Source organism: Roseovarius aestuarii (assembly GCF_019966515.1).
GTDB lineage: Bacteria > Pseudomonadota > Alphaproteobacteria > Rhodobacterales > Rhodobacteraceae > Roseovarius > Roseovarius aestuarii.
In genome coordinates this window covers 1-56,656 of sequence record NZ_JAIMIB010000006.1, presented here as the reverse complement: position 1 = coordinate 56,656, position 56,656 = coordinate 1, and the positions used below count along the sequence as shown (strand labels likewise).

General features: G+C 57.5%; 55 protein-coding genes and 1 tRNA gene (1 of these 56 cut by a window edge). 22 read left to right on the top strand and 34 right to left on the bottom strand.

Features of this window, described 5'->3' with window-relative positions; all coding sequences use genetic code 11:
* Positions 1-662, bottom strand: partial view of a tRNA (5-methylaminomethyl-2-thiouridine)(34)-methyltransferase MnmD gene (gene mnmD / locus LC334_RS09475; RefSeq protein WP_085800366.1) — the 5' portion only. 19 nt of this gene lie to the left of the window's left edge; the window shows 662 of its 681 coding nt (coding positions 1-662); the start codon lies at positions 660-662; its stop codon lies off the left edge, out of view.
* A 64-nt stretch (positions 663-726) separates the two neighbouring features.
* Between mnmD and LC334_RS09470 the strand changes: the two genes are divergently transcribed.
* Positions 727-1,752, top strand: coding sequence for an NAD(P)/FAD-dependent oxidoreductase (locus LC334_RS09470; RefSeq protein ID WP_085800367.1), 1,026 nt, complete (start codon positions 727-729; stop codon positions 1,750-1,752).
* Positions 1,753-2,203: 451 nt separating this feature from the next.
* Here LC334_RS09470 and LC334_RS09465 read toward each other — a convergent pair whose 3' ends face one another.
* Positions 2,204-2,998 (bottom strand): acyl dehydratase, encoded by a 795-nt coding sequence (locus LC334_RS09465; RefSeq protein ID WP_085800368.1) that lies wholly within the window; start codon positions 2,996-2,998, stop codon positions 2,204-2,206.
* Positions 2,999-3,040: 42 nt separating this feature from the next.
* Here LC334_RS09465 and LC334_RS09460 point away from each other — a divergent pair, with 42 nt between their 5' ends.
* Entirely contained in the window at positions 3,041-3,442 is a 402-nt protein-coding gene (locus tag LC334_RS09460) for a VOC family protein (RefSeq protein ID WP_085800369.1), read from the top strand.
* Positions 3,443-3,444: 2 nt separating this feature from the next.
* Here LC334_RS09460 and LC334_RS09455 read toward each other — a convergent pair whose 3' ends face one another.
* Together LC334_RS09455 and LC334_RS09450 are read right to left on the bottom strand one after the other, a co-directional pair.
* Positions 3,445-3,984 (bottom strand): NADPH-dependent FMN reductase, encoded by a 540-nt coding sequence (locus LC334_RS09455; RefSeq protein ID WP_085800370.1) that lies wholly within the window; start codon positions 3,982-3,984, stop codon positions 3,445-3,447.
* Positions 3,985-4,272: 288 nt separating this feature from the next.
* On the bottom strand, positions 4,273-5,367 hold the full coding sequence (locus LC334_RS09450) for a tyrosine-type recombinase/integrase (protein WP_085800371.1): 1,095 nt from the start codon (positions 5,365-5,367) through the stop codon (positions 4,273-4,275).
* Positions 5,368-5,766: 399 nt separating this feature from the next.
* Between LC334_RS09450 and LC334_RS09445 the strand changes: the two genes are divergently transcribed.
* The 4 genes from LC334_RS09445 to LC334_RS09430 all read left to right on the top strand — a co-directional run bounded on the left by LC334_RS09445 (position 5,767) and on the right by LC334_RS09430 (position 8,322).
* Positions 5,767-6,156, top strand: a complete 390-nt coding sequence (locus LC334_RS09445; RefSeq protein ID WP_085800372.1) for a helix-turn-helix domain-containing protein — start codon at positions 5,767-5,769, stop codon at positions 6,154-6,156.
* Between the two features lie 4 nt (positions 6,157-6,160).
* Positions 6,161-6,457, top strand: a complete 297-nt coding sequence (locus LC334_RS09440; protein ID WP_085800373.1) for a hypothetical protein — start codon at positions 6,161-6,163, stop codon at positions 6,455-6,457.
* Between the two features lie 90 nt (positions 6,458-6,547).
* Positions 6,548-7,447, top strand: coding sequence for an HNH endonuclease (locus LC334_RS09435; RefSeq protein WP_085800374.1), 900 nt, complete (start codon positions 6,548-6,550; stop codon positions 7,445-7,447).
* A 284-nt stretch (positions 7,448-7,731) separates the two neighbouring features.
* Positions 7,732-8,322 (top strand): thermonuclease family protein, encoded by a 591-nt coding sequence (locus LC334_RS09430; RefSeq protein WP_223412941.1) that lies wholly within the window; start codon positions 7,732-7,734, stop codon positions 8,320-8,322.
* Positions 8,323-8,426: 104 nt separating this feature from the next.
* Here the strand turns inward: LC334_RS09430 and LC334_RS09425 are convergent, their stop codons facing one another.
* The 11 genes from LC334_RS09425 to LC334_RS09375 form a co-directional block, all read right to left on the bottom strand.
* Positions 8,427-9,110: a hypothetical protein gene (locus tag LC334_RS09425; RefSeq protein WP_085800376.1), complete on the bottom strand. Its 684-nt coding sequence runs from the start codon at positions 9,108-9,110 to the stop codon at positions 8,427-8,429.
* A gap of 246 nt (positions 9,111-9,356) precedes the next feature.
* On the bottom strand, positions 9,357-11,126 hold the full coding sequence (locus LC334_RS09420) for a hypothetical protein (protein ID WP_085800377.1): 1,770 nt from the start codon (positions 11,124-11,126) through the stop codon (positions 9,357-9,359).
* Positions 11,127-11,148: 22 nt separating this feature from the next.
* The gene (locus tag LC334_RS09415; protein ID WP_085800378.1) at positions 11,149-12,852 is read right to left on the bottom strand and encodes a hypothetical protein; all 1,704 of its coding nucleotides are present in this window, start codon (positions 12,850-12,852) and stop codon (positions 11,149-11,151) included.
* 208 nt (positions 12,853-13,060) lie between these two features.
* Positions 13,061-14,503 (bottom strand): hypothetical protein, encoded by a 1,443-nt coding sequence (locus tag LC334_RS09410; protein ID WP_085800379.1) that lies wholly within the window; start codon positions 14,501-14,503, stop codon positions 13,061-13,063.
* 203 nt (positions 14,504-14,706) lie between these two features.
* On the bottom strand, positions 14,707-15,312 hold the full coding sequence (locus LC334_RS09405) for a mobile mystery protein B (protein WP_223412935.1): 606 nt from the start codon (positions 15,310-15,312) through the stop codon (positions 14,707-14,709).
* Positions 15,309-15,770 carry a mobile mystery protein A gene (locus LC334_RS09400; protein WP_085800380.1) on the bottom strand — a complete coding sequence of 154 codons (462 nt, stop codon included), beginning with the start codon at positions 15,768-15,770 and terminating at the stop codon, positions 15,309-15,311. The genes LC334_RS09405 and LC334_RS09400 overlap by 4 nt, the downstream gene beginning before the upstream one ends.
* Positions 15,771-15,898: 128 nt before the next feature.
* Positions 15,899-16,249, bottom strand: coding sequence for a hypothetical protein (locus LC334_RS09395; protein WP_223412934.1), 351 nt, complete (start codon positions 16,247-16,249; stop codon positions 15,899-15,901).
* The gene (locus LC334_RS09390) at positions 16,233-17,798 is read right to left on the bottom strand and encodes a relaxase family protein (RefSeq protein ID WP_085800381.1); all 1,566 of its coding nucleotides are present in this window, start codon (positions 17,796-17,798) and stop codon (positions 16,233-16,235) included. Before LC334_RS09390 ends, LC334_RS09395 begins: the two co-directional genes overlap by 17 nt.
* Positions 17,792-18,265, bottom strand: coding sequence for a plasmid mobilization protein (locus LC334_RS09385; RefSeq protein WP_223412933.1), 474 nt, complete (start codon positions 18,263-18,265; stop codon positions 17,792-17,794). The genes LC334_RS09390 and LC334_RS09385 overlap by 7 nt, the downstream gene beginning before the upstream one ends.
* Positions 18,262-19,116, bottom strand: coding sequence for a hypothetical protein (locus LC334_RS09380; protein WP_085800382.1), 855 nt, complete (start codon positions 19,114-19,116; stop codon positions 18,262-18,264). Before LC334_RS09380 ends, LC334_RS09385 begins: the two co-directional genes overlap by 4 nt.
* Positions 19,117-19,271: 155 nt before the next feature.
* Positions 19,272-19,348 (bottom strand) — tRNA-Arg (locus tag LC334_RS09375).
* Between the two features lie 145 nt (positions 19,349-19,493).
* Here LC334_RS09375 and LC334_RS09370 point away from each other — a divergent pair.
* A complete protein-coding gene (locus tag LC334_RS09370) occupies positions 19,494-20,513 on the top strand; it encodes a LacI family DNA-binding transcriptional regulator (protein ID WP_085800383.1) in 1,020 nt (339 codons plus the stop codon).
* Positions 20,514-20,626: 113 nt separating this feature from the next.
* Here the strand turns inward: LC334_RS09370 and rpmE are convergent, their stop codons facing one another.
* The 8 genes from rpmE to LC334_RS09330 form a co-directional block, all read right to left on the bottom strand.
* The gene (rpmE, locus tag LC334_RS09365) at positions 20,627-20,848 is read right to left on the bottom strand and encodes a 50S ribosomal protein L31 (protein WP_085800384.1); all 222 of its coding nucleotides are present in this window, start codon (positions 20,846-20,848) and stop codon (positions 20,627-20,629) included.
* 12 nt (positions 20,849-20,860) lie between these two features.
* The gene (gene rplS, locus LC334_RS09360; RefSeq protein WP_085800385.1) at positions 20,861-21,244 is read right to left on the bottom strand and encodes a 50S ribosomal protein L19; all 384 of its coding nucleotides are present in this window, start codon (positions 21,242-21,244) and stop codon (positions 20,861-20,863) included.
* Positions 21,245-21,630: 386 nt separating this feature from the next.
* Complete coding sequence (locus tag LC334_RS09355) at positions 21,631-22,536, bottom strand: LysR family transcriptional regulator (RefSeq protein WP_085800386.1); 906 nt, start codon at positions 22,534-22,536, stop codon at positions 21,631-21,633.
* Between the two features lie 310 nt (positions 22,537-22,846).
* Positions 22,847-24,874: an NADPH-dependent 2,4-dienoyl-CoA reductase gene (locus tag LC334_RS09350; protein WP_085800387.1), complete on the bottom strand. Its 2,028-nt coding sequence runs from the start codon at positions 24,872-24,874 to the stop codon at positions 22,847-22,849.
* A 275-nt stretch (positions 24,875-25,149) separates the two neighbouring features.
* A complete protein-coding gene (locus LC334_RS09345; RefSeq protein ID WP_085800388.1) occupies positions 25,150-25,926 on the bottom strand; it encodes a 3'(2'),5'-bisphosphate nucleotidase CysQ in 777 nt (258 codons plus the stop codon).
* Complete coding sequence (locus tag LC334_RS09340) at positions 25,913-27,259, bottom strand: TldD/PmbA family protein (protein ID WP_085800389.1); 1,347 nt, start codon at positions 27,257-27,259, stop codon at positions 25,913-25,915. Before LC334_RS09340 ends, LC334_RS09345 begins: the two co-directional genes overlap by 14 nt.
* Positions 27,260-27,338: 79 nt before the next feature.
* A complete protein-coding gene (locus tag LC334_RS09335; RefSeq protein ID WP_085800390.1) occupies positions 27,339-28,868 on the bottom strand; it encodes a hypothetical protein in 1,530 nt (509 codons plus the stop codon).
* A 101-nt stretch (positions 28,869-28,969) separates the two neighbouring features.
* Positions 28,970-30,493 carry a DUF2125 domain-containing protein gene (locus LC334_RS09330; protein WP_085800391.1) on the bottom strand — a complete coding sequence of 508 codons (1,524 nt, stop codon included), beginning with the start codon at positions 30,491-30,493 and terminating at the stop codon, positions 28,970-28,972.
* 128 nt (positions 30,494-30,621) lie between these two features.
* On the opposite strand from LC334_RS09330, the gene LC334_RS09325 reads away from it, so the two are divergent.
* The 3 genes from LC334_RS09325 to LC334_RS09315 are packed head-to-tail and all read left to right on the top strand — an operon-like array spanning position 30,622 to position 32,704.
* The gene (locus LC334_RS09325) at positions 30,622-31,371 is read left to right on the top strand and encodes an SDR family oxidoreductase (protein ID WP_085800392.1); all 750 of its coding nucleotides are present in this window, start codon (positions 30,622-30,624) and stop codon (positions 31,369-31,371) included.
* Positions 31,368-31,976 (top strand): enoyl-CoA hydratase/isomerase family protein, encoded by a 609-nt coding sequence (locus LC334_RS09320; protein ID WP_085800393.1) that lies wholly within the window; start codon positions 31,368-31,370, stop codon positions 31,974-31,976. Before LC334_RS09325 ends, LC334_RS09320 begins: the two co-directional genes overlap by 4 nt.
* On the top strand, positions 31,976-32,704 hold the full coding sequence (locus LC334_RS09315) for a VOC family protein (RefSeq protein WP_085800394.1): 729 nt from the start codon (positions 31,976-31,978) through the stop codon (positions 32,702-32,704). The genes LC334_RS09320 and LC334_RS09315 overlap by 1 nt, the downstream gene beginning before the upstream one ends.
* Here LC334_RS09315 and LC334_RS09310 read toward each other — a convergent pair.
* Both LC334_RS09310 and LC334_RS09305 read right to left on the bottom strand, forming a co-directional pair.
* Positions 32,701-34,077: a multicopper oxidase family protein gene (locus LC334_RS09310; RefSeq protein WP_085800395.1), complete on the bottom strand. Its 1,377-nt coding sequence runs from the start codon at positions 34,075-34,077 to the stop codon at positions 32,701-32,703. The two genes, LC334_RS09315 and LC334_RS09310, sit on opposite strands and share 4 nt — an antisense overlap.
* A 55-nt stretch (positions 34,078-34,132) precedes the next feature.
* Positions 34,133-34,432, bottom strand: coding sequence for an HNH endonuclease (locus LC334_RS09305; RefSeq protein ID WP_085800429.1), 300 nt, complete (start codon positions 34,430-34,432; stop codon positions 34,133-34,135).
* A 68-nt stretch (positions 34,433-34,500) separates the two neighbouring features.
* On the opposite strand from LC334_RS09305, the gene LC334_RS09300 reads away from it, so the two are divergent.
* The 3 genes from LC334_RS09300 to LC334_RS09290 all read left to right on the top strand — a co-directional run bounded on the left by LC334_RS09300 (position 34,501) and on the right by LC334_RS09290 (position 37,552).
* Positions 34,501-35,823: a mechanosensitive ion channel family protein gene (locus LC334_RS09300; RefSeq protein ID WP_085800396.1), complete on the top strand. Its 1,323-nt coding sequence runs from the start codon at positions 34,501-34,503 to the stop codon at positions 35,821-35,823.
* Entirely contained in the window at positions 35,820-36,983 is a 1,164-nt protein-coding gene (locus LC334_RS09295; protein WP_085800397.1) for a TIGR03862 family flavoprotein, read from the top strand. The genes LC334_RS09300 and LC334_RS09295 overlap by 4 nt, the downstream gene beginning before the upstream one ends.
* 140 nt (positions 36,984-37,123) lie before the next feature.
* Positions 37,124-37,552, top strand: a complete 429-nt coding sequence (locus tag LC334_RS09290; protein WP_085800398.1) for a GFA family protein — start codon at positions 37,124-37,126, stop codon at positions 37,550-37,552.
* Between the two features lie 6 nt (positions 37,553-37,558).
* On the opposite strand, the gene holA is transcribed toward LC334_RS09290, so the two are convergent.
* A complete protein-coding gene (gene holA / locus LC334_RS09285; protein ID WP_085800399.1) occupies positions 37,559-38,584 on the bottom strand; it encodes a DNA polymerase III subunit delta in 1,026 nt (341 codons plus the stop codon).
* 33 nt (positions 38,585-38,617) lie between these two features.
* Positions 38,618-41,224 carry a leucine--tRNA ligase gene (gene leuS, locus LC334_RS09280; protein WP_085800400.1) on the bottom strand — a complete coding sequence of 869 codons (2,607 nt, stop codon included), beginning with the start codon at positions 41,222-41,224 and terminating at the stop codon, positions 38,618-38,620.
* A gap of 149 nt (positions 41,225-41,373) precedes the next feature.
* On the opposite strand from leuS, the gene LC334_RS09275 reads away from it, so the two are divergent.
* On the top strand, positions 41,374-42,627 hold the full coding sequence (locus LC334_RS09275) for a glycosyltransferase (RefSeq protein ID WP_085800401.1): 1,254 nt from the start codon (positions 41,374-41,376) through the stop codon (positions 42,625-42,627).
* 10 nt (positions 42,628-42,637) lie between these two features.
* Here the strand turns inward: LC334_RS09275 and LC334_RS09270 are convergent, their stop codons facing one another.
* Positions 42,638-43,375 carry a glutamine amidotransferase gene (locus tag LC334_RS09270; RefSeq protein ID WP_085800402.1) on the bottom strand — a complete coding sequence of 246 codons (738 nt, stop codon included), beginning with the start codon at positions 43,373-43,375 and terminating at the stop codon, positions 42,638-42,640.
* A 290-nt stretch (positions 43,376-43,665) separates the two neighbouring features.
* Between LC334_RS09270 and LC334_RS09265 the strand changes: the two genes are divergently transcribed.
* Together LC334_RS09265 and lpxK are read left to right on the top strand one after the other, a co-directional pair.
* The gene (locus LC334_RS09265) at positions 43,666-44,886 is read left to right on the top strand and encodes a 3-deoxy-D-manno-octulosonic acid transferase (RefSeq protein ID WP_085800403.1); all 1,221 of its coding nucleotides are present in this window, start codon (positions 43,666-43,668) and stop codon (positions 44,884-44,886) included.
* Positions 44,883-45,896, top strand: a complete 1,014-nt coding sequence (gene lpxK / locus LC334_RS09260) for a tetraacyldisaccharide 4'-kinase (RefSeq protein ID WP_085800404.1) — start codon at positions 44,883-44,885, stop codon at positions 45,894-45,896. Before LC334_RS09265 ends, lpxK begins: the two co-directional genes overlap by 4 nt.
* A 1-nt stretch (position 45,897) precedes the next feature.
* On the opposite strand, the gene LC334_RS09255 is transcribed toward lpxK, so the two are convergent.
* Genes LC334_RS09255 through LC334_RS09245 form a run of 3 tightly spaced genes read right to left on the bottom strand, consistent with a single transcriptional unit; the run spans position 45,898 to position 48,209 of the window.
* Entirely contained in the window at positions 45,898-47,010 is a 1,113-nt protein-coding gene (locus LC334_RS09255) for a CaiB/BaiF CoA transferase family protein (RefSeq protein ID WP_085800405.1), read from the bottom strand.
* Positions 47,010-47,681 (bottom strand): DsbA family protein, encoded by a 672-nt coding sequence (locus tag LC334_RS09250; RefSeq protein ID WP_085800406.1) that lies wholly within the window; start codon positions 47,679-47,681, stop codon positions 47,010-47,012. The genes LC334_RS09255 and LC334_RS09250 overlap by 1 nt, the downstream gene beginning before the upstream one ends.
* Before the next feature lie 18 nt (positions 47,682-47,699).
* The gene (locus LC334_RS09245) at positions 47,700-48,209 is read right to left on the bottom strand and encodes a DUF721 domain-containing protein (RefSeq protein WP_085800407.1); all 510 of its coding nucleotides are present in this window, start codon (positions 48,207-48,209) and stop codon (positions 47,700-47,702) included.
* Positions 48,210-48,289: 80 nt separating this feature from the next.
* On the opposite strand from LC334_RS09245, the gene mutY reads away from it, so the two are divergent.
* The 3 genes from mutY to LC334_RS09230 all read left to right on the top strand — a co-directional run bounded on the left by mutY (position 48,290) and on the right by LC334_RS09230 (position 51,091).
* Positions 48,290-49,351 (top strand): A/G-specific adenine glycosylase, encoded by a 1,062-nt coding sequence (gene mutY / locus LC334_RS09240; RefSeq protein ID WP_085800408.1) that lies wholly within the window; start codon positions 48,290-48,292, stop codon positions 49,349-49,351.
* Positions 49,352-49,390: 39 nt separating this feature from the next.
* Entirely contained in the window at positions 49,391-50,530 is a 1,140-nt protein-coding gene (locus LC334_RS09235) for an alkane 1-monooxygenase (RefSeq protein ID WP_085800409.1), read from the top strand.
* Between the two features lie 159 nt (positions 50,531-50,689).
* A complete protein-coding gene (locus LC334_RS09230) occupies positions 50,690-51,091 on the top strand; it encodes a response regulator (protein WP_139836373.1) in 402 nt (133 codons plus the stop codon).
* A 116-nt stretch (positions 51,092-51,207) separates the two neighbouring features.
* Here LC334_RS09230 and LC334_RS09225 read toward each other — a convergent pair whose 3' ends face one another.
* A complete protein-coding gene (locus LC334_RS09225; protein WP_085800411.1) occupies positions 51,208-52,314 on the bottom strand; it encodes a site-specific DNA-methyltransferase in 1,107 nt (368 codons plus the stop codon).
* A gap of 98 nt (positions 52,315-52,412) precedes the next feature.
* Entirely contained in the window at positions 52,413-53,036 is a 624-nt protein-coding gene (locus tag LC334_RS09220) for a ribonuclease HII (protein WP_085800412.1), read from the bottom strand.
* 331 nt (positions 53,037-53,367) lie between these two features.
* Between LC334_RS09220 and LC334_RS09215 the strand changes: the two genes are divergently transcribed.
* From LC334_RS09215 to LC334_RS09205, 3 genes are all read left to right on the top strand, one after another.
* A complete protein-coding gene (locus tag LC334_RS09215; protein WP_223412932.1) occupies positions 53,368-53,745 on the top strand; it encodes a hypothetical protein in 378 nt (125 codons plus the stop codon).
* Positions 53,746-53,876: 131 nt separating this feature from the next.
* The gene (locus tag LC334_RS09210) at positions 53,877-54,116 is read left to right on the top strand and encodes a hypothetical protein (RefSeq protein WP_085800414.1); all 240 of its coding nucleotides are present in this window, start codon (positions 53,877-53,879) and stop codon (positions 54,114-54,116) included.
* A gap of 17 nt (positions 54,117-54,133) precedes the next feature.
* Positions 54,134-54,838 carry a winged helix-turn-helix domain-containing protein gene (locus LC334_RS09205; protein ID WP_139836375.1) on the top strand — a complete coding sequence of 235 codons (705 nt, stop codon included), beginning with the start codon at positions 54,134-54,136 and terminating at the stop codon, positions 54,836-54,838.
* Between the two features lie 24 nt (positions 54,839-54,862).
* Here the strand turns inward: LC334_RS09205 and LC334_RS09200 are convergent, their stop codons facing one another.
* Positions 54,863-56,437: a hypothetical protein gene (locus tag LC334_RS09200; RefSeq protein ID WP_085800415.1), complete on the bottom strand. Its 1,575-nt coding sequence runs from the start codon at positions 56,435-56,437 to the stop codon at positions 54,863-54,865.
* Between the last annotated feature and the right edge of the window lie 219 nt (positions 56,438-56,656).

Here is a 56,656-nt window from a genome sequence, read left to right as displayed (position 1 = left end):
GCAGTGCTCATATGCCGCTTGCGGCCATATCCCGGACGCCGGGTGACATCGAAACCTGCCGCGTCCAACCCACGCCGCACGAACCCTGCCGCCGTGTAGGTCGCCGCCGTACCGCCCTCTGCCGTGTGTCTTCCAACTTCGGCCATCAGGTCTTCGCCCCAGAGCTCCGGGTTCTTGGCAGGCGAAAACCCATCCAGATACCAGGCATCGGCCTGTCCCGTCCAATCAGGCAGAACCTCCCGTGCGTCGCCCTCGATGACATGCAGTTCGATATCTGGTGCGTAGTCGATCTTGCCATTGCCTTGCGCCCACGCTGCAACCAGTGGCGCGGTCACCTCGGAGAGTTCGGGAAAGGCAGACAGGGCCTGCGCCATGTCTCCGGGCGCCATCGGGTACGCTTCGAAACTCGTGAAGTGCAGCTTGCCTGCGATATCGGATGCCCACCACGCCAGCACCGTCGTCAGAAAATTCAACCCGGTGCCAAAACCCAGCTCGGCCACGTGAAACCCGTCACGAAACCGGCCCGGCAAACCGTTGCCTTCCAGAAACACATAGCGCGTTTCCGCCAACCCGTTCTCGAGGCTGAAATACGGATCATCAAACCGGGTCGAAACCGGCACATCGCCGTCCCGCCAGTCGATCTCGGCCTGCTGGCCCTGCATGGTCGCATCCTTTAGGAAGGGGTTGAGAACGCGCCGACCATGCAGAGGAGACGAGGTTTTGGCAATGCCCGATATCACCGTACTGGGCGCTGGTATATTTGGTCTGTCGATTGCCTGGGTGTGCCAGGGACGCGGTGCCAAAGTGCGGGTGATCGACCCCGGAGGCGCCGGTGCGTCGGGCGGGGTGGTCGGCGCGCTGGCCCCGCATGTTCCCGAGAACTGGAACGACAAGAAGGCGTTTCAGCTTGAAAGCCTGCTAATGGCCAAACCGTTCTGGCACGAGGTCGAGGCGGTCTCGGGCATCTCGTCCGGCTATGCCCGCTTAGGCCGCTTGCAACCGATTGCGGATGCCGCGGCCATGACGCTTGCGCAGGCACGAACCAAAACCGCAGCCGAGCTTTGGCAAATGAATGCTACCTGGGAAATCATCGCAACCGATGATCAGGGCTGGGCGCCGGTCAGCCCTACGGGGAAACTGATCCATGATACACTCAGCGCCCGCATTCACCCGCGCCGCGCCTGCGCCGCGCTGGCGGCTGCCATCACCACACGTGGGGGCGAGATCCTGACCAAAGGTGCACAGCAGGGTCAGGTGATCCACGCCACCGGTGTTGCCGGGCTGGCGGAGTTGAACCGCAGCCACACCCGCACTATCGGCAACGGCGTCAAAGGCCAGGGGGCGCTGCTTCATTTCGACGCGCGCGATCAGCCGCAGCTTTTTGCAGATACGGTGCATATCGTGCCACATACAGATGGCACCGTGGCCATCGGATCAACCAGCGAACGCGATTATGATGACGCTACCAGTACCGACGAAAAGCTTGACGAAGTGATCGAGCGTGCAATGCGGGCTGTCCCCATTCTGCACGGCGCGCGGGTAGTCGAACGCTGGGCCGGGCTGCGCCCCCGCAGCCGGTCTCGCGCCCCGATGCTGGGCCCTCATCCGCTGCACACAGGTCAGTTCATCGCCAATGGGGGTTTCAAGATCGGCTTTGGCATGGCGCCGAAGGTGGGGCAGGTGATGGCAGACTTCGTACTCGAAAACAAAGATTCTATCCCTTGTGATTTCCGACCCGAAGCATCCTTCTGATATACTCAGGACATGCGCGCCCGATCTCCCATCTTCGTCATTCTGTTCACCTGCCTTTGCGTCAGCACAGGTATGGCGGCTGATCCCTCGGCCCCTGCCCGCGACAACGTTCCACGTATCTGGCGGGCCCTTGCCGGTGACCGGGTGGAGCTTGACGGGGTGGCATATGGCCTGCACGGCGTCACCTGCCCCTCCCCCGACAACGGCACGGGGCGCGAGGCCAAGGCGCTGTTGAACACCTTTATGCTCAACAGCAGATACCGGCGCGAAATCACCTGCACATTCCATCGCGACGACAATGTTAAAACCGTCGATTGCGCACGCCGCGAGCAGAAGGCCTCGGCTCTGATGATCGACAGCGGCTTGTGCCAATTAAAGCCGCCGAGCGAAACACTGGCCTATACAGGCGAAACCCTGTCGCTGACACGGTTCGCGTCCGCCTTTGACCCAGTCAGCTACTGGCGGCTGCGATCATGCATTGGCGTCCATCCGGACCTCGTACCCACGCAATGCCGTCACGCCAGCAGAACGTGGCCTCTTCGCTATGCAGAAGCGGCGCGGTGGCTCGAAAGGCAAAATTTCTCACGCTGCCCAACTGGTTTTCAGCCAATAAGATCAGGTGTTGGGCCAAAAGCGGCCCATGCACCACCAAACCGTTATAGCCTTCGACCGTTTTTGCATAATCGCTGTCATAATGGATCCGGTGGCCATTGAAGGTCAGTGCGGAATAGCGAAAGAGCAACGTTGAATTGAAAGTGACGCTTTCGCGGGCAACCTCGTCGCGGCGAGCCTCGGGCGGGACAGGTACAGGTGCATCCGGATCCGGGTCTTGACGGTAAACCAGATCTTGCCAGTCGGTCACACATAGCTTTCCCTCCTGACGAATCTCATGCCGCAGGGTAACAAAACCCAGCTTTCCGGTGCGCCCTTCCTTACGTTCAGCCTTTTCCAGGATCGTTCGCCGCTCTGCTGGCACACCAGCGCGCAGGGCTGCTGTAATTTCCAGCCGCCCGCCAGCCCACATCCGGCGCGGCAGGCCCATATTGGGAATGATCCCGCCGACCTTCGGGTGTCCATCCCGACCTAGGCGCGACGGTGGCTGCGGGTCCCAGAAATAGAGTTGATGGAAAAACGCAGGCAGGGTGTCCTCTGTCGCAATCGTAGCCTCCTGGCCCAGCAGTGTCTGCATGGCGCGCGCACGCGCGGGGTCGATCACGTCATTCAGGGTTTGCACATTCTCGGTCATGCGGGCAGGCTAGGCCTGTACCCCCGGAGGAACAATCCTGAAATGACGCCTGCACTGACCGCACTTGATCATCTGGTTCTGACCGTCGACGACATCGACGCTACGTTGGAATTCTATGAAAATGTGCTGGGCATGCAGGCAATCCAGTTCGCACCAAGCGGTGGCGGTCCACGCTGGGCGTTGAAATTCGGTACGCAGAAGATCAACCTGCATCAGGCCGGTGCCGAATTCGAACCCAGAGCAAGCCATCCCCAACCCGGATCGGCAGATCTGTGTTTTCTCAGCGATACGCCGTTGGCGGCATGGACACATCACCTGAATGTCAGGAACATAGCGATAGAGGAAGGCCCGGTTGCGCGCTCGGGCACATCCGGGCCGATCAATTCGATCTATATCCGCGACCCCGATAACAATCTGATCGAGATCGCTAATCAGGGCGATTGAGCTCAGCCAATCTCGGCGCGCAGCGCCTGCATCCGCGTGCTCAGTGTTTCCTTGTAACGCACATTTTTCAATGCGCCGCTCTCGTCGAACTCGTTCATTGCGGCGGCTATCAGAACCGCAGGGCCGGGTAGCAGCCGGACCTGTAGCTGCGTCAGGCAGCTCAACACCATGAACTGCGCCGTTTCACCACCAGTCCGGCCCGCCGCGGCAGAAATCACCACTGTCGGCTTGTTCTTCAGCACAGGCTCGGACACCCGGCTTACCCAATCCAGCGCGTTTTTCAGCACCCCGGGAATGCCTTTGTTATATTCCGGTGATGAAATCACGATCGCATCGGCCCCCTTGATCTGGCTCGCGAGCATCTGAACCGAGGCAGGTATCCCCTCGGCCTCTTCCAGGTCTCCATCATATAGCGGCAGGGCAAGATCCGCCTCCACCACCTCGGCGTCACCAAAGGCACGTGCAGCCTCTTTCAAGAGCATCCGGTTAAAAGAACCTTTGCGCAGCGATCCCGAGATCGCCAGCAATGTTGGCTTGGACATATGGTAAACCTTTCAACTCCAAATTCCGTTTGTTGAAACTGGGGTGGTTAGCGTGCGGTGACAATACGCATTGGCGCACATAAACTGCGCTTATGGACGATTTGTGCAAATTTGTCGTTATGGTGTCGCACGTGTTTGAGAAAAACCATGGCGTTGAAATCAGTAATCCTATCTCGCTTCTGACGACGCAAGGCAAATCATTCGCTCTCTTTATACGAGATTTCAGGTGGCGACCCCGGCAGGATTCGAACCTGCAACCTGCCCCTTAGGAGGGAACCGTTCATAACGTTATTCCTTCTGTGATTTCTTGCCCTTGGGTGTTTGTACAGTGTCCGGCTGTACATGATTTGTACGAAAACGGGCTCTGACATCGGCCTCATCCGTCTCCGCGTGGGCGTAAATTCGCATGGGCAAATTGGGGTCGGACCAGCGCCCAGCCTTTGCTGCTGTGACTGGATCGACGCCTTGTCGCACCACCAGTTCCGTGAAGAACCCATGCCGCCCTGCCGGGTGTGCAGACAGGTACGGAATGCCTGCGCGCTTGCAGATTGTCTTCCAGCGCGTGTTGTAGCCTGTCGAGCTGCCATAGCCGAAAACGCGCGGCTTCATGAGCTTGCCGGTCTTGCGGTTCTTGGGCCGTTTCGGCGGCAAGGCCAGCAACTCGTCCATCATCTGCGGCGAGACTGTAATCCAGCGTTCGGGATGGCCTTTCTGTGCTTTCACCCTGACCTTGTTCTCGGCGCGTCGCAGATCGTCAGGCTCAATCGAGACAGCTTGATCGATCCGCGCCGCCGTTTCGAACATGAATCGCACCAGGGCAGCGTTGTAAGGATCAGCAGCTCGGCAGAACGCCTCGATCCACTCTTTATCGGCTGGCTTGCGTTCAACACGGCTCAGTTTGCCTCGGCGCTTGTCTTGGGCAATCCGCTCGAACTTGTCGTATGGCTTCACCCGGATCAGCGGCGTGCCTTCCAACTCGTGCGAGTTGTTGATCACCGCACTCGCGGGCGTCACGATTTCGCGCCACCAAGTATCGGTCGAGGCCTTCGGTTTCAGTTTTGGGCCAAGACCTTTCAGGAGCGCACCAGAGATCGCACCCAATGGCATGTCGCCAATCTCTTCGACAATCGGGATCAACTGCTTCGCGGCCTTGGAGGAGGCATTGTAGAGCATGATTGCATCGGAGAACGTCTTGCTCGGCTCGTCGCCAACGACATGCCGGCGTATCTGAAGCTCCGTCTCGCGGTTTATCCAGTCCCGTGCGCCTGCTTCTGTAGATGCCTTAGTGCTTCGCCGGTATGGGCCTGCGATTGGCCTGCCGTTGTACTCGACCCAGCCCTTAGCCCAGTAGACGGTGCCCCTCTTGTAGATTTGGAGCGGCATGACTGACCTCCTTCAAATATGGTGTCGATCTGCGCGGGAGTGATCAGCATCGTTCGACCAAGCCGATAGAAAGCGCCCGTGTCATTCGCCCGTTCGCGCAATGTGCGCTCGGAAATTTCGATCCCCATCCCGGCCATGACCTCGACCCACTGCGCGGGCGTTTTGCCAAGCTCAAGGATTTGCGAGCTGTCTGATTTTTCGGTCTCTGCCATTTCAGTCGTCCTTGTCCGCTTGGGTTGAATAAGCGATGCGCAAAGAATCGCTTGTTTCGCACCTTCTGACGTGGTCAGATGATTGAGAGTGCAATTTTATGTCATTTTGTGCAGTTTTGCGCGTTATGGCGGCTTCGTCAATAGGGAACCTTGTTTGGTGCGAGATTCTAAGTCTGTTTTCACAGCCATGGGCGCGCGCCTTACGATTGCGCGCAACGAAATCGGCCTAACTCAAACTGCTATGGCGGAAGCGATTGGCGTCTCACATCGCGCCTATCACAGCTATGAAAAGGGACAGCGCGGCCTGCCGGTCGAGGCATTGGTTGCTATGGCAGATCGGTTCGACGTGGATGCGGCTTGGATACTGCTGGGAACGAAAGCCGTCCGGGCGGCCCATGATTTCGAAGCTCTAAAAAGGATTGAGACTTCGCTCGATCAGCACCTCAACGAAGAGAACATCAAGATCAAAAGCGAGAAGCGCGGGGCCATCGTCGCCCGTTGGTACCAGTCATACGTCGAAGGGCGGGAGGTGACCGATGATGACGTTCACACATGGATCGAACTCGTAAGGGAGTAAGCATATGCAAAAACCAAGTAAAAACTGGAAACGCCTGCGCCGCTCTGCACTGGAACGCGCCCGCCGCAATACAATCGAACCGCTGGAACTTCTCTGCAAGGTGTATATGGGCGCAAGCGCGCTGTTTCTCGTTGGGTTTCTACGATTTCGTTTCATGGATCATCCAACCGAGCTCACTTGGTTTGCGGGCGCATCCATTATTACCGTCGCCATCGCCGGCGCGCTAATTCCTATCCTGTTTGGCTCAGTGCTGACATTGCATTTTGCTGACCGGAAGTTAGAGCGCTTGATTAGTGAGTGACCAAAAAAACTACAATCACCGCAGTGTATTCGGATCGTGTCTGAACCGATCCATGTTGCTCTCCCTTGTTCAACGTGAAGTTTGACTCGAATGGCCTTTGGAATTTTCATTCATCGCAGTGACTCGATCTATGACGACGTCCCTTCGGAGCGGTACCAGTTCCCCAGGCAATATTTTTCCCGTGCGCAGCAATGCGAAGGCGATTGGATCGTTTACCTTGAGCCTAGCAAAGTTAAAGACACGAAAGGCTACTTTGCGGTCGCAAAGGTCCAAGAGATTATCGCTGACCCTCGCAAATCCGATATGTATTTGGCCGTCATAGAGCCGGGAACCTATCTCGATTTTGGGGACCCGGTTCCTTTCCGTGATGCTGGTGACATCGTCGAGCAAGGTCTCTTAAATGACCAGGGCAGGATTTCAGGCCGCGCGCAAGCAGCGGTCAGAACGTTATCCGTCGAAGACTTTGCCCGGATCGTAGAGCGCGGGCTTGACCGTGATGACGACTTCCTGCCTCGCGTTGACCACTATGCTCAATCACCTGGGCTTCAGGACGCCCAGGTTTCGTTCCAGCACCTGCCCGCGCGCGAGCGGGTCAACCAACTGACAAATCGCGCTGTGCGAGACCGCAATTTTAGAAAGAACGTTCTCCGAGCCTACGGTGAACGCTGCGCGATTACGGGGCTGCGTTTGATAAACGGTGGCGGTCGTGCGGAGGTTGAAGCCGCTCACATTAGACCGGTGGAACAAGACGGGCCAGATATCGTGAGTAATGGCCTTGCTCTGTCTGGCACGGCCCATTGGATGTTTGACAGAGGTCTTGTGGGGCTCTCCGATGACCTGACTATTCTCGTATCAAGGCAAAGCAATGACCTCGATGCCGTGGCAGCGATGATCAATTCTTCCGGCAGACTATTGGCTCCTGAACGCCTCGCCAACCGGCCGAGGACGGAGTTTGTGTCGTGGCATCGAGAGAATTGCTTCAGGCACTGAACGTCTAATGCAAACATTCGGCGGCTTCCGAAAAACACCGTTCTACTTCAGACAAGTGCCGTCAAACTTGGTTTCGCTGCGTGGCAAGGCTTCAGTTAGTTCCGCCATATTCGAACTCGCGAGAAGCAAAATAACCGGAAATGGAGGCGACTGTTTGCACGCCTGAGGTCGTCGCGTTCTAGACAAAATTTCAACTTAAAGAGCTAATAGTACTGGAATATACAACCAAAAAGTCCGTGATCGCTCCGGGCAAACTTTGCGGGGTAAAGTAAGTTTTGGAAATTGTGGTAATTCTAGTCATTTTAGCTGGCGTGTTCATTGTCGCGTTTCGTAGTCGAGAAACAAGCACGGATCGATACACTCCGCCTCCACGTAATGAAACACCGAAAACAACCGAAATTGTGGCGAGTCCAGCCCAGGCTCGACCTTTCGATCACTCGACCGCCAAGCCATCGCCTGTTCCCTTGTCGATCGAAGGTCCCGCGCGGATAATTGACGGCGATACAGTAGTCATCAAGAAAACGCAGATACGTCTTTTTGGTATAGATGCACCTGAACTAGATCATCCATATGGACAAAAGGCCAAATGGGCATTGGTTGGACTTTGCAAAGGTCAGGCTGTGCGGGCTGAGATTCTGGAAAAAGATGCCCACGGGCGAACAGTTGCGAAGTGTTTTTTGCCGGATGGCCGCGACCTGTCGTCAGAGATGGTAAAACAGGGTTTGGCAATCGACTGGCCAAAGTTTTCCGGCGGCAAATACAGCCATTTGGAAGTTACGGATGCACGAAAGAAGATGTGGCTAGCAGATGCTCGCCAAAAAGGACGAATGCATGTGTGGGAGAAGTTCGAGGCTAAGAAACGTAATCAGCGCTGACGGCCTTTTCCGGACCTTAACCACGCTTCGAGATGCCGCATCGCAGTTTCTTCAAAGCTGACTTTGGCCGCGTTCGCGATATTTAAAGTCAACCAAAACAGCACCTATGCCTCCCGCATAAGATCCCTTGCCCCGCGTGTCCGCCCAAGTTTCTTCACAAAGATCGAAAAACCAAGACCGCAAGTCGGCTCAGCATTTTCTAGCGGTGTATTGCAGAGCCCTTGCATCTGGATTTTCATGCGTCGCGCAACTTCTTCGATCTTCTTTCTGTTGGAGAACGTAGGGTTCTCATATCGTACGGCTAGCATTGTGTTGAAAAACAAAAGGTCCAAACCTGAAGAGCTTACAAAATCTACGCTCTCTTGGTAGCCGGCAATCCACACGACCGGTGCTTCTTGTTTGAACAAGTAATCTGCAAGAGCGTGTGAACCAAACATACAAGAACCAAAGAACATTCCGATCAAATTCGAACCGCCCTCTTGAGAAACCTGCAGCAGAGAATTTTTCAGCACAGTTCTCGAAATTCTTTCCCCGCCATGGAGATGAAGTCCTTTGCTGCTTCCATGCATTGCGAGGTACGCCACCGTCGTTGCTCTTGATCGAGCGATACGTGAAATCGCATCGGTGAAGGCTGAGCGAGTACCAACCATTTCGTAGTCGTACGCATGATGGCTACCGAAATGCAGGTCCGATAGAAAATCGAACAGAGGCTTTACAGTGGTATTTTTCTTTATGTCATTGGTGGCGTCGTACCACCTACTCTCAATCACTCCAATCTTCGTGCTCATCGACCGTCACCCAAGTAATCCCATGGCATATAGCTTGTAGTAGAAATGGACGCGAAACAACTGATAGTATTCGAGAATGCGCCTTGGATGTGGAGCCACAATCCCTAGAACGCCTTAGTCTTACAACGGCCCATAGTTGCCGCTCGTTCCGACGACAACATGCTGCGTCGCGGCCAAGCAAAGCTGCCATTCGCGAGCGTTCGACCTGTTTCCAACTTCTGCTAAGGTATGGCTCCGGCGCCTGACCTAAAGACTTCGAGCTTGAAGCGCCTTTATCTCATCGGCTATGTAAATGAACGCAGTGATGTTTTGATCAAAAACGAAGTCCAATGCGGTGCCGTAGCCTGAATTGGTTTGCGACATATCGAATCCCAGCCGGGTCAATGTTTCCGAAACTGATCCGCCCGTGTGGGCATCTGCATTCCGTAAGTCAGCCGTGAGAAAAAGAGGTGCTAGATTTGCATTGCGATCGGTGATCTCTGAGTCTTGGTGGCCACCGCTCAAATTTGCGGTCGTTTCTTGATTACTGTTTAGACGCTCGAGGATATTGGCCAGAATCTGCAAGAGTTTGAGACTGCCAAAGGTCTTGTAGCTCCTAGGATCGTGCCCCCCCTCATCAACAATCCGCCTCAAAATCCCGTTTGGTATTTTCTGCCATAGCTCGTGGATCTCTTTGCATCGCGAAAGAAATTGCTGTTCCGACATGCTTAAAGGGGCGACTTGGGCCAAGCGACTTAACTTTGGGTAAGGCAGCCAATGCTCGGCTTGCAGTTGTTCCCTAGAAACACCGATCAAGTCTTCGGATGTCGGGGCTCCAAGACCGAGGTCAGTTGTCAGCCAAGCGAGGCCATCCGCCAAGTCCAGAAGTGCCTCCAGAAGTCTTTGAACTTTGGCAACGATGTGCTCTTCGTGTAGGTCGGTTTGGTCTACTATTTTTTGTGGAACAACGTGTGTATGTGCCCAAACAATTTCCCTGTCGGGCTTCGGTTTGTACAGTTCTCTCAGCCTAACTTGAATGAGGTTTCGCCCGACGCGTCTACAATCGGTGAATGACCATTGCCCTGAGTAAGAAGGATTACACGTCCAGTTACCATGAGTCTGGAAAGGGGTGGTTTGGTAGAAGCTGTTTTGTTCGTACCTCTCAAGGAATCGGTCATCGAGAAAAATTGGTGTGGGTTCTACCAGAGCGTTTGCACGCTGATGATCCACCGCCCCCGCAATGCCAGGCCAACTCAACCCTGCGGCGGATTGTATCGCGCACAGCTCCGGAGTAACCGCGCATACTACGGCCCAAAGTTGCAGCAAAGTCTTTCCATTGATACGTCGGATGTCTAGTTCGTACCAACCGTCTTCCGGCTTCGCTAAATAGTGACCGTCATCTCCCAAAAGCTCTGATATCTCTTGTGTTTCTTGAATATTTGCCTCGTAGAAAAATACTCTCGTACCGTACTTCCCCTGCATCCACAGGTATTTTCGCAGGTACTCGTTCGACATTCGCCAACTAACGTTTCGACTAGCTTGGTAGTAGTACGAACTCGAAATTTCGCCTTCAGCAACACCAAACTCGGGCAGCGATAAGTCATCGTAAATCAGTCTCTGGTCGTCACCTCCGACACAACGGGGCGACAAACCAAGCACCATCCATAGTTTCTCTGCCAGGTGATAACTGTAAAATGATCCATTGCCATGAGACGCTACAACGTATTCGTGACCCGATACGCTAGGCGAATAGCCAGCCAATCCGCCGCAATCATCAACTGTGGGAGTGGAAAAGCTGACAACGCCATCTGAAACCTCACCAAAATTGGCAACTGAGAGCGTGTCCGCTTCATCGGTCAAGGCCATGACCAGATGAACGTACTCGTAATCAGGTCCGTATTGGTCGTGTTCATAGCGGGCCGTAACTTCGGGGCGCTCAAATGGGTCCAACCCGACTGGGGTGAGTAGTGCCCGTAGCTTCGGCGAAATGCAGCTGTCAGGCAGATTCAGTTCATGAAAGTAGTTAATCGCGCTCATTTTCCCAAATATCTTCGTGTTACTATTTTGGCAGCGTCGCCTTGATCACGTTTAGTGCTGCAGCCAGCCTTTGTGACAGATCGCTAAATTGGTTCCTCAAAGTTCCATGACGTTTGCGAGCGGCCGCTATTGCAAGGCGTCGACCCTTTGGATCACCGTGTGCCTTTGCAGGGTTGCGTAAGGCATGTAGCTCGCGAAGCGGAGTAACTGCATCTTTGGCCTGATCTTCGGTTCTACCCGTTGACACAAGGGCGACCTCAAGCAACTTAAGTGAGCCCCAATCCTTTTCGTAGACGCCCGTGTTAGCGTCGATGATCGCCCTCAAGCCTTTGACGAGAAAGCCTTCTACGGCGAGGTGATCTAATGCCAGAATTTCGTCGCCCCACTCCGACGACGAATCCGTCACCGGATAGTGGACGGCATCGCGCATTTCCGAACCGCGCGGCTTCCACCAAGACGGCGGGTCTTGATCAAGCTCGGCGATGATACGCTTTGCATCCTCCAAGAAATCATCTGTTGTCGTGAATTCGCCAAGAATGTCAGTTTGATAGGCCCGTTCAGAAATTCCAGCCTTTGGAGCTTCGTTGAATGACCGCCAATATAACTGCTCATCATAGGGCAGGTTTGCCAAGTAGCCGATATAGGTATGCACTTGCCCTGCTTCATTGATATCGTAGGTCTTGAGGTACCATGCACCTCGACAGCTAATGCTTCGGTCACCAAAGGTGTATTTCTCTGGATCGGATTTGTACTTTTGAAGCACCTCGGGTCTAAAAAAGGCGGGCGAAATCTCCCATGGTAAGCTCGAATCTGTAAAGTAGTTGACGATGTGGTCCGGCGAGCACGAGGTTTCGACCAGCTCATGCCCATTCTTGCGGTCAATGATCAGAAACGACGCATACTGTCGGTTGCTTTTTTCCTCTTCTGCCTTCCATTCTTCCGCCAGAGCTTCCGGGGTAAGACTGGTACGAACGATTATCTGTCCGTTAACATAGCTGGCATGCTGAGGAACTTTTCGTTGCCTGTAAAACAGATCCCTGGTCTCGAAAACATCCTCAGCGCCTTCGGGCCAGCCGTTGAACCCACCCATAGCGAACCGTGTGAAATCAAACAGGCTGACCAAACTGGTACTAGTAAGAGCCATGTAGCTTTCCAGATCATGCGAGCGTATCGTGACTGCGCGCACTTGTTGCCAGGGATCATGAGTAACATCCCGATAAACAGAAATGATCGGTTCGATGTCTCCTCGATCATTTAGCCTACAATAGGCATTCCGCTCATCCAGGAAGTACAGTCCGAGCGCATGCACAAGCTTCTGGCTGATTTCTATCGTAGGCTCGTATTCCTTGACGCCTTCAAACGAGCGTACAAACACCAGCTTTTCGCTGCCAACAAGCGACTGGCAGCCCGGGTGGTCCAATGGTGGTTGCAGATAGACGCGATGCCCCTCACCGCCACCATAAGCTCGCTGAATGACCCAAGAGTCATCTGGCATGATGTAAGCCCGATCGAGATCAGCATGGTCGGGTGGATCTAGCAGCTCATCGGGGGTCAACACCGAGTGAATCAGCATATGCGGACCGGATGCGTAGATCACAATCTCGTCGGCCTTTAGATTATCCTTGAGAATTTCAACGCTCTGGCCAGCGTTTTCTAGCCATTCGCCGCGATTTTCGTCTGGAATTCTTGCAATTGGTAAAAGCCTGTCCAACGTACTTTTGGGCATCCGGATCCTCACTGTAGGGTGAATCGCAGCTTTGCGGCCAGTGTATGGCCTGCAGTAGCATCAAAGCGTCTCAGATTTTTCTTCGCTATGTATAAAGTTCAATGTCAGCCTCTTATTTGATGCCGAAGCTTGTGAGCTGTTGCAGCCAAAGTCGGCATCCCGTTCCCCATCGTGGCGAGTGCCGCCTCCGACCCATATTCGGAAACGGTCAAGACCTCGCTAGTGCCCCCAGCCGATACGACACAATCGCTTTTGTGCCATCGTTAATGAAGAGTCTTAAACTCATAATTCGTGTTGTTGGGTCTCGGAGCTCAATATGATCATAACTATGTAGCAACAATTTCCAAACGTCCAAAATAGAAAGCTTATGCCCCTGACTAGGGATCGAGAATTCATGCCTAGCTATCAAATCAGCGCGAAGGCGTTCAAAACTGCATCGGATGAATTTAATTGGTTTCTTCATCTCAATTTCCCGTGTTGTTGTATATGCCCAAACATCAAAATCGATTGAAAACAGTTCTAGGTCTCGCTCACTATGGACAGCCTCAAACTTAACCGTATCAGCGAGCTGTCCACCCTCTTCACATGCCCGAATTGCATGCCGAACTGTGTTTACACATAGCAAACTGGAGACAACGGTTGTCGGGTAGCTCATGTTCAGTTCCAGCGCACGTTCGTTTTTCGCACGATGGGTTGTGAGCCGAATTTTGATTTCATTTCCGCTCCGAACTGACTGTTCCCGGAAATTGTCTAGGGTCGCAGGAGCATAGATATCTTCCAGAGATTCCTTAATGACGATGTCATGCACAACAGCGATCAAAAACCGTGCCTCGGCCTTGTGTTCATCTTGCTGATTAGGGTCCCATCGGTGAGGACTCTTAAGAGAGTGATGCCGGAGCTTTCCTCGAAGAAGGACGAGGGCCTTGACTTTGTCCTCTATACTGGCCGACGGGTCGAACAAATTAAACCTTTCGCTGGCGTCTGTTTGGTTCGATGTTGTTAGGTCGGCAGCAGCTTCTTCAATACTTAAACACACGGCTTGGTCTTTTGATAGCAGCTCAACCTGCTGCGCAGTCTTAGTCTTCCCATCGCAGTATCGCGTTTCCAAAAATAGGAACATGTTGTTATATGCATCTACATACCGTCCAGCTTCAAATGCCAGTCGACCTTCACGGTAGTGAGACGTCGATTCTATTCGATCATCTGGGATCGAGCTAACGCAAAACGCCCTTCCAATCTGCTCAAAGTCGCAGGCAGAATTGAGAGCTTTATCATAGCTGGACTTGAAGGATTTAAAGTGAATGCGGGACTCTTCCTCGATATTCTCGGCATGAAACCGCATATCAAAACTATCGTAGTCCAAGTCAATGATCTGTATTCCACTGACAACGGTTTGCCAGTTCATGATCCTCTTCCTGGCTAAAGCGGCGTAGCCGCCGCTGCTAATTTTGAGGTCCGCACTTTTGCCTTGTTCGGTCGCCTGAATGAAGTTTGGTGCATGCTCAATACCAACACCGGAGAAAGATAGGCACACTTTCTTCAAAACATTGCCTTCCCTCTCCAAAAAGAAGGTCATATTACCATGCTTGAGCGGCCAGCCTTCCATAACCTCAACATAGTTGTTCACGTCAAAAGCAATCGTAATTATCATGCCGTAGGCTCCCAGTTAGCCACACATTCGCCGCCCAGCACGTATGAATTCAAAGAGAATTCGGCCAGATGTTTCCGTAGCTCATCGGGCGACGTTTATGCTCAGTGCAGCATCCACACAATAATCAAATGGACGAAGAATGGCCGCTTGTTCTTATTTGACAGGCGCCTCTCGCACCTGCAGCGAACTTCCGGTTTCCGGCACTATTCAGCAATGTCATTCACAAACGCAATCAACGGCCCGAGTTCAAAACCATCAGCCGCCCGCAATGCCTCGATGTATCGTGCACGATGGTCGCCATCAGCGGTTAGTGTCCCGCGCCCAGACCAATCAAGGAATACGTCAGAACCGATCGTGGCCAGGTAGGCGTCCGCCATGATCCGTGCCCAGCGACCATTGCCGTTTGCGAAGGGGTGTACCCAGACTAGCTTGTGATGGAAACGTGCGGTGGCTTCCAGCGGCTCGTAGGTATCGTTCTCGCGCCAGTACCGGGCATCGTCGAGGCAGGTGCGCATCTCGGTCGAAATTTGCCAGACAAACACGCCGATGTTCTTCTCGGTCTGGCGGTAGACGCCCGCCCAATCCCAGACTTGACCGAACAGGCGCTTATGGACTTCGCGTGCTGTATCGTCGGTCAGAACATCGAAGGACTTGGGTCGCCGATCCAGCCAGGTCAGCCCCTCGATGATGTTCTCCCCTTCGAGCTCGTTCAGTTCGCCGCGCGTGGTGATGTGCTTGGCCTTGAGGCCACGCAACTCGTCGGGCGTGAGAGGTGTCGCGCCGGTGGGTTCGTGCAGTTCCAGGGTCACTTCCAGAAGTCCCTCGGCATCTCGCGGGCGATTTCGCCGGCTAGTTCCTCGACCATCTCTTCCTGGCTGCGCAGGCCTTCAGTTTGTTCTTCCAGGGCCATATGCGCGCGCGTGCGCTGAATGATGCGCCTGGCTTTCTTGCGGGCCTGGGCCATAACGATCTCTTCGACCTGCCCTTCGCGTGGGATGATCGCATAGACAAGCTTGCCGCCCATGGCTTCGGCCATCTTGTCGAGCTGGTTCAGCGATATGGTTCCGGCTTGCTCGTTCTGAATCGAGCTGTAGACACTGTTGCGAGACACGCCCAGCCGCTCGGCAAGGGCGGGGACGCTCATGCCGATTGCCTCCTGGAAAGTCGCAATCCAGCCGCCCAATGGCTTGGTGAAGGTCTGAGCCATTTGGGTAACCTGATTGATCTTGCTTTCGGCTTGTCTTTGTTTTGCGCGCGAGACGGTCATTTGCCAACCTGTAGCTTTGCATTCATTTCTTTTTGTAATGTTACAATATGGCAAAAGCATGATTTATGCAATATCACAGTATGGCTGCTCGAATGTATTGCCATATCATAGCTTGGCTATATGAGCCATCAAGCTTTGCCGATCACTTTCTCAGCCGTGCCAGCGGGTACTAGCACTTTCTCCCCAACCCACAGTTCCTTCGCATCCACGCCCAGTTCCCGGATCACATATCCATTGTTTCGCTTGCCGATATTTCGCATGTAGCCGTTCCCTGCGGCGTCCATAAACAAGCAGCGGATGTTCTGGTAATCGCCCCAGACGCCCGCGATGGCAACGAGCGAAACGCCTTTGGGCAGGCAGTCCACCTTTTCGAAGTCGCGATAGTCGATGCCGTAGTCGCGAGACTGATGATAACTCATAGTGAAGTGGTCATGTGCAAAACTCATCGGTTTCCCTTTCTCGTCATAGTCCCAAGTCATGTCTGTGGTCCCGTTCGAGCTGCAATTCGTTCAGCTCTGTCTCAGCCTCTCTTCGGCGGCCTTCGCTAGCGTCAAGCTCTTCTGCAGTTGATCGTCCAGCGCGTTGTAACTCGCCTCTTCGTTCAACAAGCCCTTTAAGGCCGTCATTGATGCGGCCTGCGAACGAATGAGCAAGGTCACGCAGTCGGCCAAGCCAGCCAGTTGTGTCTCGATCTTGCCGGTCGAGCGTGCCTCTAACCCGCTCAATTCCGCGGCTGAGGTTTCGCAAGCCGTCACCAACCGCTCGACGCAGGCGAGCAAGTCGCGCTCCAAGGCTGTCAGGGGCGTTGTCATCTATCTCTCCTTGATCTCGATGCACAGCATCGGCGCGCTCGCCAGCGTGCAGTTCTTCAACGCTGTCTTGTCGGGATTCATCACCAGCCAGGTCTGATCGTTCTGATCGATCCGCGTCAGCCCCATCTGCGTCAGCTCGGAATTCGTCAGCATCGAGGTCCAAAACCAGCTCAGACCCATCATCAAGGCGATCACCATCAGTGCCAGCCCCGTCGTCAGCCAGGGTGAGATCGACGTCCAGCGCTTGATCTGTTGCGTTCTCGTCTCGAAGTAGCTCTTGTTCGTCTTCAGAAAGTGACGGGTATCGGTTTCGATTGTATTCCGCGCGTGCTGCGCAATGCTGGTCAAATCGTTCCTGAAGCTCTTCAGTTGGGATGCCATCAAGGCGGCGTGTTCCTGTCGGATCGTATCCAGCTCCGCGTTCAGCTTCTCGCTGAGCCGTGTGTTCGGCTTGCCAGTCTTCATGGAAAATCTCTCCTTTCAGGCGCCAGCGCTCTCCGGTTTCGGGGTCTTTGGCAGTCAGGTAGGCCTTGCCCGCGCGGGGCAGATCGAAGCCTGCTTCAGACAGGGCTTCAACCATGCTGGAACGATCGGTAATCAGGCCGATGCTGACCTGGTCGAGGATCCACGCATGCAGCTCCTCGCGGCCCTGCGCGCGGGTTGGGGTCTCGATGGTGTTGCGGACTTCTTGAGCACGTTGCAATTCCATCGGATCGGCCCAGCCATGGCGCTGGTTCATCAGGTCACGCAATGAATCGTAGACCCTCTGATAACCTGGCGGCGCAATGTTGAGGCTATTGCCCGTCGTCAGTTCCAGGCGTGGGGTGCAGAAATGCAGCTCGACGCGGTCTTCGTGACTGTGCCGGACCCAGAGCATGTCATATTGCTCAGGGTCCAAACCCGCGAAGGCCAGACGCTCGAAAGCGTCCATGATCTCGACCCGCTGTGCCTCGCTCGGCGCGTCCTCACGGGCAAAGCTGATCACGCCCGCGCGGTAGGTCCATTTGTGTCGGCTGGCGTCGATCAGGGCCTTGGTGCGCTCCGGGTTGCCACGCAGCACCTCGGGCAATGGTTCGCGCGTCACCGTCAAAGGCTGACCATCGGCATCGCGGATCAAATCGCGGTTGCTGTCATAGGCCAGCACTTCACGCGCGACCAGGTAATCAACCGGCCCGGCACCCGCACCTTTGCCGTTGGAGAAGAACTTAATCAGCATCGCCGCGCCTCATTGAGGAGCAGCGCAAGCTGGCGCTCGATCACCAACAGGCGGCGCGCGACAACGAGCGCATCGAGGTCGTTGCGACCCGCCTGCGTCGCGCGATTCAGCCAGTGTGCGATCTGGTTGAGGTTGCCACCGATACGCCCCACGGCCAGCACTAGCGCCGGATCGACGCGTGGCAAGGGTTTGCGTCGTCGCGCCTCGGTCAGGCCAAGCGCCTCGCGCAGGAGCGTCGCAGCGGGCAGACCTGCGGCCTCGGCCTTGGCCCGCAGCTCGGCCTTCTCGGCCGTCGTGCACCGGAAGACGAAAGTCTCCGTCAGCGGCTCCTTCGCGCGGGTCTTGCCCGCGCCGGTGGGGTTCGAAGGGGAGGCTTGCCGCCCCTCGCAAGGTCCCGTGTCATCCGCGCCAGCGTATGACATGGGTCGCCTTGCTGTTTGCACTTCGGTGAAATCGGTGGCGCTCATGACCTGAGGCCTGCCGCCTGGATTTGGTCTTGTGTAACCAGCTCTGCGGCCAGCAACGCGTCGATTTGTTTGGGCGTGATGTGACGGCAAAGGGGATGACGATCTGTGACCCAACCTGCCAAGCCTGCCAGCATCTCAGCTTCCTTGGCCTTTGCCTCTTCCCGGCTTTTGGCGAACTCCTCAACGTATTTCCGCCAGCGCCCAGACTTGAACCAGTTGTCGGAGAAACAAACCTTCGACCGGGTGAAACCCGCACTCTCGTTGGCATAGGCTCGGACCGCATGCAACAGGTCCTCGGCCCTGACGCCTTCGTCCAACGTTGCCCTGATTAGCCTGATACAATCCACCCTCCCGCGCACTCGGTCGGGTGGATAGGCGGCCAGAATCTTCTCGGCTTCCTTAACTTCCGCCGCCACGCGCTCGCGCGTAGGAGGTTTATGGATGGTTTTAGGATGGTTTGGGGGCCGTGGTGGCCCCGGTACCCCGGCCACTGTGGCCCCGGTCCCGGGGTCGGGTTGGACGGGGACCACAGTGGCCCCCGTCTCGATTTCTGGCTCGGCGGTCAGTTCCAGCGCCTCAATCTTCGCCAGATCGATCCGGTAAACGACTGTAAACCCGTTCTTGCACCCACGTGCGCCGGTCTCGACTAGGATGCCCTCCTTCAGAAAGTCCCGGATTGTCCGCTTGACCGTGCTCTCCCCGAGCTCCGTATGCCGCTGGATCGTGCCTTTGGAACACCAAATGCCGGAGCCATCATCGCTGGCCTTATCGGCCAGGAACATGATGATCTGCTTGCGCGTGGCACTGCCGAATTTCCGCTCGGCACAGGCATTTGCGACGCGCCAGCTCACGACAAGGCCTCAAAAGTCGCACAGACGTGCGAATTTTGTACAGGTTTTGTACGAGAATTCGGCCATTTCCGCCGAATTCGGCGCGGAAACTCACGGGGCTTTTTGCGCGCCTTTGCACAACACCCTGTAAATAAGCCATATTTTTCAGGTGTTTTTGGCGACCCCGGCAGGATTCGAACCTGCAACCTGCCCCTTAGGAGGGGGCTGCTCTATCCAGTTGAGCCACGGGGCCACACTGCAAGCTCAATATCCGGCGTTTGACTGTTTGTCATCGGCTGATTTCGATGGATGTTTGATGAGCAAAAATGCTCTAGTCGCTTGATCCGGGAAGACCGTTCGCGGTAACAATCTTGAAACACCGCACAGGATGATACTCCGTGAATGACAATGACAACCGCCCGCTGACGCTTCGTGACGTTTCTGATGCATCCGGAGTTTCGGAGATGACGGTGAGCCGGGTGTTGCGCAATCGCGGCGATGTCTCGGACGCGACGCGCAAGAGGGTGCTGGAAGCGGCCAAGCAGCTTGGCTACGTGCCCAACAAGATTGCCGGTGCGCTGGCCAGCCAGCGGGTCAATCTGGTGGCGGTGGTCATCCCGTCAATGTCCAACATGGTGTTCCCCGAAGTCATGACCGGCATCAGTCAGATTCTGGACAACACAGATCTGCAACCGGTCGTCGGCATCACCGGGTACAAGCGCGAAAAAGAAGAAAAAGTTCTTTACGAGATGCTGTCATGGCGTCCATCGGGCGTGATCATCGCGGGGCTGGAGCATTCCGAGGCCTCGCGCGCCATGCTTGCCGCTTCGGGCATTCCGGTGGTCGAAATCATGGATGTCGACGGCACGCCGGTGGATTCTGTTGTGGGGATTTCGCATCGTCTTGCCGGGCAGAAAATGGCGAAGGCGATCCTCAAGGCCGGTTACCAACAGATCGGATTTCTGGGCACCAAGATGACGCTCGATCACCGCGCGCGCAAACGGTTCGAGGGCTTTACCGAGACATTGGCGAAGGCTGGCGTCGAAATCGTGGACAAGGAATTCTACACTGGTGGGTCAGCGCTGGCAAAAGGCCGCGAGATGACGGAAACCATTCTGGCGCGAAATGAAGAGATCGATTTTCTATACTATTCCAATGACATCATCGGCGCGGGCGGGCTGCTGTACCTCCTAGATCAGGGGATTGACGTACCGGGTCAGATCGGGCTTGCGGGTTTCAACGGCGTCAATCTGCTGAAAGGTCTGCCCAAGGAGCTGGCTACGATGGATGCCTGCCGGCTTGAGATCGGCAAGAAAGCGGCGCAGATCATCGTCGATCGCTCAAGCGGTCAGACAGAGCCGCAGCGGATCGTGCTGGAGCCGACAATAAGCTTCGGGCAGACGCTGAAACGCCGATAACACTCCGCTCATCAGAGTGCGACCGGCAGTTACACCCCGTTCCCAACCGGCAGAACGAAAAATGCCGCCCCGATCCGGAGCGGCATCTGTGGTCTTCACCAGATTGGCTCTGATCAGAAACCAAGCCCGGCGTATTTGTTTTTGAACTTCGATACGCGACCACCAGCATCCATCAGACGGGTGCCGCCACCGGTCCAGGCGGGGTGCACAGTCGGATCGATATCGAGGTTCAGCTGTTCGCCTTCCGCGCCGTAGGTCGAGCGGGTCTGGAACACGGTACCATCGGTCATTTTGACGTCGATGATGTGGTAATCGGGGTGGATGTCTTTTTTCATCTTGCCGGTTCCTTACGCAGAAGCGTCCTTGCGGGGCTTGTAGTTGGCGTTTTCAGCAATACGGGCCGATTTACCGCGACGCGAGCGCAAGTAATACAGCTTGGCGCGGCGGACACGGCCCCGGCGCACAACGTCGATGCTGTCGATATTGGTCGAATAGAGCGGGAACACACGTTCAACGCCTTCACCAAATGAAATCTTGCGAACGGTGAACGATCCGGCAATACCCTTGCCGTTGTTGCGGGCGATGCAGACGCCTTCGAAGTTCTGCACACGGCTGCGCGTGCCTTCGGTCACCTTGTAGCCCACGCGAACGGTGTCGCCGGGTTTGAAATCGGGAATGTTCTTCCCGAGCGAGGCGATCTGTTCCGCCTCAAGCTGAGCGATAATATCCATCGCTTCTACTCCTATATGCTTGCGGTTTTGGTCCGCAAAGGTGTGGTGCGTCCTCAGAGCTTTGGGTCTTCTTCCGGGTCCACACGATGTGCCCGCCCAAGATACAGGTCGTCATTATCTGTCGTTCAGGTTTGCCGAAGCTTATCACCGGGCCGAAGAAGGCCGAGAGCGCACCATAGCAAATAAGTACGGAGCCACAGAAGTGATTCCGAACCTGGCGGGGTATAGGCGGGAATGCAGAGCGGATCAAGCCTTGAGATGTGGTATCTAAGATGGAGAGCACCTTGCCGCACTGCGTGTAACACCGACGCGATCCGGCAAACAAAAGCCCCGGAGCTTGGAAGAGCACCGGGGCCAGGTGGCCTGTTAAGGCTAGGGAGGTAAAACTACCAGTCCGCTGGGCCTTTCTCAGCGAAAGCGTGGACCAGAAAATCGATAAACGCGCGAACCTTGGGCTGGGTGAACCGGCCCGGGGGGTAAACTGCGTAGATGCCCTGGGTTTCCATTGGCAGGTCGGGAATGACATCCTCGACCTGACCTTCTTCCAGGGCTTTGGAGTAGAGGAAGCTGGGCAAATAGGCGATACCCAGCCCCGAGATGGCCGCATTCAATAGCGACTGGCCGTCATTGACGGACAAGCCACCGGCCGTGCGCACCTGGCGCTTTTCTCCCGACGGTGCGGTCAGTTTCCAGACCGACCCGTTGGCCTGACTGGAATAATGCAAGAGTTTGTGATCATTCAGATCATCGATCTTCAACGGACGTCCATGTTTCTGAATATAGGCGGGGCTGGCGATCATGCGTTTGGTTGTCTCGGTAAGCTTGCGGGCCCTGAGTGTGCTGTCTTCAAGCTCGCCGATCCGGATCGCCATGTCGAACCCTTCAGAAATCAGCTCGACGTAGCGGTTGTTCAGGACCATGTTGACGGTGATATCCGGAAACTCATCCAGGAACTCGCCCAACACCGGGCTCAGGTGATTGACGCCAAAATCTGTTGCCACCGAAATACGCAACAGACCTGAGGGATCAGACTGCATCGAGCTTACCAGCGCGTCTGCCTCACCTGCGTCGTTCAGAACGCGCAGCGCCCGGTCATAGTAGGCCAAACCAATCTCGGTCGGGCTTACGCGGCGGGTCGTCCGATTGAGCAACCTTGCCCCTAAACGTGCCTCAAGTGAGGACACATGCTTGGATACGGCGGACTTGGAAATCCCCATTTTCCGGGCAGCATCGGTAAAGCCACCCTGATCCACTACCGTGGCAAAGGCCTCCATTTCCGTCAGGCGATCCATACTCATACCTCGTGCTTCAAATTCTTCATGTCTTATCGAAGACAATTCGGGCACAACTGGGGCGCATGCCCGACAATATCTGGGTTTTGTCGCGGATCGATCATGGCACCGAAACAATGAAACAAAGGTTTCCGGCGTCAAACTGAGGCACAATATTGGGCCAAACGCGAGGTTTTCGCCACATTTTATCTGGCTGTTGCTCTGTTGCAGTCTGGCAAGCAGCACCACAATGCCATTATCTGTGCAATTTTATATATCCGGGGTGTTGATCCGTGCGGTCGTGATATCCCTACTGACGCATCTCCGCAGTCTACAAGATCGCAGCGAGGCGCGTGCCCTGATTTATCGCGCGTTTGGCGTCGAGCTCGGATGCCACGTCAGCACCGCCGATGACATGCGGGATAATTCCTACAGCTTCAAGCGCGTCGGCCAAGGACCTTTCGGGCAATTGCCCCGCGCAGAGAACAATGGTGTCAGCTTCGATCAGAGAGGGATTTTCGCGCGTTTCACCCAAGCTGATATGAATGCCGTTGGCATCTATCCGCTCATAATTCACACCACCCATCATTTTGACATTTTTCATGCGGAGCGCTGCGCGGTGAATCCATCCCGTGGTCTTGCCCAGCCGCTTGCCGGGTGCCTCTGCCTTGCGCTGCAGCAGAGTGATTTGCCGCGCGGGCGGCTCTGGCTGCGGGCCTTCCGGTGCCAGCCCGCCCCGGGTTTCGCTTGGATCACCGATGCCCCATTCTTGTTTCCACTCTTCAAGGTTTTCGGTCGGGCTTTCGCCTTGGTGCACCAGATATTCCGCCACATCAAAACCGATGCCACCCGCGCCAACAATCGCAACGCGATCGCCCACCGGTACCTTGCCGCGCAGTACATCTATATATGACAGGACAGTCGGCCCGTCCTGACCGGGGATCTCCGGATCGCGCGGGACAACGCCGGTGGCGACGATCACCTCGTCAAAGCCTTTCAGATCTTTCGACGAGACCTCGCGCTCCAGTTCCAGGGTAACGCCAAGCTCGGCCATCATGGTCCGAAACCAATCAACCAGCCCGTGAAACTCTTCCTTGCCGGGGATCACGCGCGCCATGTTGAGCTGACCGCCGATATCGTCAGCCCGATCGAAAAGCGTGACCGCGTGGCCCCGCTCCGCTGCTGTCATAGCTGCCGACAGGCCCGCCGGCCCGGCCCCCACGACACCGATGGATTTGGGTTGCCCGGTCGGTTCTATTTTCAGTTCGGTTTCATAACAAGCACGCGGATTGACCAGACAGGTGCTGATCTTGCCGCTGAACGTATGGTCCAGACAGGCCTGATTGCAGGCAATGCAGGGCGCGATCTGCGCCGCCTTGCCCTCGGCTGCCTTGCGCACGAAATCCGCATCCGCCAGGAACGGCCGCGCCATGCTGACCATATCCGCCGCGCCGGATGCCAGTACATCCTCGGCCACCCCCGGCGTATTGATCCGGTTCGAGGTGATGACCGGGATGCCCACTTTACCCATCAGCTTTTTCGTGACCCAGGCAAAGGCTGCACGCGGCACTGAGGTGGCAATCGTCGGAATCCGCGCCTCGTGCCAGCCGATGCCGGTATTGATAATGCTAGCCCCCGCCGTCTCGATCTCCTGCGCCAGCTGGATCACCTCGTCAAAGGTTGACCCGCCCGGTACCAGATCAATCATGCTCAGCCGGTAGATGATGATGAAATCCGCGCCCACCGCCGCACGCGTGCGCCGCACGATCTCGATCGGCAACCGCATCCGGTTTTCATAAGAGCCGCCCCAGCGATCCTCGCGCTTGTTGGTATGGGTCACCAGGAACTGGTTGATGAAATACCCCTCGCTACCCATGATCTCGACCCCGTCATATCCCGCCTCACGGGCGCGGGTGGCCGAGGTGACGATGTCGGCGATCTGCTTTTCGATACCGTCCTCATCCAGCTCTTTTGGCGGAAACGGCGAAATCGGAGATTTGATCGGCGAGGGGGCCACACATTCAGGTCCATAGGCATAACGCCCCGCATGCAGGATCTGCATCGCGATCCGTCCGCCCGCATCATGCACGCGACTGGTGATCACCCTGTGGTTGGCAATGTCCTGATCGTTGAACAGACCCGCCGCACCGGGAAACACCCCACCCTCGCGATTTGGCGCCATCCCGCCGGTAACCATTAGTCCGACACCGCCGCGTGCCCGCGCGGCATAGAATTCAGCCACCCGGTTCCAGTCCTTGGTCTCTTCCAGCCCGGTATGCATCGACCCCATCAATACCCGGTTGGGCAAGGTCACATGACCCAGATCCAGCGGTGCAAGCAGATGAGGATAATCGGTCATGGCAGTGCTCCGGTTTGATGCGTGTCCAAAATGGCTGCCGCCCGCCCGATTGTCACCCCGAAACGCTGCGTTACAGTCGCGCGGTTCTCAAAAGGAGTTCACTGCGCTCACACAGTTGAGTTTTCGTTCAGGGCACGAAGCCCCTGGGGTTTCACCCCAAACCCCCCCGGGGCAGCTTCAAATGCACCATCTGAGGCACGCGGCCCGAGGAGAAGGCCGGAGGCCACCGACGAGACATCCTGCGTGCGCCTCAGCGCACTCATTCTGACAACAGCTCAGACCTGCAGCGCACCCGCTATTTTGCGATGAAGCATTGGATTCGCCGCCAGAATACCATTCAGTTTTGGTACGGCGTTGTTGAACTGCAACTTTCGCCCTCCTCTGTCCGACGTCGCAGCGCCCGCTTCTCGCAGGATCAGATCCCCCGCCGCCACGTCCCATTCCCAGGTCGGCCTGAGCGTCAACATCGCATCGAACCGCCCTTCGGCCACCAAGGAGGTGCGATAGGCCAGCGAGGGGCGATAGACACGCGTTATCGCCGGTACCTCACCCCGCCAATGCTCTGGCGCGTAGTTGGGCTTGGCCGCCAGCATGGATGCGCCTATCATTGCCGACTGTCCGGTCACGTGGATCGGATCGCCATTCAGATAGGCACCAACGCCCGCAGCCGAGGAATAAAGCTTATCCCGCATAGGCAGATATACGACCGCCGCCGTTACCTCGCCGCGCCGCGCTATGGCCAGCGCATGCGCCCAGGTGCGCGAACCTTCGATAAAGCTGCGTGTGCCGTCAATCGGGTCGATGATGAACACCGTATCGCAATCCAGACGCGCCGGATCATCCTCGGTCTCCTCAGACAACCAGCCATAATCTGGCCGCGCCTCCCGCAAGGTGCTCTCCAACATCTCGTTGACCGCTAGATCAGCCTCGGTCACGGGCCCTGCCCCACCAGATTTCTCCCAGCACCGCACTGTCTTACCGCTAAACCCGGCAGCGATCTCTCCCGCTGCTCTTGCCGCCCGGATCAGAAGGTCTAGATCAGTTTCCGGCAAGGGTCATTCCTTCGACCAGCAGCGACGGCACAACGCGCGACAGGTGCGTGCGCGCGTCATTCGCTGGTACGATCCGCCGCAGCATCTCGGGTAGCGACCCGGCGATGGTACATTCGTTGACCGGATAGGTGATCGCGCCGTTTTGCACCCAGAACCCGGCTGCCCCGCGGGAATAATCACCGGTGTTCGCGTTGATCGTAGAGCCGATCATCGAGGTGACCAGCAGGCCCGTCCCCATCTGGCCCAGCAGATTCTCCCGCGTCGCCTCTCCTTGCGTCAGCGCTACGTTCCACACCCCTGGAGACGGCGGCGCTGAAGTCCCGCGCTTGGCATTGGCGGTCGATGCCATATCCAGCTTGCGACCCGTTGCCAGATCAAGCGTCCAGCCCATAAGCACACCGTTGTCAACGATACGGCGAGCCTGCGTTGGAAGCCCTTCGGCATCAAAGGGTCGTGACCCCGACACCCGGGCGCGATGCGGGTCTTCGGCAATCGACAGTCCAGCGGGCAAGACCTGCTCACCCAGTTTGCCCAGCAACCAGGAGGACCCGCGCGCAATCGACGCGCCGTTGCTGGCTGCCAGAAAATGGCCGATCAGGGTCGAGGAAATGCGTTCATCGAACAACACCGGGTAGGCCCCGGTAGGTGGTTTTCGGGCGCCGATGCGCTCTATCGCGCGTTCCGCCGCTGTCCGCCCGATCTCCTGTGCTGAGCGCAAGTCGGCCTGAAATATCCGGCTGTCACCGTCATAGTCCCGTTCCATGCCCGTGCCCTCGCCAGCGATGGCAACACAGGACAGGCCACGATCACTGCGGGCATAGCCGCCGGAAAACCCGTTACTGGCGGCTATATGAATCTGACGGCTACTGTATCCTGCCGATGCCGCCTGCACCTGGGTGACGCCGTGCATTGCCAGCGCCGCCGCCTCGGCCTCTTGCGCATCATGTTGCAGATCAGCAGGCGAGGGTTCAGGCCCGGGATCACAAAGTTCCAGTGCGTCAATATCCCAGCCCTTTGCCAACTGAGCGGGATCGGCCAGCCCGACCTGCGGGTCTTCGGGCGCCTCGCGTGCCATCGCAACAGCCCGTTCCGCCAGTGCCGCAAGTGTTTGCGGTCGTGTATCCGAGGCCGAAACATTGGCCTGACGCTGTCCGATCAGCACGCGCAGACCGATATCCACCCCTTCCGAGCGTTCGGCCTGTTCCAGCGCTCCGCTGCGCACATCGATCGACAAAGAGGTGCCCTGCACCGCCATCGCATCAGCCGCATCTGCACCGGCCTTTCGGGCGGCGTCGAGCAAGGCGTGTGTCAGTTCCTGCAGATTTTGCGGCATCGGTGATCTCCTGGTCGCCAAACAGGTAGAGCCTGCACCCCCGGCGCGCAAGGGCGGGCTGGAACCCGCCCTGACTTCACTATCTCAACCGCTGACCATTCGCCAGAACATGGCCTTCGCTGTTGATCTCAATCCGCGATTTCAGCGTGTCATCCCCATCACCGGGCACCATGAACATCCCCATCATCATTCGCGTGCCCATAGCCTGATCTTCCGGGATCAACCCGATCGCCACCAGCGCATCCAACAGCGCATTACCGCCCACAAGTTGCAGGTCAATCGCCCCCTCGGGCCGTGGCATGCCGGGAAAGGTCGTGGTATCTTCCGCATCAAAGACGAAGTCGCCATTGCCCGTCAACTCTGCCCCGACCGCAGATAACAAGAGGCCCGTCAGGCTGGCTGACACAGGCACGAGCGGCGTGTCCGAAGGATCAAGCGCGGATATTGCTTCGAAATCCAGCAAATCAGTCGTCACATCGACGCTGCCGGAAAGATCGAAACGCAGCGCCATCGGATCGCGTGGCAATTCACCGCCCTGATCAATCATCGCCCAGATCTCTTCGTTCAGTGTAAAATCCTGAAAGTCCATCATCACCCGCGCATCCTGGGGCTCGCCCGTCGACAGCAGCGGTAATGTCAGGCTGGCCTCGACACGGTCGCCATTCAGCGAAATCGGCGCAGGCAGGCCGAAAACCTGCATCCCCAGGCTGAACGCTCCGGTCGAGCCATCAGCCTCAACCCCCGTTTCATCCAGTGAACCGCTGAACTGGTAATCGGCAGCCTCGGTTTTCTGATTGCTAAATACTTCGCCATCCATCTCGACCTGCTGTCGGTCGCCATAGGCTTCGGAAAACACATCGACAGTCGCGTTTACACCGTCGCGCAGATGTTTCGGAAGCATCATCAGGTTCAACCCGTCCGCAGGCAGGGTGTAGGCGTAAGATGCCTTGGTGTTCTTCGCGAAAGACCCTGCGGAAATTTTCGTGACTGAATCCTGATCGGTCATTTCGAACGTGTAGGAGGCCTCAAACCCCGGGTTTTCGTTTGTACCTTCAACGGTGATCATCTCGCCGATGGTGGTCGTATGCTGATAGGTATACCCATCCATCACCATGGTGCCGCTGGCGTCTTCCAGCATTTCCCCATCGATCGTCAGGCTGGCAAGCGTCAACTCAACAGCCCCGACCGACCCATCGCTGACCACAAGGTCGGGGGTGCCCGACATGATCGCCTGATTGTCTTCCATGACCGTATCGATCACCGCGACCATGCTGCCCTCGCCGTCGATATCGCCGCCGAACGTCACTTCGCTTTCCCGGGGCAGGCTCATACGCACGGTTCCATCGCCCTGCGGTTCGAAGCGGGGTCCGGCAAAGCCAATCACCAGCGATCCGGCCCCCATCGGCAGCTCTGCCGAGAGCGTCACCGAGCCGACCTGCAGCGCATCACCGTCACGGGTCTCTTCGGCGCTCAGCGTCATACCCAGCGCCTTGATCTGCGCCTGCCAGGTTTCCCATGCATCATCGACCGTCAAATCGGCCATCACGGGTGACCCCGCAGCCGACAACGCCAGCGCGGTGGAGAGATAAATCCTGCGGGAGATCGACATGTCAGTATACCTTTTTAGCTACATTCCGCCCCTCACCTATACGGGGTCAAAAAAAAGGGCCACCAGTTAATCCGGTGGCCCTTGCAGATTCCAAAGAGGCGTTATCGTATCCGCTGGCCGTTGGCCGAGACCTGACCGTCGCCCGTTACCTCGATTTTCGAGGTCAGCGTATCGTCACCCTGACCGGGCACTGCAAACAGACCCATCATCATGCGCGCGCCCATTGCCTGGTCCTCCGGCAGGAGCCCCATGGCAACCAGCTTGTCCAGCAGGCCATTACCACCAACCAATTGCAGATCAATTGCGCCGGTGGGTGCGGGCACACCATCGAAAGTCTCAAGATCGCTATTGTCGAAGGTAAAGCCGCCGTTGCCCGTCAGTTCGGCGCCGGCAACACTGATCGTCAACGAATTGAGATCGAGCGCGTTCAGTTCGCCGGGCATGGTCTCGCCCACACCGGCGGCTTCCATCGCTTCGGTGTCCATCAGATCGACGAGAAGCTTTACCTTGCCGGTCAGATCCAGCGCAATCGTCGCCGGATCACGCGGCAATTGTGCGCCGGGATCGAAAATACCCCAGATCAGATCCGACATGGTGAAATCACCCATCGTCAGGCCAAAGGCAAAATCCTGTTCTTCTTCGCTGCTCGAAACCGGCATCAGCAAGTTGAATGCAGCTTTCTTCATCGCCATTTCAACCGGAAACGGCAATTCGCCACCCGCCATGCTGATCTGGTAATCCACTGCCTCACCAGAGTAGCTCAACCGCCCGGCATCCATCGCCACATCCAACGTTCCGCCGCCCGTCGCGCTGGTGCCCTGAACCGCCTGGCCATCTTCGGTAAAGCTGAACTCCGCCCCGCCCTGGCCAAAACCAAAAGTGCCGTCAAAGCCGAATCCAGCGTCCAGCATCTGGGCCATCTGGTTGGCATCCATATCCGTCGGGAAGCTGCCGCTACCGTCAAAGCCGATACTTTCGTAATTGCCGTTGATCTGCATCCGGCCCGACCCTTCGGGATCGGTAACATCCAGTTCGAACGCCACCGAACCCGAATTTACGCGCTGCGTCGTACTGCGCAAATCTCCAATCTTCATATTCGATGATCCGATGATATCGGAAACTGTCATGCTGGCGCTGCCCAACTCCACTGGCGTGCCTTCGACAACCAGTTCCGCCAGCGCGATCGTCATCTCTGCCACCGAGTAGTTGTAGGTCATGTCGTCCGGATCACCCGAGATGATCACCGAATAGCCAGACGTATTGTAATCAATTCTGGCATCGGCCGATTCACCCTCGGCCGGATCAAAGCTCAGCAACAGGGGCAGTTGCGACGGGATCGACATCGACACCGTACCGTCGCCATTGTCAGTAAAACTGAACTGGCTCAATGACATGGTCATTGAGCCTTGTTCTTCGGGTACGGCCACTGTCATTGTCAGATTGTCGACCGCCAGCGTATCTCCCGACGTGCTTTCGTCGGCCTGAACCTCATAGCCGAACCCGGCCATGTAATCCTTCCAGTCATTCCAGACCTGCTCGGGCGTTACATCGGCATATGCCACCGATCCCGACATGAAAATACCGATGGCTGCCGCCGACGTTGCGGCGGTGTTCCATTGCGCCATAATAAATCCTCTCGATTTGAAATTTGGCCCTAACTTCTGCCCAAGCGAAACCATGGTCAAGTGGTGATCTGACTGGACCATTAACACTCGGGCGGCTACCACTTCTCTATCCATAAAAGGGCAAGATTATGAACTTACAAGGCAAGACGGTGGTAATCACGGGTGCAAGTCGGGGCATCGGTGCTGCAACCGCGCATGAATTTGCCAGGGCGGGTGCCAATGTGGCCCTGCTGGCGCGTAATGCCGACGCCATTGGCGATCTGGCCGCGGAAATCGGCGAGCGGGCCATCGCTATCCCATGCGACGTCAGCCGTTATTGGGAGGTCGAGAAGGCAATTGAGGCGACCGTCAGCGAATTCGGCGGGCTTGATATCCTGATCGGCAACGCTGGCGCGTTAGAGCCTATTTCACACCTCTCAAAGGCCGACCCCGAGGCCTGGGGTCATATCATCGACATCAACCTCAAAGGCGTGTTCTACGGCATGCGTGCGGCCATGCCGGTGATGCAGGCGGCGGGCGGCGGCACTATCATCACCATCAGTTCGGGCGCCGCGCATAGCGCGCTTGAAGGCTGGAGCCATTATTGCGCTTCCAAGGCCGGGGCGGCGATGCTGACCATGTGCGCCGACAAGGAAGGCCGCGAACAGGGCTTACGTGTCATGGGTCTGTCGCCCGGTACCGTTGCAACGCAGATGCAGCGCGAAATCAAGGCAAGTGGCGTGAACCCTGTGGCGCAGTTGGACTGGTCCGATCATATCCCGCCGGACTGGCCTGCGAAAACACTTCTATGGATGTGCAGCCCCGAGGCGGATGACTTCATCGGTCAGGAAATTTCGCTGCGCAGCGACGATATCCGCAAACGTGTCGGCCTCGTATGATACAGCTTGAAAAAGACGATGATCTCTGGATTGTGACACTAAACCGCCCTGAAAAGGCCAATTCCTTAACCGAAGCGATGCTGACCGAGCTGGCCGAAATCGCCGAAGCGGCGCGGGAGGCCCGCGTGCTGATCCTGACCGGCGCGGGGCGCGCCTTCAGCGCCGGCATGGATCTTGAGGCGGCGAAATCCGGCCTGCCCACATCCCCGGTATGGGAACGGCTCTCGTCGGCCATCGCCGAGCTGCCGGGGCTTTCCATCGCGGCGTTGAATGGCACCGTGGCGGGTGGCGCGATGGGCATGGTGCTGGCCTGCGACCTGCGCCTTGCGGTGCCGGGCGCCAACGCGTTCTATCCGGTGATGAAGCTCGGCTTCCTGCCGCAGCCTTCTGATCCGGCCCGCCTTGTGCGCTTGGTCGGCCCCTCCCGCGCCAAAATGATCCTGATGGCGGGTCAGAAAATCTCGACCGACGATGCGCTTGCCTGGGGCCTTTTTGACCGCATCGTCGAACCCGGGAATCTGATGCAAACCGCTCGCGACATGACTGTCGATACGCTTACGGCGACACCCGAACATGTGGCCGGGATCAAAGGCCTCTGCCGCTGATGCCCCGCCTGTCCGGTATTAGGCTATCAGTCTATGATCCGGAGGTACTGGCGGATTTCTACAGGTCTCACCTTGGCATGACCGCGCGTGAAACCGCTGACGGGTGGCGTGTGGGATACGAGGGCATTGATGCTGATATCCTGCTGCGATCCGGTGGCGCTGCCTACAGCCCTGCCCGCAGTGATCGCTACTGGAAAATCGGTATCACCCTGCCCAATGTCGATATGGCCTTTGACCAGCTCAGCGCCGCAGGTTTTGACGTCAGCAAACCGCATCAGTTTCGCGACATCGGCTATATGTGTCATCTCAGCGACCCCGAGGGTTTTCAAATCGAGCTTCTGCAACATGAATTCGAGGGGAAACGCCCGCCGGGCGTCGGAAACCCGTCGCTGCCCCTCGGTGGCGGTGCGCGCATTGGTCAGATCACCTTGCGCAGCGGCGACATCGACGCGTCGCGCCGATCTTGCGAGGACCTTGGTATGCGGCTTTTGTCTGTTCAGCCGGTCACGGATTTCGGCTTCACCCTTTATTTCTGGGCGTTCACCGACGACATTCTGCCCGATCCGGACTTTGAGGCCATAGAAAACCGCAATTGGCTCTGGAAACGCGCCTACACGACGCTTGAAATTCAACATGTGGACGGTCTGACCCCAACCCGAAACCCCGGCTACGCGGGCATCGTCATCGAAGGCCCTGCAAATACCGAAACAGTTGAAAACAGTATCTAACTCACCCTGATCCAATTCATCATCCCCGACATCTGATGCGCGGGCATATGGCAATGGAACATCCAGTCACCGGGGTTTTCGGCAGCAAAGGCGATCTCTCGGGTTTCACCGGGATCGACCAACAGCGTATCGCGCCACGGCCCCAACACCCCACCCGGCAGCACCTCGCGGAAATGGGTGCCATGCAGATGCATCGCATGGGAAAAGGCCGTTCGGTTGGTCATCGGCACGCGAAGGGTTTCGCCCAGATCAGCCTCAATCAGCGGCGCATCCGGCACTCCGGCGATCCCGTTGAAGGCCCAGAACTGCCCTGCCTCGGCAAGCGCCCGCACATCCATTTTCGAACCCTGCCAGATCGCGCCATCAGGCAGGCCCCGCATCGCGCCGCCTTCGATCACCAGCGGGACTGTGGGTGCATCCTTCAAGGTTAGGTCCGGCATATTATTAGGCGGCAGCGGCGCGGGCACCTCACGCGTCGCGACCGCTGCCCCGTTCACGCGGTAAATTGCCATGGCAAAGGTTGCGTCACGCTCGACCGAGGCAATCAGCGCCTCCTCCCCGGCGGCGGCCGCGACGTCTACCAGCAAATCCACCCGTTGCGCCGGGGCGATCACAACCTCACTGACCTCAGCAACGTCAGCCAGCGGCATCCCATCCAGCGCTGCCTGCCAGACCCGCAACCCGTCAAAACGCAACCGGAATACCCGCGCCGTCGCGGTATTGACCAGCCGCAGCCGCAGCCGCGCGCCCGGGCGCAGCTCTCCTGTCAGCTCAGGTAGGCCATTGACCGTAATGTAGTTTCCCAGCCGACCCGCATGGGACATGTCATGGCGGTTATCAAACCCGGAATGGATCGCGGCGTTTTCCGTCATGCGCCAGTCATCCAGCACCAGCGTCGTGTCGTGATCCACCTCAGGCGGCGTGTCCTCCTCGACCACCAGCACCCCCGCCAGCCCGCGCGAAATCTGCTCAAGTGAGTTGGCATGCGGATGATACCAGTATGTGCCCGCATCGCGCAGTTTGAACCAGTAATCGAATTCTCCGCCCGGCGGCACGATACCTTGCGTCATCCCCGGCACCCCATCCATCGCGTTGGGCAGACGCAGCCCGTGCCAATGCACCGTCGTCCCCTGCGCCAATCCGTTTACCAACCGGGCCGAAAGCATTTCGCCCCGCCGATACCGCAACGCCGTCCCGGGAACCTGCCCGTTATAGGCCCAGACCGGCGTCGGCGCGTAATCCGCCGGGGCAAGCTGAAGCTCTGCCGGAGCGGCGGCCAATGTCACGCCATCATCCGCTCGCACCCCAGCGCATGATATCGCCAGCGGCGCCGCCGCCGCACCCCCTAAAAAGTAGCGCCTCTTGATCCGCATGCCATTTCCCCTGTGTCGGTCTCTAAACTGACACCAGACACCGCCCCGTCAAGCCCTACCGCTTGCGCCGCCGTCCCGGCGTCTTCGAATGAAACCCTGGCGGGCGCTTGCGCACCCACTTGATGAATTTCGCGATCCGAGGATGCGCCCGCAGCGCGTTGATCGTCGCATACTCGCGCGCCAGTTCTACCTCGGTCAACGTGGCGTGAATTTCATTGTGACAGATCTGGTGCAACAACACCGTCGGCCCGCCCTTACCACCTTTCAGTTTCGGCACAAGGTGATGATGGCTTTGGGGTGCCTCGGCGGGAATGGGCCGCTCACATAGCGGACATATCGGTGTTTCCGACGGTATGACTTGATCCTTTCGACCTTGCGGGGCATGAGAATGCCAGTGACGGCGCAAATGACAAGAGGTACGCGATGGATTGGGAAAACCAACCCGAGATCGTCCAGCAGGCCTATGGCTACGCCCTTCAGGGGTGGGAGTTGGCCCGCGAATGGCTGCTATCCCCCGCTGCCTGGTCACAATTCGCCCTGCTGGTGGTGGCATACCTTGCCGCCTGGATCGTCGCCCGCAAGCTCAAGCCTCTGTTGCGCGGCTGGCTCACCCCGCCTGAGAGTCAGGAACATGTGATCGCTCGCGCCCGGCGCTTTCTACTGCTGTTCGTGCCACTGATCCTTCCTCTTCTGGCCTATGGCCTGACCGGCATTGGCGAAAACATCACCCGGTCGGTCTTCGGTTCGGGCGAGGTGATCGCCTTCGGCAAGCGGATATTCCTGTTCCTTGCGGTGCGGATACTCGTCCACCGCATCCTACAGGACTCATTCCTCAAGCTGCTTGGCAAATATATCCTGATCCCGGTCGCTGCTATCTATGCTCTGGGCCTCCTGGACGAGCTTTCCGCCTGGTTAGAGTCTACTGTCGTACCGCTTGGCAACATGTCCTTCGACCTCCTGTGGCTGATCAAGGCGGTGATCGTCGGCGGCGTGATCTTCTGGGTGGGCCGCTGGTCAAATGAACAATCCGCCGGGTTCATCGAACAGCAAAAGGAAATGCGCCCCGCCACACGGCAACTGGCGGTCAAGGCCGCCGAAATCGCGATCTTCGGCGTGGCCTTCCTTGTGCTGATGAACATCCTCGGCATCTCGCTTACCTCGCTGGCCGTGCTGGGTGGCGCCATTGGCGTTGGTTTGGGTTTCGGCCTGCAAAAGATCGCCGCCAATTTCATCTCGGGTGTCATCCTGCTGCTCGAAGGTCAGGCCACCGTTGGCGACTATGTCGAACTTGACGGCGGCGAGGCCGGGACCATCGTCAAGACTACCGCCCGCGCGATGATACTGGAGACTTTCGATGGCCGCTGGATCGTGGTTCCGAACGAGGATTTCATCACCACCCGCGTGGTCAACTATTCCGATGCGGGCAGCGCCAACCGCTACGAGGCGCCGTTTTCGGTCAGCTACGACACCGATATCAATCTGGTGCCCAAAATTGTTGAACAGGCGGTCTCGAAGCTTGATTTCGTCCTGCAGGAGCCTGACGGGCCCGATTGTGAGCTGCGCGCCTTTGCCGATAGCGGTGTCGAATTCGCCGTTGAATTCTGGGTCAACGGCATCGATGACGGCAAGAACAAGTTCACCCCTCAGGTGCTTTTCACAATCTGGAACGCACTGAAAGAGCATGACATCGAAATCCCCTATCCGCAGCGCGTCCTGCACCATAAGGGCCTTCCCCCAGGCGCATGACAGATGCGCTCGTCATCGGTTCCGGACCCGCAGGCCTGATGGCAGCGCAGGAACTGGCTAGCGCCGGACGCCGTGTGATGGTGACCGAGGCCAAACCGTCGGTGGCCCGCAAGCTTCTGATGGCAGGGAAATCCGGCTTGAACCTTACCAAAGACGAGCCGTTGGATAACTTTTTGGCGGCCTACGGAACGGATGAAAAGCGCCTCCGGCCGATGCTGTCTGCTTTTGGTCCGGGACAGGTGAAAGAATGGGCAATTGGGCTGGAACAGAGCCTTTTTACAGGCTCAACCGGTCGCGTCTTTCCGAATGCGATGAAAGCCTCTCCGCTGCTGCGCGCCTGGCTCGGACAGCTCGCCGCGCAAGGGGTGGAAATCCGCACGCGCTGGCGCTGGCTAGGGTGGGACGGGGATGCGGTTCTGTTTGCAACACCTGCCGGGGCGCAACGTCTTGCCCCCAAGGTAACCGTGCTGGCCTGCGGCGGCGCCAGTTGGGCGCGACTGGGGTCTGACGGGACGTGGACAGGTCATTTTCAGGACACCGATTTGGCACCTTTCAAACCTGCTAATATCGGTTTTGCCGTAAGCTGGTCCGAGCACATGCACCGCCATTTTGGCGCCCCGGTCAAAGGCATCGCCCTGCATGCTGGCGACAGCCAGTCGCGTGGTGAATTCGTGATCTCGGAAACCGGTATAGAAGGCGGCGGTATCTACGCGGTTTCACGCGCCATGCGCGAGGGTGCACCGCTCAGGCTCGATCTGATGCCCGACCTGACCCATGATCAGATCGGTAGCCGCCTTACCCGGCCACGCGGTAAGGCCAGCCTTACCAATCACCTGCGCAAAACCCTGCGCCTTGACCCGGTCAAGATCACCCTGCTGATGGAATTCGCCCACCCGTTACCGGATGATCTTGTGCCGTTGATCAAGTCGCTGCCGGTCCGCCACCAAGGGCCGCAGCCATTGGATCAAGCTATCTCAACCGCCGGAGGCCTCAGTTTCGGCGCACTTGATCCGTCCCTCATGCTCCGCGCCCGTCCGGGCACTTTCGCTGCCGGTGAGATGCTGGATTGGGAGGCTCCTACTGGTGGTTATCTTCTTACCGCCTGCCTCGCCACGGGCCGTTGGGCGGGCCGACACGCCGCAGCATTTGACCTTATCTGAAACACCCGTGGACAAGCGGATACATGCAAGAGCGCTTAAACGGGTACAAACCCGGGTGACGCTCAACATCCTGACAGCTATTGTCACCGTACTGCGGCATTATCGAAGCACAGAAACCCATAAAAAACCGAGAGCCTCAAATGTCAAAAACCGGATCATGCCTCTGCGGCGCCGTCAAATACACCGTCACGTCAGACATCACCGAAGCCGGAGCCTGCCATTGCGGCATGTGCCGAAAATGGTCGGGCGGCATCAACATCGCCGTCGAGGCCAAACCGGATCAGGTGACCTTTGAGGGTGCCGATAACATCACCACCTACGCTTCGTCCGAATGGGGTGAGCGCTGTTTTTGCAGCACCTGCGGCAGTTCGCTTTATTTCCGCATCACAATGCCCGGACCCCATTATGGAACTTACTTTTTCGGCATGGGCACCATCGACGACCCTAGTGGCGTGACCGTAACGCAGGAGATTTTCACGGACAAAAAGCCGGAGGGTTACGCCTTTGCCGGCGACCTGACCGGCATGACCGAGGCTGAGTTCATGGCGATGTATGGAGGTGGCGAGTAACGGCTCTTATCTCGCGGCCATCATCGCCAACCGGATCAGTGTGCGCTCGACCAATGCCATCGCAGGCGCATGCTGACCCGCCGACCGCAACTGCAAATCGGTGTCCGTCAGCAGGGTCAGGGCCTGTTCCAACCGAACAACCCCCCATTTCTGCGCTTGCCGCAGCATCCGGTCCCGCCGGGGACCAAAAATCGGTGGACGCATCCGGGCAATACCTTGCGCGGCGCCGCCGGGATCAGAGGCTGCGGTATAGAGTGCGCGGAAGTGCCTTGTCGCCCCGATGCAAAGGCCCACCGGCTGAATACCTTGAGCCTTCAATTTCTTCATCACCGGACCAATTTCGCCCGACCGGGCCTCGGCCACAATGTTGAGCACGTCATCCAGCGCAGCCTCGGTCGATGTCGGGGCGCAGGCGGTTATATCAGCAGCGCTGACCGGTGCGTCATCGCCCAGTTTATAAAGCGCCAGTTTCTCCATTGTTTGGCGGAAATCACCCGGATCCAGATCACGCGACAGAGTGGTCAGATCGGCCATCGCGTCATTGCCGACACCGGTCAGCCCGGCCTTGGCAAGCGTCGCTTCTATCTCAGCCCGCGACGGTGGTTCGTCGTAAATCCCGGCGGCATAGGCATTCTTATGGGTCTCAAACAGCTTGCGCAGTTTCGAGCTGGCCTTGAGCTGACCCGCTGTCACAATCACCTGCGCATCACCTTCGGCCCAATCCGCCAGTGCATCGGTGACAATGGGGGCCATCGCATCGGTGGCGTCTTCAACAAACACCACCCTCTGTCCTGGAAAAAAGCCCTGCGCCTTGATCGCATCCTGCAACACCGCCGGATCCTTGCGCAGATCACCCGCCGGGATACGGGACAGGCGCATTTCTTCTTCGCCAGCCGGGCCGATCAATGCGGCAATCACTTCCTGCCGCTTCAGCGCCACCCGCATCGCGTCAGCGCCATAAATCAGCAAGCCGGTGCGCTGCGGCTCAGGCCGGGCGAAGTACCCGGGTGCGTCACGGGTCGAAAGCTTCATCCGCGCCCCGCGCCGATATGCGCCAAATTAGTGTCAGATGACAACATTCACGATACGCCCCGGCACCACGATGACCTTCTTCGGCTGGCCGCCCTCCAGCGCCTTTTGAACGACGTCCGTGGCCAGCGCGGTTTTTTCAACCTCGGCCTTGTCCATATCGGGCGGCACACTGATCTCTGCCCGGCGTTTGCCGTTGATCTGGATCGGCAGGGTAACGGATTGATCGACCAGCATCGCCTCATCCGCCTTGGGCCAAGGCGCGTTCGCGATCAGACCTTCGCCACCCTGATGCGCCCATATATCCTCGGCCAGATGCGGTGTCATCGGGGACATAAGCTGCGCCAGCGTCATGATCGCCTGCTTTTGCACCGCCTTGCCCGCCTTTGATTTCGACAACACGTTGGTGAAGGCATAAAGTCTTGCAATCGCTGCATTAAATCCGAAACTTTCGACACCCAGCGTCACGTCGCGGATGGTTTTATGCATCTCGCGCAGCAGATCCTCATTGCCATCGCCGGGTGCGTCGGCGTCCATCGCGCCAATCCGATCACAGAGGTTCCAGACGCGTGAAAGATGCTTATAGGCCGCCTCGGCGCCGCTTGCGGTCCATTCGACATCGCGCTCGGGCGGGCTGTCGCTGAGGACAAACCAGCGCGCGGTATCGGCGCCGTAAGCGCTGATGATGTTCACCGGATCGACCACGTTTTTCTTGGATTTCGACATCTTGGCCGAGGGGATGACTTCGATATCAGACCCCATCAACGGCAGGCCGGATGAATCTAGCAGCACATTCCCAGACTCATCCGCCAGTTCTCGCTTCAGATAAGCTTTCCCGTCACGAATTTCGACCTCTTCCGGCAAGTGATAGACCGGGCGGCCCTTGCCATCGCGGGTCTGGTAGATTTCATGCGTGACCATGCCCTGCGTGAAAAGCGCATTGAAGGGCTCGATTGCGCGAGCAGGCAGATGCCCTGTCAGATTCATCGCGCGGGCAAAGAAACGGCTATAGAGCAGGTGCAGAATGGCGTGTTCGATGCCGCCGATATACTGATCGACATTCATCCAGTAGTCGGCCTCGGCCATGTCTGTCGGTGTCTCGGCGCGGGGCGCGGTGAAGCGGGCGAAATACCATGAACTATCGACGAACGTGTCCATTGTGTCGGTCTCGCGTTTCGCCGGGTTGCCGCATTTCGGGCAGGAACAGTTCCGCCATGTAGGATGGCGATCCAGCGGGTTGCCGGGGATGTCAAACGTCACATCATCGGGCAGCTGGACGGGCAGGTTTTCCTTCTTCTCGGGCACCACGCCGCAGTCATCGCAATGCACGACTGGGATTGGGCAACCCCAATAGCGTTGCCGCGAAAGCCCCCAGTCGCGCAGGCGGTATTTGACCTGACCCTTGCCCAGATCGTTGGCTTCGAAATAGTCGATGGTGGCGTCGATGCCGTCCTGGCTGGTTGCCTCGGCAATGCCCGCGAAATGGTCGATATAGACAACCTTTTCGGACTTCGCGGGCACCAGCGCGTCGTTTACAACCTCGACCTCATCGCCCGGCATGTAGAACGCATTACGCACCTCCAGCCCGTATTTGCGGGCGAAATCGAGGTCGCGCTGGTCGTGTGCCGGGCAGCCGAACACCGCGCCGGTGCCGTAATCCATCAGGACGAAATTGCCGACCCAGACGGGTAACTGAATGTCCGGGTAGATCGGGTGCCGGACGGTGATGCCGGTATCAATACCCTTCTTCTCGGCCTTTTCCATCGCCGCTTCGGTGGTGTCCATCTTGCGGGTCTCGGCGATGAACGCGGCCAGTTCGGCATTGCCCCCGGCCAGTTCACGCGACAGAGGATGCTCGGGTGAAATGGCAATAAAGCTGGCGCCGCGCATCGTGTCGGGCCGTGTCGAATAGCACAGCACCGGGTCACCGCCATCGGTGCGATGAAACGGAATTTCGATGCCGCGCGATTTACCGATCCAGTTTTCCTGCATCAGCCGCACCTTGGCGGGCCAGTTATCAAGACCGTCCAGCGCCTCGAGCAGCTCTTCGGAAAAGTCACTGATCTTGAAGAACCACTGCGTCAGCTCGCGCCGCTCGACCTCGGCGCCCGACCGCCAGCCCTTGCCGTCGATCACCTGCTCATTGGCCAGCACCGTCATATCGACCGGGTCCCAGTTCACCACGGCGTTCTTGCGATAGACCAGACCTTTTTCGAGCATGTCGAGGAAAAGCGCCTGTTGCTGGCCATAATATTCCGGATCGCAGGTGGCAAACTCGCGCGACCAGTCGATGGAAAGGCCAAGCGGCTTCATCTGAGCGCGCATGTCGTCGATATTCTGATAGGTCCAGTCCTTGGGGTGACCGCCGATCGCCATGGCGGCATTTTCGGCGGGCATGCCAAAGGCGTCCCACCCCATCGGGTGCAGCACGTTATGGCCGGTTGCCAGCTTGTAGCGCGCGATCACATCGCCCATCGTATAGTTGCGCACATGGCCCATATGGATGCGCCCCGACGGGTAGGGGAACATCTCAAGCACGTAGTATTTCGGCTTGTCATCGGTATGGGTGGCCCGGAAGATACCGGCCTTGTCCCAGGCTTCTTGCCATTTTGCTTCGATCTCGGCGGCGGAATAGCGCGACATGCGGGTCGGACCTTCTGGTGATCAATTGTTCCCAGCGTGATAGGCGCATGGGCGCGTGTGGTCCAGAGGCATGGGGTAAAAACCGGACCTTTGCAGGGCGTGACAGGCCGCCTATAACCGAAAGAGGGGCAAGAGAGCGGCAAACATAGATGAAAATCCTCTTCATCCACCAGAATTTCCCAGGGCAATACAAGCATCTGGCGCCCTTGCTGGCATCAAAGGGGCATCAATGCGTGGCCCTGACCCTGCGAGTCAAAGAAGCCGCGACCTGGAACAAGGTGCGCGTGCTGCCCTACAAACTGCCTGAACGCTCCGGCCAGAACGTGCACCCCTGGCTTCTGGATCTAGACAGCAAGGTCACGCGGGCCGAAGCCTGTTATCGCGCCGCTCTCAAGCTGAAGGAGGCGGGGTTCGAGCCTGATCTGATCCTGGCACATCCTGGATGGGGCGAAGCGATGTTTCTGCGCGATGTCTGGCCCGGGGCAAGAATGGCGCTTTATTGCGAACTTTATCACCACGCCAAATACCCGCATCTGTTTTTCGACCCTGAATTCGACAAATCCGACCCGGATACCGAAATGCTGCGGATGCGTCTGAAGAACCTCAACAATCATCTGCATTTTCCCCGTGCAGAAGCGGGCATTAGCCCAACCACGTTTCAGGCCGACACGTTCCCATCTGAATTTCGCGATAAGATCACCGTCATCCATGACGGCATCGACACAATCAGTGCCGCGCCGGATTCCAACGCCCGGCTGACCATTGAAGGTGTTTGTGATGTCACCCGAGACGATGAGGTGATCACCTTCGTTAATCGAAATCTGGAGCCCTATCGCGGCTATCACATCTTCATGCGTGCGCTGCCGCACCTACTGAAAGAGCGACCGAACGCCCGGGTGCTGATCGTCGGCGGTGACGAGGTGAGCTATGGTGCGAAGCCGCAAGGTGACCGGACCTGGAAGCAGATGTTCATTGACGAAGTGCGCGGCCGGATTGCGGATGAAGATTGGGCGCGCGTGCACTTCCTCGGTCGTATCCCCTATGACCAGTTCCTGCGCCTGCTGCAGGTCAGCCGGGTGCATGTCTACCTGACCTATCCGTTCGTGCTTAGCTGGAGCCTGCTGGAAGCGATGAGCTGCGAGGCGGCAATCGTGGCCAGCGATACGGCACCGGTGCGCGAGGTGATCACGCATGATGAAGGCGGTCGATTGGTAGATTTCTTCGATGGCGACGCCCTCGTCACGGAAGTTTGCGCGCTGCTTGAGGACCCGGCGGCCCGCAAACGGCTAGGGCAAACGGCCCGCAAACTTGCACGCGACCGCTACGATCTGCACTCCATCAGCCTGCCACGTCAGCTCGAATGGGTATCCGGCGTTATGGCGACCGATCTGATTTCGATTTGAGGATGGCACTCTAACTGTAGCGCGAGACAAAATTCCGCAGAATCAATTCGGGCGCATGCACATCGGCAGCTTCGCACATGGCGATCAGCTCTTCGGCGGTCTCGGGCGGAAAATACCCGTGGTTCTTGTAGATCCGGATACGGGTTCTGAACCCTTCGCCATCGGCTTCGGGGTGGAACTGCGTCGCATAGACATTCTGGCCGTGGCGTACCATCTGAAACGGACATGTCGGTGAGCTGACCAGATGGGTGCAGCCCTCTGGCAATGACTGCAATGCTTCCTTGTGCCCGACAAAGGCCTGAAAATTTTCGGGGGCGCCGTTCAGCAACGGATCACTGGCGCCATCAGCGGTGATCATGCAGTCCGAGGTACCGACGGGTTCTGAATAGGCTTCCTTGCTGACATCTCCGTTCAGGTGTTTGCCCAAAATCCCGATGCCATAGCAACAGCCGAGGAAGGGGAAATCGCGGTTGGTGATTTCTGGCATCAGCGAAAGAACAGACTGTTCAATCCGTGTTTCAATCTCTGTCTTTTTGTCCGGTGCATCACTGACACAGCCGGGGCCGCCGCCCACGATCACACCGGAAAATTGATCCAGTTGCAGATCGTCCGGCAGTTCAGTTTGATCCAGCCGGATACGCAGCGCCTGACCGTCCGACAGCCCGCCTTTGTTCAGGATGGCGGCATATTCATCATCCGCCGCCTCGCTTTCCGGCCGCAACTGAAGGATCAGAAAAGGTTTGGCCATGGTAATCCTTCACGATAAATAAGGTACTGGTTGCCCCTTTCCGTGCGTGCCGTCAAGTCGCGGCTGTGTGGCAGGTCAATCGCTTGACCCTGATCCGCAATTCAATACGCTGCCCTTTAATGCAACCCCCGTGAGGAATGACAAATGGTCCAACGCCTGCACTTGGTTTTTGGCGGAGAACCAACCGGTCTGTCCTGCACGCTTTTTGAGGTTAAAAGTGATCGGCACGCCGTTGGCATTTTTCGAGATGGCGACACAACTGCCACCGAAGAGCCGGGGTAACCTGAACCATGGGGCGTTCGCTTAGCCTGGCCGCTTATCTGGCCTATGCCCGCGGAACACCACGGGCGTTTGCCCCGCCGTCGATCGCGCGCCCCGCAGGTGAACTTATCTGGGCGCATGCTGCCGATGGCAGCCGCGCCGATGCCCTTGTGCAGCTGGCCGAGCGGCTGGCCCAGCAACGCCCGGGCCTACGAATGTTGCTGACCAGCTCCGGCGATCTGCAACGCGACCGCCAAATCGAAGACCCGGTGATCTGGCAGATCGTACCGCAGGATTCGGTTGCAGATGCCGAAGCGTTTCTGAAGCATTGGACGCCCGACCTTTGTCTCTGGACCGGCGGCAACGTGCTACCGGCGCTCATCTGTTCAGCCGATACGCTGGGCATCCCGCTCTATCTGGTGGATGCCGAGGAACATATGCTGATCCGTCCCGGCTGGCGTTGGTTTCCTGACCTACCCAAAGCGCTTTATTCGAAGTTTTCGGTCATAATGGTACGGTCTGCCGCTGCCGCGCGTGAATTGCGGCGTATTGGCACCGGAAGTACCGAGGTAACGGTGACGGGCCCGTTTCAGGAAGGCACCGTGGCGCTCCCCTATAATCAATCCGACCATGACGAATTGTCGGCGCTGCTGCGGGGTCGCCATGTCTGGCTTGCGGCCATGGCCCAGCCTGACGAGCTGCCCACGATACTTGAGGCGCATCGGCGCGTCAGCAAATTCGCGCATCGTGCCCTGCTGGTCATCGTGCCGGATGATATCACTGAATCCGACGCGTTTCGGAAACAGCTCGAGGCAGGTGACTGGCGCCATGTCATCTGGTCCGATGGTGAATTGCCCGAAGAAACAACCCAGATCCTGCTGGCGGACACCACCGGAGAGCTTGGGCTGTGGTATCTGCTTGCCACCGTCACTTTTATGGGGAGCTCGCTTTTCCTCGATCAGACCGGACGCGACCCGAACGAACCCGTCGCGCATGGCTCCGCCGTCCTTTATGGGCCGAATGTAAGCCGCTATGTCTCGCGCTATTCGCGCTATGCCGCGGCAGGGGCCGCGTGCGTCGTACAGGACGCCGACACGCTGGCCGCTGCAGTTCAGCGACTGATTGCACCTGATGAGGCAGCCATGATGGCGCATGCTGCCTGGGACGTCGCGTCGCAAAGCGCGGCCGTTACCGACCAGATACTTGATCTGGTGCAGGACACACTGGATGTATTGGAAGCCAAGACATGAAGCCGCCCCTGTTCTGGTACTCTGAACCGGAAAATCCTGGCATTGCGGCAAAGTTTCTGGCGCCGCTCGGCGCGCTTTATGCACGCGCTACCGCACGACGTCTTGCGGGCGCGGCAGGTCACCGGGCGGCAGTGCCGGTCATCTGCGTCGGCAACCTGAACGCGGGTGGGATGGGCAAGACGCCGACAGTGATCGCCCTTGCCGATCGCCTGCAAAAGCAGGGGCGGGTGCCGCATGTGATCTCACGGGGGTATGGCGGAACACTTGAAGGGCCGGTTGCGGTTGATCCAAAGCGTCACGGGCCAGACGATGTTGGGGATGAACCTTTGCTGGTCGCCGCTTTCGCACCGGTCTGGATCGCGAAAGATCGCGCTGCCGGCGCGCAGGCCGCCGAAGCACAAGGCGCCGATGTGATCATACTGGACGATGGATTTCAGAATCCGTCTCTGGTCAAGGATATTTCGGTCGTCGTCGTCGATGCGCAAATGGGGTTTGGTAATGGCCGTTGCCTGCCTGCCGGGCCACTTCGAGAACCCGTCGAAGCCGGGTTGGCGCGCGCAGATATATTGCTGTCGATCGGCCCTGACGGCGCACAAGAAAAATTCGACAAAATCTGGGGAGGGCGCATTCATATTCCGCGTCTGAAGGGCGGGCTGGTGCCATTGCAAACTGGCATGGATTGGCATGATACCCCATTTTTGGCCTTTGCCGGTATCGGACATCCCGAAAAGTTTTTCGAAACACTCAGGGCGCTTGGCGCGACATTGGCAGCAACCGAGGCGCTGGATGATCACCAGCCGCTAACACCGGCGCTGATGGCCCGGCTGGAAAGCGATGCGCAAAAGCTGGGCGCGCAACTGGTCACGACCGAGAAGGATGCCGTGCGTCTGCCGCCCGATTTTCGCAGCAAGGTGATTACATTGCCGGTACGGCTGAAGCTGGAAGACTGGACAGCCTTGGATGCCGCGCTGGCAGGTGTCGGCATAGCCAGCGCCGAGATGCCATCTTAACTCAGTTATCCTCGCCCAACTTAGGCGAAGGGCGGGTCAAAGACAGTTCAGCGTCCGAAAACCGGAAGGGCGACCGAACACCCGGTACGCCATCCAGAGAGACCTGCATGCCACGCGCCTTGACCTGAGGGTCATCAAACACCTCGTCCATCTCGTTGATCGGTCCGGCGGGTACGCCTTTGGTCTCGCAGTTCGTCAACAGATCGGATTTGGTGAATGTCAGCGTCCGTTCTGTCAGGACCGCCGTCAGCGTATCGCGATTGGCAATCCGGTCGGCATTGGTTAGATACTCCGGCGCTTCGGCCAGATCCGGCAAGCCAAGAATATCGCACAGCCGCTGGTATTGCGGGTCATTACCCGTCGCGATGATGATAAAGCCGTCGCTGCATTCGAACACCTGATAGGGCGACAGGTTGGGGTGATAATTGCCCATCCGCCGGGGCGCCACGTCGGTCGACAGGTAATTCATTGCCTGATTGGCCGTTACAGAGACCGCTACATCCAGAAGCGCCATGTCGATGTGTTGCCCCCTGCCGGTAGCGTGCCGTTGATGGACCGCCGCGAGGATGGCGGTCACCGCATAGATACCGGTAAACACATCCGTCACGGCCACGCCAACCTTTTGCGGCTGTCCGTCCGGATCGCCGGTGATCGACATCAGCCCGGACATCCCCTGAATGATATAGTCATAGCCCGCGCGATGAGCATAGGGCCCGTCCTGACCGAAGCCGGTGATCGAGCAGTAGATCAGTCGCGGATTGATCGCAGCCAGGCTGGCATAATCCAGCCCGTATTTCGCTAAGCCGCCAACCTTGAAATTTTCAATCAGAATATCCGCGTCACGCACCAGATCGCGCACCTGCGCCTGCCCTTCCGGCGTGCGGAAATCAGCCGTGATGCTGGCCTTCCCACGATTACAGGAATGGAAATAGGCCGCCGTGCGGTCACCATCACGCTCGATGAACGGCGGACCCCATTTGCGGGTGTCGTCGCCAGCGGCCGCCTCGACCTTGATCACGTCAGCGCCAAGATCGGCAAGTGTCTGACCGGCCCAGGGGCCAGCCAGAATTCGGGCAAGTTCGACAACCTTCAGCCCGGTCAGGGGTGACGTCATTACTCGGCCAGCTTTTCGTCGATGATGGCTTTCAGATCGCCATAACCCATGTTCGAATATTTTTCGCCGTTGATGACCAGTGTCGGTGTCGATTGGATCTGATCGGCCTCGGCGTTTTCCTTAAACCAGGCGACAAGCGTCTTGGCCTTGTCACTATCATTCAGGCAAGCTTCGATCTGATCCGCGCCAAGCCCGGCAACTTTGCCGATTTTGCGCAGATTAGCCGAGATTTCGCCCGGTTCTCCACCACCAATCCAATCTTTCTGCTGATTGTAGAGCATGTCGGAGATGCCGAAAAAACGTTCTTCCCCGCCGCAGCGTGCGACCATCGACGCCCACAATCCGAAGCGGTCGAAATAGACGTCGCGGTAAATGAACTGAATCTGATCACTGTCAATGTAATCCGCCTTGAGCTGCTTGAAGGGACCCTTGTGGAAATTGGCGCAATGCGGGCAGGTGAACGAAGCATATTCCACCACCGTCACCTTGGCATCCTCGGCACCCAACGACATCTCCACGACAGACGAGGTATCAATCTCGGCGGCTTCCTGTGCGTTGACGGCGCCCAGCGGCAGATTGCTGACACTGGTGGTTTGCGACCCGTTCAGCCAGAAAGCGGCCCCTGCGGCAACAGCCAGGCCCACGGCCCCAAATACGAAAAGTCGTTTCATCAAGCTCACCTCCGGTGATCAATGTTTGTGTTTGGATAGAACGTTCTGACCCAGTGCTTCAAGGGCTTTGCGCAAAGATGTGTCGCCTACCGGTGCGGCCAATTGTTCCGCCCTTTGCTGTGCGGCCGGATCAGGCACTGCGGGCATCGTCTGCTTGGTGCGATGATCAAAGCTTGCCTGGCCATCAGCAAATCCGGTTGGCGCCGTCTGGGTGATGCGCACACGCGAAATCGCGTTGTAGCCGTAAACGGCGTTCACCTTTTCACGCAGCTTTTCTTTTTGCATCTCAAGGATCGGTGCCTGTGCGCCCGTGGTCAGAACCGTCAGGGAAGCCCCCAGCCCCTGCCGTCCGTAGCTGACATTAACCGGCCGGGCAATCTCAGCCAGATCGGCACCTACGATCTCGACCCAGTGGGTCAGCAGGCGGGATTCGGAAAAACCACGGCTTTCCGATGCACGCCGGATGCGCTTTTGCAGCAACGACGAGGTGCGGGTGAACCCGCGTGTCGTGGCTTTGCGCTCTGCCATAGCTGACCTCCTGTACTCAGCCTTCAATTTAAGGCATGTGACAGGGCATACCAGCCCCTAATGACGTGGTCAGATAAAGAATGCGTGAAATCGCCAATCCCGATGACCTGCTGCACTGGTACGACCGGCATGCTCGGGTGATGCCGTGGCGGGTCGGACCGGCGGACCGTGCGGCAGGTGTCAGGCCCGATCCCTATCGCATCTGGCTCTCAGAGGTGATGTTGCAGCAAACCACTGTCGCGACGGTCAAATCCTATTTCGAACGATTTACCAGCCGCTGGCCCGATGTGCAGGCGCTGGCCGCTGCCGACGATGGCGATGTGATGGGGGAATGGGCCGGGCTGGGATATTATGCGCGCGCACGCAACCTGCTGAAATGCGCCCGCGTCGTTGCCAACGAACACGGCGGCATCTTTCCTGACGCGTGTGACGCTCTGCTCAAGCTGCCGGGCATCGGCCCATATACCGCCGCCGCCATATCTGCCATTGCCTTTGATCGGGCCGAAACCGTCGTCGATGGCAATGTCGAGCGAGTGATGGCGCGGCTCTATGACATCCACACACCGCTGCCCACGGCGAAACCCGAGCTGACCGAGGTGGCGACCGCACTTACCCCCGATAACCGCCCCGGCGACTATGCACAGGCGGTCATGGATCTGGGGGCCACGATCTGTACGCCGAAATCCCCCGCCTGCGGCATCTGTCCCTGGCACACACCCTGCCGCGCCCGCGCCGCGGACACCCAATCCGACCTACCCCGCAAGCTGCCGAAAAAGGAAAAACCGACGCGCCTTGGGATCGCCTATGTGGTTCGCCGAGATGACGGTGCCTGGCTGTTGGAACGGCGCCCCGACAAGGGCCTGTTGGGCGGCATGCTGGGCTGGCCCGGCAGCGACTGGTCCGAGGCGCCCGCGCCCGCACCGCCGCTACAGGCCAACTGGCAAACACTGCCTGACGAAGCGCGCCACACCTTCACCCATTTCCACCTGCGGCTGCGCATAGACGTGACCATCATCAACGGGCCCGTTGATCCTGAAATCGGCGAATTCATACCCCGGCAGCGTTTCAAACCGTCAGAGTTACCCACCGTCATGCGCAAGGTTTTCGACCTGGCACATGGTGCGTTTACAAAAATAGGCTAGATATAACACCAGAGCCTTTAATTCGTCGGACCACTTGCGATGACAAACTCCCAACCGGTTGCCAGTATTCAACGTGCCCTGCCTTTCTGGATGTCGCTTCTGCTGATCCCGGTCGCCCTGATCAGTGCGACGCAGGGGGGATGGAGCATTGTGCTCTTACCAATCGTCACCTGGTTTTTGTTCACGATCCTCGACGCGGCGCTTGGCCTCAACCTTGAAAACACCGATCCGGAGACGTCGGATGAACAGCTGAAATGGTATCGGGCGATTACGCTGATCTGGCCGCCATTGCAGTTTGTGCTGCTTTTCTGGGTTATCTGGTACGCCAATGGTCCGGGAGACGCACATCTGTCGCCCATCGAAACCATCTGTCTTTTCTTCGGTGTGGGCGTCGTGACCGGCACGATCGGGATCAATTATAGCCACGAGTTGATGCACCAGAAAGACCGGCGCGAGCGTTTGCTGGGCGACCTGCTTCTGGCGATGGTGCTGTATTCGCATTTCCGTTCTGAACACCTGCTGGTGCATCACCGCCATGTCGGCACGCCCCGCGATCCGGTAACTGCCCGATACAATGAAGGCTTTTTCCGCTTCTTCCCCCGGGTGCTGATGGGATCATTGAGATCCGCCTTTCGGGCAGAAAAGGACATGCTGGCGCGCAAGGGTCTTGCTTGGACCGACCGTAGAAATCCGTTTCTGCGCTATTGGGCGTTGCAGGGCAGCATGTTGCTGTTGGCAGCACTTCTTGGCGGGTGGACAGGGCTTATGCTGTTTATCTGGCAGGCCTTCGTCGCCATCTGGCAGCTAGAACTGGTGAACTATATCGAACATTACGGACTGACCCGCAAACACCTGGGCGACGGTAAGTATGAGCACGTCAAGCCGCGCCATAGCTGGAATGCCGCGCATAAGGCGTCAAACTGGCTTTTGATCAATCTGCAGCGCCATTCCGATCATCACTACAAGCCCGACCGCCGTTTTCCCTTGCTGCAGACCTACGCTGAAAGTGACGCGCCGCAATTGCCCTATGGCTACCCGCTAATGACGATGGCCGCGATGGTGCCACCGCTTTGGCGTCAGGTCATGAATCCTCGCGTGCGGCACTGGCGGAAAACATATTATCCCGAGATCACCAACTGGAAGCCTTACAACAAGGCACAGAACCCTCTGCCGCGATAAGCCAGCCAAACAACTGTGGCACCACCGCCTTCAGAATTCAGACCCGGTGCGACCAAGGCGACATTTAGCTCGAATTCGATATTTAAATCTTGATTAAATCCTTTGTGGCAGTTTCGCCCTGCGCGATCAGAAGCCACCAGGACCGGCGAACGGAAACATATGACCCGACAATTGAGATGCCTCGTAATTGAAGACAGCCAGCACGATCAGCTGATGATCAAACGCGCGATCGCAAGTGCGGGGGTTGATGCGGCCGTAGACGTTGCAGACACGCTGGATGAGGCGCGCCATTTCCTGACAGCAAAGCGCTATTCCATCATCCTATGCGATAACAGCCTTCCGGATGGTAACGGCGCTGACTTTGCACAGGAATTGGCAGACGAGCCGAAATACCGCAACACGTCGATCGTTATTGTTTCCGGTTGGCCCTCGCCTTTCATGTGGGCGAAGGCCAAGGCCGCCGGATTGCGGGTTATCGACAAAAATGATCAGCCGCAGGCAAAGCTATCGCAGGTGTTCAAGCGTAGGTCCCGAACGGTCGGCCAAACGCACGCCTCGTAAGAACAGGCGCCCCGCACATACGCCGCATAATGAAAAGGCCCCGCCAAAATGGCGGGGCAGGTAGATAGTGCTTGCGGAAGTCAGACCGCAGGCACCGGCGGTGGTGGTTGGTTATGTCAGTTCGCCATCTCTGCACGTATTTGCTGGCGCAAAAGGTCGATCGGCACCGTCTTGCCATCACGCTTGAAGCACCAGTAGGTCCATCCATTGCAGCTGGGCGCACCTTCCAGATGGGCACCAACCTGATGAATTGATCCTTTGATATCGTCGCCGATCAGCGTTCCGTCGGCACGCACCTTGGCCTTGTGGCGCCGGTTCATGGAATAGAGCTCTTCGCCCGGACGCAGCATGCCGCGCTCAACCAGCTGGCCAAACGGCACCCGCGGCTCAGCCCGTTTGCTGGTCGATACCTGCAGCGCTTCACGATCATATTTGCGGATCGACGCCAGCCGCTTTTCCGCGACGGTCCGATAGGCGGTTTCGCGTTCGATCCCGATGTAGTTGCGGCCCAGCATCTTGGCGACAGCCCCGGTTGTGCCGGTGCCGAAGAACGGGTCCAAAACGACATCGCCCGGATTGGTCGAGCCCACCAGCACGCGATGCAACAGGCTTTCTGGTTTTTGCGTCGGATGCGCCTTGTCGCCCTTGTCGTCCTTCAGACGCTCGTGGCCGGTACAAATCGGCAGCACCCAGTCGCTACGCATCTGGATGCCTTCATTCAGCGCTTTCAGCGCCTCATAGTTGAACGTGTATTTACCGCCTTCTTCTTTGCTGGCCCAGATCATCGTCTCATGGGCATTGGTCAGCCGCTTGCCACGGAAATTTGGCATCGGGTTGGATTTACGCCAGACAACATCGTTGAGAATCCAGAAACCGGCATTCTGCAACTCCGCGCCAACGCGGAAGATGTTGTGATAAGACCCGATCACCCAGATCGCGCCATCGGGTTTGAGCAGGCGCCGCGCCGCGGCCAGCCAGTCCTTGGTGAATTTGTCATATACCGCAAAGGACGAGAACTGATCCCAGGCATCATCGACCGCATCCACCTGGCTGTTATCTGGGCGATGAAGATCGCCCTTCAACTGCAAGTTGTAGGGAGGATCGGCAAAGATCAGATCAATGCTTTCCGCCGGCAGACTGTTCATCGCTTCGATGCAGTCACCGGCCAGAATCGTGTTCAGGGGGAGCGCTTGCGCGCCCGTCGCATTATTTTTCGCTGTCATTTTCTGCCTCTGTCGCCGACGCTTCTGCGTTCTGGATCGTTGAGGTCAAAGATGAGTCAAAGCTGATTCGCCGTCAATTTCTTTTTTGAATCAAATGCTTAGTTATTCTCTTGATACAAGATGTTGTGGACGGGTTTGAAGGAACGTCTATGGTGTGGGGTTATCCCAAGATTTCGAAGCGCCGCTTTGTGGCTTTTGGTCGGGTAACCTGCGTTCGTTTCCCACCCATAACCCGGATACTGTTGCGCCAAATCCCACATGATCTGATCGCGGGCGACTTTCGCAACAATCGAGGCCGCTGCAATCGACAGTGAAATCGTGTCTCCCTTGATGATTGTCTGCGATGGGACGTTCAGACCTCTGGGGATCATGTTGCCGTCTATCAACGCCAGATCGGGTACCTGGCGCAGCCCGGCCAGCGCCCGTTGCATCGCCAAGTGCGACGCGCGGAGTATGTTTATGTCATCGATTTCATCCACATCCGCATGACCGATCGACACATCCGCGCACCCCTGCAGTAGATCACTCAATACTTTACGTCGCTTCGCAGTCAGCTGCTTTGAATCTTGCAGACCGTCGGGAATGTTCTGCGGATCGAGGATGACAGCGGCAGCGGTCACCGGCCCGGCAAGCGGCCCGCGCCCGACCTCGTCAACCCCGGCGACAAACCGGGCGCCGCTCTCATGCGCGTGCTGTTCATAAGAGTAATCAGGTTCCGTCATGGGGCCCAGAAATCACAACTATGCCCCCAATGCAAAAGGGAAGGGCAGAACCCTTCCCCTTCGGCCAGATACAATCAACTGATCAATACTGGGCCACTGCATATCCCTGACGGCTGAGGCAACGTTGGCTGTAAACGAGGGTGCGCCGATTGTGCCGCTGTACATGTGCACCGGTGGCGCAGCGTCTTGGCAACGCGTTGGCATACCGGAATTTGCGATCAAGGCACCAATCACTAAATGCCACGAACCGACCCCGCTCATTATATGCCTGAACCCGGCAAGAGGCGGGAAGTACTTTGCGCTGAACGCGTTTCGGCAAGGGACGCGCAAAATGGCCGTTGTGATGCTTGCTGCGGTGTTTGTAGCCATGGTCATGTTTTTTGTGGCCATATTTGTGGTAGCGATGTTTGGTATGGTGCCTGTGGCCGTGCCGATGGCCGACCCGCGGCTTTTTATTGTAGTAGTAATTGTTTCGTGTGACATGATCGTCGCGATCCTTGGCGTTGGCGATGGCCGAGCCGATGATTGCGACCGCGGCGACACCCCCCAGAATCTTGAGAAGGTCCCGGTCACCTGCGCGGGCCGGGGCGGCGCTCAGACCCGCAATCGCGACCGAAAGCCCCAGAATAATGGCTATGAATTTACGATACATCATGGGTTGTCCTTTCCTCTAATCGGCATGGCATGCCCATCTCAGGCAGCGTTGTGATGAACAGAGGATGGGTCTTGAGGTGTAAGACAGGCAATATCGAAACAATGTTATCCAATAACAGCCATTTTCAGGACCATTTCGGCACTGATGTTATTGAATAGCTGCGGCCGGTCGCGCATGTTTGTGCCATGAAACGCATTCTGATCATACCCGTTGCCGTCGCGGCCTTAACGCTTGGCAGTCAGGCCGCGCATGCCGCCTGTTCGGTCGAATACAAGGCCAAGCGCGATAACCCGCTTGAACTTTTCTATGATGTTGCGCAGGTAGGCGGTGACTGTAACATTGCCGCTGTCACGCGAAAACTTGAGAAAAAGCTCAAGAAACAAGGGCTGACACTGCTAAAGGTCTTGTCGGTCAAAAAGCAATAGAGTCGGGAAGGGTCGTTTTGCACGAACTGACGAATTCTGCCGCTGACGCGCGCCGCACGGGCACCCGTGCGGTGGTCATCGGGCTGGCTGCTGTCGTTATCATTCTCACGATTGCCGCCGTTTTGTTGTTTATCAGCCTGCCCGATGCCAATGCGTTCAATGCAAGGGTTGAGCGTATCTTCGTTGAAAACGACGCCTTGACCACAGATGCCGAGATCAAGCTGCTTGAAATTCTAGCGCTTTCCGGCACCGCGTTCTCGGAAACCCTTGTCAGCTACCGGATGGTAATCTTTGTACTGCTGGTCTTTGCCGCATCTCTTCTGATTGCCGCGTTGGTGTTTCTGATCATGCTGATCACCATGAACCGCCGCATGGCCCAGATTGAACGCTCGGGCATTCAGGTCAGCTCTCTGCTGATCAGCCGCGAGGAAAAGACCGTCTATCTGAATAATATGGGGTTCAAGCTAACCGACGCTGCAATGGAAACCCTATCGATTCTGGCCGAAGCGCGCATGGATGACGATGTTCTCTCGGGCGCCGAGATCGAGGCGATGATTTCGGGCCGTGATGCGACGGACTGCGAAGAGGCCGCCGGTGCCACCCGGATCAAGCGGTTGCGCGACACGCTGGGCAACCAGTTGGTCAGTGAACTTCTGGTCAAGAACATCGCACGGCGCGGCTATATGCTGGCGATTGATAAGGATGTTATACGGGTGCTTTGAGTGGGTGCTGTCCGGTTTTGGCGTTTAGGGTTTTTGGAAGAAGCTCCAGCAGTTTGAGAATTGTTTGATGTTGATCTCGTGGGCTTGCCGGCTTTTATCCATGCGCGAAAAGATCGACTGTGCGGTTCTCGCTCGAGCGAGGAATTCCTGAGCCACACGCCCGGCAGTGTCATCCCTGGCTGAATATTCAAGCAGCAGCGCATTGGTGTTAAGGATCAGATCCGAGCCGCCCAGCTTGAAGCGGTCCAGCCCGGCGAAGCCCATTTTGGTCTGCGGCAGCTTGTGGGGATATACCGCATCCGGCGGCAGGCCTTCGAATGCACGTTCGGCCTCATATGCCTTCAGGATGTTCGCATAGAAATACGCGCCTGATCCGATGATCCTCTGATCTGCGTTGACGCCGTGATCTAGAAAGGTTTGGAAGCTCGAAATCAGCCACCGGGTGGGCAAAAAACCCAGCAGGATATCATATTCTTCCGCCCAGAGCCTTTGAAACAGAGCCGAGGCCTGCGCAGTATGCGGCGTGTCCCTGCGCAGATAGCTGATCGCAAGCCCCAGCAGAAAGCAGATCTCGGACTGGCCGCGAAAGCGATAGATCAGGATTTCGGCTTGACCGGCCATCTGATCCCGGTTCACGTCCGGAAAATCGCCATCGGCCTCGACCATAAGATTGCGCAGCGGTCTCAGGTCGATATCGATATCCGGCATCAGATTGGGTTGATCCTGCGCCGCAACACGCTTTCGGACTCGTTGCCATAACGGCTCCAGAACCTCGGGCAATGTCTCGGGCTTCTGCGGCGCCTGGAACCAATCAGACCGGACCGGGGTGCCGGCGTGAGATGGCGGCGTTTCGTGTGCTTCGAACAAGGCCAGTTTTGCCCGTCTCTTGGCCTCCTGCGAGGCGCTGGAGCGATTGATCTGCTGCATCAGGGCAATATCCGTCTCGCCGGGAGAAAGGTTTAGCTCCGGCTCTGGCAAGGCCTGAACCTTGTCGCGATCACAACCTGCGACCGCTGCCAGCAGATCCCTTACCGAGGACCTGGCTGCGTCTTGCGCATAGTCGACCGTCACGAAAGACCGGCCCAGTTCCGCTACGGGTTCGGCAATAACCGCATCCCAAAGATCATCGACCTGTAAGAAATCGGCAAATTTCTCGAACCGGCTGAATTTCTGACGATGTTTCAGGTTTTGAACATAGACGCTTCTGAGCCAATCGTCCGGTTGGCGCAAAAAGAAATAGTAGCGACGGTCGAACCCATCGAACGCGTCTTCCAGAATGGAAATATTGCGCCAGAGATGCGGGTAGATCTCTTGCGTTTGCCGCGACCCGGGCAGCGCACCGGACAGGTCTTCGCAGGAGATGACGCAATCACCCTCCCTAGCTGCACATAGCCCGGCGACCTTGCCAAGCGTTTCTGCCGCCTCGGGCAAGCGATCCGAGTTCAGAAACCCCGCCGCTTTTCTGACAAGGCGGGTTTTGATCAGGGTCAGGCCGAACCCGGTCTTCAGTGTCTTTGCATTCTCACGCAAGGAACGCTGGATCGCCGTGGATCCGGTTTTATGCGGTCCCAGATGAATATGTATTGTCTTATCGGCCATCCATCCACCTGCTCTTGCCCGTCATACCGATAGGCATTTTCAGTGTCACGAACCGTCACGCAAGTTTCAACGCCGACATGCCGGAAAACGGGCAGTGTTGCATTTTGTTTGCCACTGGTTTGGTTAATTTATTCGGATTGTTTTTAGAATTGGAAGATGTCGGTTGTGATATCTGTGGGGGTGATGGAGTGTATCTCGACGATGCTTTGCCCGGCGACC

Excerpts from the sequence above, each read along its gene's own strand:
- LC334_RS09470 (WP_085800367.1), top strand. The coding sequence starts at position 727 with ATGCCCGATATCACCGTACTGGGCGCTGGTATATTTGGTCTGTCGATT.
- LC334_RS09465 (WP_085800368.1), bottom strand. The coding sequence starts at position 2,998 with ATGACCGAGAATGTGCAAACCCTGAATGACGTGATCGACCCCGCGCGT.
- LC334_RS09460 (WP_085800369.1), top strand. The coding sequence starts at position 3,041 with ATGACGCCTGCACTGACCGCACTTGATCATCTGGTTCTGACCGTCGAC.
- LC334_RS09455 (WP_085800370.1), bottom strand. The coding sequence starts at position 3,984 with ATGTCCAAGCCAACATTGCTGGCGATCTCGGGATCGCTGCGCAAAGGT.
- LC334_RS09450 (WP_085800371.1), bottom strand. The coding sequence starts at position 5,367 with ATGCCGCTCCAAATCTACAAGAGGGGCACCGTCTACTGGGCTAAGGGC.
- LC334_RS09445 (WP_085800372.1), top strand. The coding sequence starts at position 5,767 with ATGGGCGCGCGCCTTACGATTGCGCGCAACGAAATCGGCCTAACTCAA.
- LC334_RS09440 (WP_085800373.1), top strand. The coding sequence starts at position 6,161 with ATGCAAAAACCAAGTAAAAACTGGAAACGCCTGCGCCGCTCTGCACTG.
- LC334_RS09435 (WP_085800374.1), top strand. The coding sequence starts at position 6,548 with ATGGCCTTTGGAATTTTCATTCATCGCAGTGACTCGATCTATGACGAC.
- LC334_RS09425 (WP_085800376.1), bottom strand. The coding sequence starts at position 9,110 with ATGAGCACGAAGATTGGAGTGATTGAGAGTAGGTGGTACGACGCCACC.
- LC334_RS09420 (WP_085800377.1), bottom strand. The coding sequence starts at position 11,126 with ATGAGCGCGATTAACTACTTTCATGAACTGAATCTGCCTGACAGCTGC.
- LC334_RS09415 (WP_085800378.1), bottom strand. The coding sequence starts at position 12,852 with ATGCCCAAAAGTACGTTGGACAGGCTTTTACCAATTGCAAGAATTCCA.
- LC334_RS09410 (WP_085800379.1), bottom strand. The coding sequence starts at position 14,503 with ATGATAATTACGATTGCTTTTGACGTGAACAACTATGTTGAGGTTATG.
- LC334_RS09400 (WP_085800380.1), bottom strand. The coding sequence starts at position 15,770 with ATGACCGTCTCGCGCGCAAAACAAAGACAAGCCGAAAGCAAGATCAAT.
- LC334_RS09395 (WP_223412934.1), bottom strand. The coding sequence starts at position 16,249 with ATGACTTGGGACTATGACGAGAAAGGGAAACCGATGAGTTTTGCACAT.
- LC334_RS09390 (WP_085800381.1), bottom strand. The coding sequence starts at position 17,798 with ATGCTGATTAAGTTCTTCTCCAACGGCAAAGGTGCGGGTGCCGGGCCG.
- LC334_RS09385 (WP_223412933.1), bottom strand. The coding sequence starts at position 18,265 with ATGAGCGCCACCGATTTCACCGAAGTGCAAACAGCAAGGCGACCCATG.
- rpmE (WP_085800384.1), bottom strand. The coding sequence starts at position 20,848 with ATGAAAAAAGACATCCACCCCGATTACCACATCATCGACGTCAAAATG.
- rplS (WP_085800385.1), bottom strand. The coding sequence starts at position 21,244 with ATGGATATTATCGCTCAGCTTGAGGCGGAACAGATCGCCTCGCTCGGG.
- LC334_RS09355 (WP_085800386.1), bottom strand. The coding sequence starts at position 22,536 with ATGGATCGCCTGACGGAAATGGAGGCCTTTGCCACGGTAGTGGATCAG.
- LC334_RS09350 (WP_085800387.1), bottom strand. The coding sequence starts at position 24,874 with ATGACCGATTATCCTCATCTGCTTGCACCGCTGGATCTGGGTCATGTG.
- LC334_RS09340 (WP_085800389.1), bottom strand. The coding sequence starts at position 27,259 with ATGCCGCAAAATCTGCAGGAACTGACACACGCCTTGCTCGACGCCGCC.
- LC334_RS09335 (WP_085800390.1), bottom strand. The coding sequence starts at position 28,868 with ATGTCGATCTCCCGCAGGATTTATCTCTCCACCGCGCTGGCGTTGTCG.
- LC334_RS09330 (WP_085800391.1), bottom strand. The coding sequence starts at position 30,493 with ATGGCGCAATGGAACACCGCCGCAACGTCGGCGGCAGCCATCGGTATT.
- LC334_RS09325 (WP_085800392.1), top strand. The coding sequence starts at position 30,622 with ATGAACTTACAAGGCAAGACGGTGGTAATCACGGGTGCAAGTCGGGGC.
- LC334_RS09320 (WP_085800393.1), top strand. The coding sequence starts at position 31,368 with ATGATACAGCTTGAAAAAGACGATGATCTCTGGATTGTGACACTAAAC.
- LC334_RS09315 (WP_085800394.1), top strand. The coding sequence starts at position 31,976 with ATGCCCCGCCTGTCCGGTATTAGGCTATCAGTCTATGATCCGGAGGTA.
- LC334_RS09310 (WP_085800395.1), bottom strand. The coding sequence starts at position 34,077 with ATGCGGATCAAGAGGCGCTACTTTTTAGGGGGTGCGGCGGCGGCGCCG.
- LC334_RS09300 (WP_085800396.1), top strand. The coding sequence starts at position 34,501 with ATGGATTGGGAAAACCAACCCGAGATCGTCCAGCAGGCCTATGGCTAC.
- LC334_RS09295 (WP_085800397.1), top strand. The coding sequence starts at position 35,820 with ATGACAGATGCGCTCGTCATCGGTTCCGGACCCGCAGGCCTGATGGCA.
- LC334_RS09290 (WP_085800398.1), top strand. The coding sequence starts at position 37,124 with ATGTCAAAAACCGGATCATGCCTCTGCGGCGCCGTCAAATACACCGTC.
- holA (WP_085800399.1), bottom strand. The coding sequence starts at position 38,584 with ATGAAGCTTTCGACCCGTGACGCACCCGGGTACTTCGCCCGGCCTGAG.
- leuS (WP_085800400.1), bottom strand. The coding sequence starts at position 41,224 with ATGTCGCGCTATTCCGCCGCCGAGATCGAAGCAAAATGGCAAGAAGCC.
- LC334_RS09275 (WP_085800401.1), top strand. The coding sequence starts at position 41,374 with ATGAAAATCCTCTTCATCCACCAGAATTTCCCAGGGCAATACAAGCAT.
- LC334_RS09270 (WP_085800402.1), bottom strand. The coding sequence starts at position 43,375 with ATGGCCAAACCTTTTCTGATCCTTCAGTTGCGGCCGGAAAGCGAGGCG.
- LC334_RS09265 (WP_085800403.1), top strand. The coding sequence starts at position 43,666 with ATGGGGCGTTCGCTTAGCCTGGCCGCTTATCTGGCCTATGCCCGCGGA.
- lpxK (WP_085800404.1), top strand. The coding sequence starts at position 44,883 with ATGAAGCCGCCCCTGTTCTGGTACTCTGAACCGGAAAATCCTGGCATT.
- LC334_RS09255 (WP_085800405.1), bottom strand. The coding sequence starts at position 47,010 with ATGACGTCACCCCTGACCGGGCTGAAGGTTGTCGAACTTGCCCGAATT.
- LC334_RS09250 (WP_085800406.1), bottom strand. The coding sequence starts at position 47,681 with ATGAAACGACTTTTCGTATTTGGGGCCGTGGGCCTGGCTGTTGCCGCA.
- LC334_RS09245 (WP_085800407.1), bottom strand. The coding sequence starts at position 48,209 with ATGGCAGAGCGCAAAGCCACGACACGCGGGTTCACCCGCACCTCGTCG.
- mutY (WP_085800408.1), top strand. The coding sequence starts at position 48,290 with ATGCGTGAAATCGCCAATCCCGATGACCTGCTGCACTGGTACGACCGG.
- LC334_RS09235 (WP_085800409.1), top strand. The coding sequence starts at position 49,391 with ATGACAAACTCCCAACCGGTTGCCAGTATTCAACGTGCCCTGCCTTTC.
- LC334_RS09230 (WP_139836373.1), top strand. The coding sequence starts at position 50,690 with ATGACCCGACAATTGAGATGCCTCGTAATTGAAGACAGCCAGCACGAT.
- LC334_RS09225 (WP_085800411.1), bottom strand. The coding sequence starts at position 52,314 with ATGACAGCGAAAAATAATGCGACGGGCGCGCAAGCGCTCCCCCTGAAC.
- LC334_RS09220 (WP_085800412.1), bottom strand. The coding sequence starts at position 53,036 with ATGACGGAACCTGATTACTCTTATGAACAGCACGCGCATGAGAGCGGC.
- LC334_RS09215 (WP_223412932.1), top strand. The coding sequence starts at position 53,368 with ATGGCCGTTGTGATGCTTGCTGCGGTGTTTGTAGCCATGGTCATGTTT.
- LC334_RS09210 (WP_085800414.1), top strand. The coding sequence starts at position 53,877 with ATGAAACGCATTCTGATCATACCCGTTGCCGTCGCGGCCTTAACGCTT.
- LC334_RS09200 (WP_085800415.1), bottom strand. The coding sequence starts at position 56,437 with ATGGCCGATAAGACAATACATATTCATCTGGGACCGCATAAAACCGGA.